Origin of the sequence: Pseudomonas sp. Nvir, from assembly GCF_963778085.1 — a bacterium.
GTDB classification, from domain to species: Bacteria; Pseudomonadota; Gammaproteobacteria; order Pseudomonadales; family Pseudomonadaceae; genus Aquipseudomonas; species Aquipseudomonas juntendi.
In genome coordinates, this window is record NZ_OY970405.1 from 919,102 (window position 1) to 976,772 (window position 57,671).

Consider the following 57,671-nt stretch of genomic DNA (forward strand, 5'->3'; position numbering starts at 1 on the left):
CACGTTGAAGGTGTTGTTGATTGCCAGGTTGGTCACCAGGTCAGGTGGCGAGGTGTCGTTGGCCTGGTAGGGCGCAGCAACCGAGACGTTGCCGGCGTCATCGGTAGACACCACGCTGAGCAACTGGCCATTGTTCTGCGCCGGGCTGATGGGCACGGTGAAGCGCCCGTCGGCACCGACCTCCACCTGGCCCACGAGGGTGTTGTCCGGGCCACGCACGGTGATCAGCGTGCCGGCCTCGGCAGTGCCGGTCATTGATGTGCCGGCCGGGTTGAGCAGCAAGTCGCTTGGCTGCACCGGTGCGGTCAGGTCGGGGGCGCTCAGCTCCAGGGGGGCCGACGGGTTGCCGGTGGCGTCCTGGGCAATGATGGTCAGCGTTTCGCCGTTGATTTGAGGCTGGCTCAAATCGAGGACGAAGGTGCCATCCAGGTCGACCGTCACCTGGCCCAGCAGGTCACCGTTGTTGTTTATCACCGTGACCCGGGTACCGGCCTCGGCGGTGCCGATCAATTGGGTACCGCTGTCGTTGATGCTGGCAATGACGATGGCCGGCGGCGTTACGTCGACTGCCGTGACGGTACTGATCGGCGACACGTTGTCACTGGCGTCGGTGAGGGTTACCTGCACCTGCTGGCCATTGAGCTGGGCGGTGTCCAGGCCGACGCTGAAGGTGCCGTCGGCAGCGACCGTGGTGGTGCCGATTTGCGTTGTACCCACATAGACGCGCACCGTGGTACCCGCTTCGCCAACCCCGGTCAGCACATCGCCTGCCGCATTGAGCCGCAACTCGGTTGCAGCCGCGGGGGGCGTGAAGTCCGGCGCCTGCACGCTGACGGGCGCGCTGACGTTGCCGGGCGGATCGGCCTGCAGTACCGACAGCACCTGGTTGTCGATTTGTGCAGGCGACAACACGACGCTGAAGCTGCCGTCGGCCAGCACCGTAGCGGTTCCCAGTACGCTACCGGCGGCGTTGCTCACGATCACGGTGGCGCCGGCCTCACCCAGGCCAGTGACCACACTGCCGTCGGCGTTGATCGCCACCTGGGTGAGCGGGGCAGGTGGGGTGAAGTCCGGGGTCTGCAGGGTCGCTGCTGCCGACACGTTACCGGCGGCGTCGGCCTGGGTGAAGCTGAGCAGCTCGGCATTGCCCAGTGCCGGGTCCAGGGTAATGGTGAAGTGCCCGCTGGCATCGACGATGGCGCTGCCGATCGGCGCGCCGCTCGGGTCGGTCACGGTGACCTCGGCGCCGACTTCGCCGCGGCCGGTCAGGGTGACACCATCGCCGGAAACCGCCAGGTCGCTCGGCGCCGCAGGTGGTGTAGTGTCTGGCGCGGTGATGGTGCTGGCGGCCGACTGGTTGCCGGCCGCATCGGTCAGAAGCACCTGTAGCGGCTGACCGTTGGCTTGCGGCGAGGCGAGCACGACCTGGAAGCTGCCGTCGGCGCGCACTACGGCCGTGCCCAGCACGCTGCCATCGGCAGCCATTACCCACACGCTGGCGCCGGCCTCGCCGCTACCGTTGAGCAGGCTGCCGCCCCCGGCGAATGCCAGGTCTGCGGCGGCATCCGGTGCCACGCGATCGGGGGCAGTGATGCTCACGCTGTTGGACTCGTTGCCGGCCGCATCGGCCTGGCTGGCGCTGAGCTGTTCGCCGTTGAGCTGCACGCTGCCCAGGGTGGCGCTGAAGTTGCCATTGGCATCGACCACTGCCGTGCCCAGGTCGATACCGCCTTCACCGACCACGGTAACGGTGGCGCCTGGTTCGCCGCGCCCGGTCAGGACCAGGCCGTCGCTGGACAGCACCAGGTTGCTGAGCGGTTGTGGCGCCGTAGTGTCCGGCGCCTGCAAGGTGGCCGGCAGCGACAGGCTGCCATCGCTGGCCATTGCGCTCACATGCAGCACTTCGCCATTGGCCTGGGCACTGCCCAGGTTGACGGTGAAGGTGCCGTCGTTGGCGACCGGGCTGCTGCCTAACACCGCGCCGTTGGGGCCGTAAACAGTGACCGTGCTGCCCGCTGTAGCGGTGCCGGTGACCGATAGACCGTCTGCAGCCAGCACCAGGTTGTCTGGCGCGGCGGGGGCCAGAATGCCTGGCGCAGTCACGTTTTGCTCAGGCGAGGCGTTTTGCGCGGCATCGGTTTGCACCACGGCCAGGCGTTCACCGGTGAGCGCCGCAGGTGACAAGGCCACGCTGAAGCTGCCATCGGCGGCCACGGTTGCGGTACCCAGTATGGTCGCGTCCGGGGCGCGTACGGTGACCGTCGCACCAGCTTCGCCCTGGCCGGTAAGGGTCGCGCCGTCGGCAGACACCGCCAGGTTACTGACCGCCGCGGGCGGCGTGGTATCGGCGGCCGTGTACGGCGCCGCTGGCGATACATTGCCCGCCGCATCGGTGGCGGTTACCTGCAGGGTCTGGCCGTTGGTCTGGGCACTGTTCAACGTGACCTGGAAAGTGCCATTGCTGCTGGCCACCGCGCTGCCCAGCACACTGCCGCCGGCATCGCGCACGGTCACGGTGCTGCCGGCTTCGGCGTTACCGGTCAGTTGCAGCCCGGTCGCCGACAGGGCCAGTGCCGTGGGTGCTGCTGGCGGGGTGAAGTCCGGTGCGGTCACCGCCACGGCGCTGGAGGTGTTGTTGCCGGCATCGGTCTGGGTCACGCTCAGTTGCTGGGCGTTGAGCTGGGCAGTGGTCAAGGTCAGGCTGAAGCTGCCGTTGGCCGCGACCAGGCCGGTGCCGATGATGGTGCCGTCAGGCCCGCGCACGGTCACGCTGGCGCCGGCTTCGCCCAGGCCACTGAGGGTCAGGCCGTTGTTGTTCAGCACCACATTGGTCAGCGGTGCAGGCGGGGTCAGGTCTGGCGTGGCCACGTTCACCGCTGGCGAGGTATTGCCGGCGGCGTCCACTTGCGTCACACCAATGGCCTGGCCGCTGTTTTGCGGCGTGTCGAACGTCACGGTGAAGCGGCCATCGGCGCCCACCGTGGCGCTACCCAGCACGGTCCCGGCGGCATTGCTGACCTGTACCGTAGCGCCCACTTCACCGCTACCGGAAAGCTGCCTGCCGTCGGCACTGAGCAGCGGGTCGGCAATGGCGGCAGGTGGCGTGCGATCCGGGGTAGCCAGGCTGGCGGGGCCAGATACGTTGCCTGCGGCATCACTGAGGGTGACCTGCAGCGGGCTGCCGCTGACTTGCGCGCTGGGCAGGGTGATCTGGAACTGGCCGCTTTGGTTGACGGTGCCGGTAGCTAAGATGGCGCCACTGGCATCGCGCACAGTGACACTGGCACCGGCTTCGCCCTGGCCGCTGACCACGGTGGCGGCAGCGTTCAGGCTGAGGTTGCTGGCGGCGGCTGGGGCCTGCAGGTCGGGTGCCTGCAGGCTGGCGGCCAGCGACACGTTACCCGCAGCATCGGCCTGGGTGACGATCAGGTTCTGGCCGTTGGCCGCCGCCGGCGACAGAGTGATGCTGTACAGGCCATTGCTGCCGACCACGCCGCTACCCAGCACATTCCCCTGGGCGTCGGTGACCCGCACGTTGGCACCCACTTCGCCTTGGCCGGTCAGCGTGCTGCCGGTGCGGTCGATGGTGGCGCTCGGGGCTTCTGGTGCAGTGGTGTCGTTGGCGACCACGGTGGCCGGTACCGAGGGCTGGCCGTCGGCGCCGATCCGCGCGCTGACCTGCAAGGTCTGTGCGTTGAGCTGGGCGTTGCTGAAGAACACCCGGAAGACACCATCGCTGCCCACCGTCGCCGTGCCCAGCGTGGTGCCGGCGGATGTCACGGTGATCAACGCGCCCACCGTGCCGGTGCCCGTCAGCACGAAGCCGTCGGCGCTGATGGCCAGGTCCGCCGGGGTGGCCACTTCGCTGCCGGTCGGGCCAGTCAGGGTCACACCGTCGGATTCATTGCCGGCCGGGTCGATGACCACCACGCTGACCTCTTCGCCAGCGGCCAGCGGCGGGTCGACCGGCACCACGAAGGTACCATCCGGCCCTGCGGTGGTGGTGCCACGGTCACTGTTGTCCGGGTTGCGGATGACCACGGTGCTGCCCGGCTCTGCAGTGCCGCCGACGCTGCTGCCGTCGGGGCTCACAGTCACGCCGCTGGCAGCTTCCGGGTCGGTGGTGTCGGGTGCGGTAACGGTAACCGGTGCCGAGCTGTTGCCCGCCGGGTCGGTGACGATCACGGTCACGCTTTCGCCGTTGTTCTGCGGGGTTGGCAGTGGCACGTTGAAGCTGCCGTCGGGGTTCACTTCAACCGTGGTTTCCACGCCTGCGCCGTCACGCACCGTCACGGTATCAGCGCCCGGTGCATTGCCGCTGACCGTGCTGCCGTCTTCGCTGACCACCACCCCGGTGGGCAAGGCCGGCGGGGTGAGGTCGGGTGCAGTGATCGGGGTGCTGTCGGAGACATTGCCCGCCACATCGGTCAAGGTCACCTGCAGCGCCTGGCCATCGAGCTGGGCCGGGCTGACCGCGACAGTGAAGCTGCCGCCAACCGGCACCACCACGCTGCCCAGCAGGACGCCGGCGGCGTTGCGTACCTCGACGGTGCTGCCTGCTTCGCCCGTACCCTGAACGGTGTCGCCGCCCGCGCTTATGGTCAAGCCACCCGGTGCTTGCGGTGCGGTGCTGTCGTCGGCAGTGAACGCCACGGATGGCGACGTGTTGCCGCCAGCATCGACCACTACCACCGACACGGTTTCGCCGTTGGTCTGGGCGGGGGCCAGGGGCACGCTGAAGCTGCCGTCCTCTTCCACCTGCGCGGAGCCCAGCAGGTCGCCAGCGCCGTTGCGCACCTGCACGGTACTGCCTGGTTCGGCCTGGCCGGTGAGTGCCGTGCCCGTGCCATTGATACCCAGGCCTTCAGCGGCTACCGGGGCTTCCAGATCCGGCGCGGTGACGCTGCCGGCGGTGGAGGTATTGCCGGTCGCGTCCGCCTGGGTGACGGCCAAGGTCTGGCCATTGAGCTGCGGTGGGTCGATGGTCACCTGGAAGCTGCCGTCCGTTTGTACGGTGGCAGTGCCCAGCACGGCGCCGCCGGCGCCGGTCACGGTTACCTGCGCCCCCGGCTCGCCGCTACCGCTCAGGCTGCCACCGTCACCCGCCAGTACCAGGCCGGTGGGTGTGTCGGGGGCCTGGGTATCCGGTGCCGACAGATCGACCGCGGTCGACAGGTTGCCACTGGCGTCGCGCTGCTCGACGGTCAGGGCCTGACCGTTGGTTTGCGGGGTATCGAGGCTGATTTCGAACGCACCACCGGCGCCTACCACGATGCTGCCCAGTACGCTGCCGTCCGGCCCGCGTACGGTCACGGTCGCACCCGGTTCACCGTTGCCGGTGACCATGACGCCGTCGCCATCGATGGCCGGGTTGGTCACTGCTTGCGGCGGGGTACTGTCTGGTGCGGTGAAGTCCACTGGCCCGGCACTGTTGCCTTGGCTGTCGGTGGCTTCCACGGTCAGGCTTTCGCCATTGCGCTGCGGTGCGTTGAGGGTGACGTCGAAGCGCCCGTCCCCGCCCACGGTGGCGGTCCCCAGTACATTGCCGTCGGCATCGCGCACGGTGACCAGCGAGCCGCTCTGGCCCTGGCCGGTGAGGTGGATGCCGGCGCTGTCGATGGCCAGCGCCGACGGTTGCAGCGGGCCATCCAGGTCAGGTGCGATGACAGTAGCGGTCGAACTGTTGCCTGCGGCGTCACGCAGCACCACGTCCAGCTCCTGGCCATCGGTTTGCGCCGGGTTCAGGACCACGCTGATCACGCCATCGGCGCCCACCTGGGCATTACCCAGTACGTTGCCCTGGGCGTCCACCACCTGCACGCGGGTGCCGGGTTCGCCACGGCCGGTCAATACGCTGCCATCGTTGCTCAGTTGCAACTCGCTGGCCTCGTTGGGCGGGGTGATGTCCGGTGCGCTGATCTGGGTCGGCAGTGAGCTGTTGCCATCCGCGTCGATGGCTACCACATCCAGCAGCTCGCCGTTCGCCTGGGCAGGGCTGAGGGGGATGTTGAAGCTGCCGTCGTTGCCGACTTGCACGCTACCCAGCACACCGCCTTGGGCATCCCGCACTTCCACCAGGCTGCCAGCCGGGGCCGTACCACTGATGGCGCTGCCATCGGCAGCTACCACCAGCCCCGTCGGGCTGTCCGGCACGGCAATGGCCGGTACGGTGACCGTCAGGGCAACCGAAGGGTTGCCGGCGGCATCGGTCTGTTGCAAGGCAATGGCGTCGCCTGCGGCCAGTGGGCTGTCGAGGTCGATCAGGAAGGTGCCATTCGCTGCGACCACCCCGGTGCCGATCACGTTGCCATTGCCATCCCGGATTTCAACCGTGGCACCCGCTTCACCACGGCCGGAAACGACCAGGCTGCCAGCACCCAGCACCACATTGCTGATAATGCCGGGCGGGGTGATGTCCGGGGTTACGTAGCTCAACGGCAGCGAGGTGTTGCCTGCGGCGTCGGTCACCCGCACGCTGACGGTTTCGCCATTGGCCTGCGCCGGGTCGAGGGTGAGGCTGAAACTGCCATCCGCTTCGGCGAGGGTACTGCCGATCACGTTGCCAGCAGCGTCGCGTACCTCTACCCGGGTACCGGCCTCGGCATTGCCGGTCAGGCTGACGCCATCGACCAGCGCCAGGTCGGTGGGTTGCAGTGGCGCCACCTGATCCGGTGCGGTCAGCGGGCTTGGGCTGGACACGTTGCCAGCGGCATCGGTCAAGGTCACTTGCAGTGACGAGCCATCCACCACCGGGGTGGGCAGGGTAACGTTGAAACTGCCGTCCTGCTGCACGGTGCCGCTGGCCAGCAGTTGGCCTTGGTCGTTGCGTACCTCTACGGTGGTGCCGGCTTCGCCGCGGCCGGACACGGTGCGGCCGTCATTGCTGATCGCCAGGTTGGTGGCCGGCTCTGGTGGCGTGGTGTCGCCGCCGTTGTCGATGACCGGTGCGGTAAGGGTGCCGGCCTGCGAGGCATTGCCGGCTGCGTCGGTGGCAACCACTTGCAACTGTTCTCCCGCCACCTGGGCAGGGCTAAGGGTGATTTCAAACGCACCACTGGCGCCCACCACCACAGTGCCAAGTACGGTGCTGCCATCGGCCGCCAGCACGCGCACGGTGCTGCCAGGTTCGGCACGGCCGCTGACGGCGGTACCGTCGGCGGTAATGGCCAGTTCGCTAGGCGCCACCGGTGGCGTGATGTCTGGTGCGCTGACCTGTACCGGCAGCGAAGAAGTGCCGTTGTTGTCGATGGCTACCACATCCAGCAGTTGGCCATTGGCCTGGGCCGGGTTGAGGACCACGGTGAAGGTGCCTTCAGCGCCGACCACCACGCTACCGATCAGCGCACCCTCGGCATCATGCACTTCCACGCGGCTGCCCACGGGGGCCGAGCCACTGACGCTGGTACCGTCTTCGGCGACCACCAGGTCGCTTGGGCTGAGCGGTACGGTTACCAGCGGCACGTCATAGTCCAGGGCCAGCGAGGCGTTGCCGCTCGGGTCGGTCTGGACCAGGCTCAGGCGTTCACCCGGCAACGCGGGCGGGTCGAGGTCGAGCAGGAAGGTGCCGTTCGCGGTCACCACGCCGCTGCCGATCAGGGTGCCGTTGGCGTCGCGCACCTGCACGGTAGCGCCGGCTTCGCCACGCCCGCTCAAGGCCAGGCCATCGGCGCCGACCACGATATCGCTGACCTGCGCCGGGGCAGTGGTGTCTGGCGCCTGGTACTGCAGTGGCGAGGAAATGTTGCCGGCAGCATCCACCAGGCGAATGTCCAGCACTTCGCCATTGGCCTGTGCTGGGGTCAGGGTCACGCTGAACGTGCCGTCGTCGTTGACCTGAGCGCTGCCCAGCAGGGTGCCCGCGGCATTGCGCACCTGCACGCTGGCGCCTGGCTCGCCGCTACCGCTGAGGGTGACGCCGTCGACCAGCGCCAGACCGGTGGGCTGCGCGGGCGCCTGCAGGTCCGGTGTTACCACCGACGCAGGGGCGGAGGCATTGCCGGCGGCGTCGGTCAGCACCACTTGCAAGGTGCTGCCGTCCTTGACTGCAGGTTCCAGGGCCAGGGTGAAGCTGCCATCCGGGTTGACCGTGCCATTTGCCAGCACGTTGCCCTGGGCGTCGCGCACTTGCACGCTGGCACCGGCTTCACCGCGGCCGCTGAGCTGGGCACCGGCCAGGCCGACAAGCAGGTTGGTGGCGGCTTCCGGTGGCGTGTTGTCGCCACCGTCAATGTCTGGTGCGGTGACGGTGCCGGCCGTAGAAGCATTGCCGGCGGCATCGGTAGCGGTAACTTGCAGCACCTCGCCGTTCAACTGGGCGGGGTCCAGGGTAATGCTGAAGCTGCCGGTGGCACCGACTACCGCGGTGCCAAGCACAGTGGTGCCATCGGCCGCCAGCACGCGTACGGTGCTGCCAACTTCTGCGCGGCCGGTGACCTCGCTGCCGTCGGCGCTGATTACCAGCTCGCTGGGGGTGACCGGTGGGGTGATGTCCGGTGCGGAGACCTGGGCTGGAAGGGACGAAGCACCGCTGCCATCGATGGCCACCACCTCCAGCAGTTCGCCATTGGCCTGGGCCGGGTTGAGAATGACCGTGAAGGTGCCGTCCTGGCCAACCTGCACACTGCCAACCAGCGTTCCGTCGGCGCCGTAGACCTCCACGCGGCTGCCGGCCGGCGCGGCGCCGCTGATGCTGCTGCCATCTTCGGCGACTATCAAGTCGCTCGGGCTGGCAGGGGCAGGGGTGACCGGCACCTCGAACTGCAGCGCTTCGGAGGTATTACCGCTCGGGTCGGTTTGCACCAGGCTCAACTGAGCGCCGGGCTGCGCGCCGGGATTCAGGTCGATCAGGAAAACGCCATTGGCAGCGACCACGCCGCTGCCGATCACGGTGCCGTCGGCGTCGCGCACTTCAACGGTGGCGCCGGCTTCGCCACGCCCACTCAACGCCAGGCCATCGGCGCCGACCACGATGTCGCTCACAGCCGCCGGTGGCGTGGTGTCGGGTGCGGTGAATGCCAGCGGCATCGAGCTGTTGCCGGCAGCATCGACCAGGCGCACATCCAGGGCTTCGCCATTGGCCTGGGCAGGTGACAAGGACAGGCTGAACGCCCCGTCCGCACCGACCACGCCGCTACCGATCACGGTGCCATCCGCATTGCGCACCTGCACGGTGGCGCCAGGTTCGCCACGGCCAGTGAAGGTGACGCCATCGGCCAGGGCCAGGTCGGTCGGCTGGGCCGGGGCCTGCAGGTCCGGTGCGGTGACCGTGCCAGGTTGCGAAACGTTGCCGGCAGCGTCGGTCAGGGTCACTTGCAGGGCGCTGCCGTCGTCGACGGCCGGGCTCAGGGTGAGGACGAAGCTGCCATCCGGGTTGACCGTGCCGTTGGCCAGCACATTACCTTGGGCGTCACGCACCTCCACGCGGGTGCCGGGTTCGCCGCGACCGCTCAGCTGGCCGCCGGCCAGGCCTATCACCAGGTCTGTGGGTGCCAGTGGTGCTGTGTTGTCGCCACCGTCAATGTCTGGGGCGGTGACGGTGCCGGCCGCAGAAGCGTTGCCGGCATTATCGGTAGCGGTAACTTGCAGCACCTCGCCGTTTACCTGGGCGGGGTCGAGGGTGATGCTGAAGCTGCCGGTGGCACCGACTACCGCGGTGCCAAGCACCGTGGTGCCGTCGGCCGCCAGCACGCGTACGGTGCTGCCGGCTTCGGCGCGGCCGGTGAGCACGCTGCCGTCGGCGCTGATCACCAGCTCGCTGGGGGTGACCGGTGGGGTGATGTCCGGTGCGGAGATCTGGGCTGGCAGGGACGAAGCACCGCTGCCATCAATGGCCACCACGTCCAGCAGTTCGCCATTGGCCTGGGCGGGTTCGAGGGTGACGGTGAAGCTGCCATCGTCGCCTGCAACCCCACTGCCAAGCAGCGTGCCATTGGCATCATGGACCTCCACGCGGGTGCCGGCCGGCGCGGTGCCGCTGATGCTGCTGCCATCTTCGGCAACCACCAGGTCGCTGGGGCTGGCGGGCGCAGGCGTGGTCGGCACTGCGAACTCCAAGGCCTCGGAGGCATTGCCACTCGGGTCGGTCTGCACCAGGCTCAGTTGCGCGCCGGGCTGCACGGCCGGTTCGAGGTCGATCAGGAAGGTACCGTTAGCGCTGACCACGCCGCTGCCGATCACGGTGCCGTCGGCATCTCGCACTTCAACGGTGGCGCCGGCTTCACCACGCCCACTCAGTGCCAGGCCGTCGGCGCCGACCACGATGTTGCTTACGGCAGCCGGTGGCGTGGTGTCGGGTGCGGTGAATTCCAGCGGTGTCGAGCTGTTACCAGCAGCATCGACCAGGCGCACATCCAGGGCCTCGCCATTGGCCTGGGCAGGTGACAAGGACAGGCTGAACGCCCCGTCCGCACCGACCACGCCGCTGCCGATAAGGGTGCCAGCCGCGTCGCGCACCTGCACGGTGGCGCCGGGCTCGCCGCGGCCATTGAAAGTGACCCCACCAAGCAGGGCCAATTCGGTTGGCGGCGCAGGTGGCTGCAGGTCGGGTGAGGTGACCGAGCCGGGGGGCGACTGGTTGCCGGCAGCATCGGTCAGGGTCACTTGCAGGGCACTGCCGTCGTTCACCGGCGGGTCCAGGGTGATGGTGAAGCTGCCGTCGGCACCTACGCTGCCGGTGGCCAGGATATTCCCGGCCGCATCACGGACTTGCACGCTGGCGCCCGGTTCGCCACGCCCGCTCAGCTGGCTTCCGGCCAGCGCTATGGCCAGGTCGGTCGGCGCTGCTGGTGGCGTGGTATCGACCCCATCAAGGTCCGGCGCGGTCACCGCGCTGGTGGCTGAGGTGTTGCCCGCCGCATCGGTGGCGGTGGCTTGCAGCACTTCACCGTCGGTTTGTGGTGGGGCCAGCTCGATGCTGAACGCCCCGGTCGGGCCGACCACGGCGCTGCCCAGCTCGGTACCATCGGCAGCCATGATGCGCACGGTGCTGCCGGGTTCGGCGCGGCCGGTGATCACGCTGCCGTCGGCACTGACGGCCAGCTCGGCAGGTGCCGCGGGTGCCGTGATATCGGGCGCGGTGATCTGGGTGGGCACGGAGGACACGCCCTCGGCATCGAGGGCCAGTACGTTTAGCAGTTCGCCGTTGGCCTGGGCAGGGGTGAGCTCGATGCTGAAGCTGCCGTCGGCGTTGGCTACGGCGCTGCCAATCAGCGTGCCGCTGGCATCGCGTACTTCCACTCGGCTGCCGGCAGGGGCGCTGCCCGTGAGGGTAGTGCCATCGGCATCGATGGCCAGCCCGCTGGGGCTGGCCGGGGCAGTGGTGAGCGGTACATCGTACTCGACGGCCACCGAAGCATTGCCGCTGGGGTCCACTTGCAGCAGGGTCAGCTGGTCGCCGGGTTGCACGGCCGGGTCGAGGTCGATCAGGAAGGTGCCGTTGGCCGTGACCACGCCACGACCCAGCAGGTTGCCGTCGGCATCCCGCACTTCCACAGAAGCCCCGGCTTCACCATGGCCACTGAGGCGGGTGCCGCCCGCACCGACCTGGATATCGCTGACGGCATCCGGCGCAGTAATGTCCGGGGCGTTGAATTGCAGGGGTGTCGAGCTGTTGCCGGCGGCGTCGACCAGGCGTACGTCAAGCGCCTCACCGTTGGCCTGGGCAGGGGACAGGCTGAGGCTGAACGTTCCGTCCTGGTTGACCACGGCCGAGCCGAGCAGGTTACCGGCAGCGTCGCGCACCTGTACGGTAGCCCCCGGTTCGCCGCGGCCGGTGAAGGTCACCCCGTCCGCCAGTGTCAGGTCGGTGGGCTGTGCCGGTGGCAGCAGGTCGGGTGACGTCACTGCGCCTGGCTGCGACACGTTGCCGGCAGCGTCGGTGAGGGTGACTTGCAGGGTGCTGCCATCCTTGACGGCTGGGTCCAGGCTAATGACGAAGGTGCCATCCGCGCCGACGGTGCCGGTCGCGATGACCGTGCCTGCGGCATCACGCACCTGCACGGTGCTGCCGGCTTCGCCACGGCCGCTGAGCTGGCTGCCGGCCAGGCCGATGGCCAGGTCGCTGGGTGCTTGCGGTGGGGTGGTGTCGCCGCCGTCGACGCTCGGCGCGGTCACCGAACTGGCGGTAGAGGTGTTGCCAGCTGCGTCGGTGGCCGTGGCTTGCAGTGTTTGGCCATCCACTTGCGCCGGGCTGAGGTTAATGCTGAATACGCCCGTGGCGCCGACCACTGCGGTGCCCAGCTGGCTGCCGTCGGCGGCGAGGATACGTACGGTGCTGCCGGGTTCGGCACGGCCAGTGAGTACCGTACCGTCCTGGCTGACCACCAGTGCGCTCGGTGCAGCCGGGGCGGTGATATCCGGGGCTGTGAACACCAAGGGTGTCGAGCTGTTGCCGGCGGCATCTACCTGGCGTATGTCCAGGGCTTCACCGTTGGCTTGTGCGGGGGAAAGCGTGAGGCTGAAAGTGCCGTCGGCGTTGACCACGCCGCTGCCAATCAGGTTACCGGCAGTATCGCGCACCTGCACGGTGGCACCCGGCTCGCCGCGACCGCTGAGGGTAACGCCATTGGCAAGGGCCAGGTCACTCGGCTGGTCAGGGGCCGTGGTGTCGGGCGTGTCGATATCTGGCGCGTTGATGCTGGCCGGCGGTGAAACATTGCCGGCGGCGTCGCTGGCACTGACCTCCAGGGCCTGACCACCGGTTTGCGCAGGTTGCAGGGTGATGCTGAACTGGCCGTCGGCGCCGGCTACGGCAGTGCCCAGCACTGCGCCGTCGGCCCCGCGTACGGTTACCGTCGAGCCGGCTTCGGCACGGCCGGTCAGGCGCAGGCCATCGGGCGATACCAACAGGTCGATGGGCGTGGCCGGTGGGGTGGTGTCCGGGTCGGCGCCACCCCCGCCACCGCCACCCCCGCTGCCGGCCGCCGCCGCCGCACCGCCGGCACCGAGCAGGCTGAGCCCGGCAATCGCCCAGGTAGGCATGGCGCTGCCAGCGGTACCCAGGCCTGCAACCAGCTCATCCAGGGAGTTTACGTCTTCGAAGGTGAAGCCCTCGAATGCCGCCGCATTGTACTGGGCGTGCCACAGGGTGCCGTCCTCGCCAACGAAGACAATGTCGCTGCCGACACCGACCTGGTCCACTGCGAAGAAATTGCCGATGGTGATTTTTTCCCCGGACTTCAGGGTGAGGACCAAGTCCTGCCCGCGCTGGGTGACGGTGGCCAACTGATCGGGAGCCACGGGCATCTGCACGACGCCTGGCCCTTTGAGATTGATATTGCCCCAGGCGCTCTGAGTGGCGACTTCAGTTTGCTTATCGGCGACGACGATGTTGTCCATGGATGCTCCCTGCTGGTGTCCGGATCCCCCAGCCCGTTATCGGGCTACAACCGCAGTAACAGGACCCGTGCAGGGGTGTTACGCACAGCCTCGACCAGGCAGCCGAGAGTGGGGTGGTTAGGGAGATATAGCAGCCAGGCGGGAAGCAACCAGATGGCTTTCTGGGTTAATCCTTTTGTAGATAAACCTCAGCGAAGCCCCAGCCGACGGGCCAAGCGGCTGAGGTTGGCACGGTCCAGACCCAGCTCGCGCGCCGCTGCCGCCCAGTTGTCCTGATGCCGTTGCAGGCACGCTTCGATCACCTGGCGCTGGTAGCTGTCGACGGCCTCGCGCAGGCCACCCTCGGGCAGGTTGGCTACCGACAGCGGCGGGGCAGGGAGGGGCGTGGCTGCGGCCGCCGGTGCCGTTGTACGCACGTCCAGGTCGCTGGCCTCAAGGGTCAGGATACGTGGCCGGTCGGGGTGTTGGCCCAGCGCCTTGAGCGCTGAACGGCCGATCAGGTGTTCCAGTTCGCGCACGTTGCCAGGCCAGGCATACGCCAGCAGCGCGGCCTGGGCCTCACTGCTCAGGCGCAGGCTGTTCAGGCCCAGGCGCGAACGGTTCTGTTCGAGGAAGTAGCCGGCCAATAGCAGCACATCACGCCCACGTTCGCGCAGTGGCGGTACCTGCAGCGGGTACACGCTGAGGCGGTGATAGAAGTCGGCGCGGAAGTTGCCGTTGCGCACTTCGGCCGCCAGGTCACGGTTGGTGGCGGCGATCAGGCGCACGTCCACGCGGTGCTCGCGGTCCGACCCCAGGCGTTGCAACTGACCGCTTTGCAAAACGCGCAGCAGCTTGGCCTGCACGGTCAGCGGCAGTTCGCCGACTTCGTCGAGGAACAGCGTGCCGCCGTTGGCCAGTTCAAACTTGCCGCGGCGCTCGCCGTGCGCGCCGGTGAAGGCCCCGCGCACATGGCCGAACAGCTCACTTTCCACCAGGGTGTCCGGCAGGGCTGCGCAATTGAGGCTGACCAGCGGCTGGTTGGCGCGGCTACTGGCCTGGTGCAGGGCCTGCGCCACCAACTCCTTGCCAACACCGGTTTCGCCGGTGATCAGTACCGTCAGGTCGCTGCCACCGACCAGGCGGATCTCTTCCACCAGGCGTTTGTGGGCCGGGCTTTGGCCGATCAGCTCCTGGTGCTGGCCACTGGCCTGGCGGTAGATTTCGGCGCGGTGATGTTCGTCTTCGGCACGCAGGGCCAGGTGGTGGATACGCTCGGCCACGGTTACGGTCGCGGCGGCCAGGCTGGCGAAAGCTTGCAGGGCATCCAGCTCCAGGCTCTGGAACTGCCCCGGGGTCAGCGCATCGAGGGTGACCAGGCCCCATGGGCGCTCATCGACCATCAACGGGCAGCCCATGCAGTCGTGAACTTCGAGCGAGGCCGCGACGGCGGTCACCAGGCCATCATAGGGGTCGGGCAGCTCGGAATCGCTGGCGAAGCGGGTGGGCTCGGGGCGGCTGAGCAGGATCTGGAAGCGCGGGTGTTCGCTCACCCGGAACCGCCGGCCGAGGGTATCGGGGCTCAGCCCGTCCACGGCCAGCGGTACCAGCCATTCGCCGTCCAGGCGCAGCAGCGCGGCGGCATCGCATGGCAGCAGGCTGCGCATGGCCTGCAACAGGCGGCGATAGCGCTCCTGGTCGGGCAATTCGCGGGACAGATCACTGACCAGTGGCAGCAACGTGGTGAGCAAAGGCTTTGTGGTCATATGGACTCCAGTAGGTCTTTATGACTATACGGCCTACTGCGTCTTTTTGACATGGTTGGTCTCAAGTGTCTGATTTAATTGGAAATTTAAGTTGGCATGATTGGTGTAATGACCTAGGCATCATTTGAAGCCCTAGGCCCAGGAGTCACCGCAATGCTCAATGCCGACCAACGTGCGATCATCAAGGCCACAGTCCCACTGCTGGAAAGCGGCGGGGAAGCGCTGACCACTCACTTCTACAAGATGATGCTCAGCGAGTACCCCGAGGTGCGTCCGCTGTTCAACCAGGCCCACCAGGCCAGCGGCGACCAGCCGCGCGCGCTGGCCAACGGCGTGCTGATGTATGCTCGCCACATCGACCAGCTGGAGCAACTCGGCGGCCTGGTCGGGCAGATCATCAACAAGCACGTCGCCTTGCAGATTCTGCCGGAGCACTACCCGATCGTCGGCAGTTGCCTGTTGCGCGCCATCGAGGAAGTGCTGGGCAAGGACATTGCCACCCCGGCGGTGATCGAGGCTTGGGGCGCTGCCTATGGTCAGTTGGCCGACATCCTGATCGGTGCCGAAGAAAACCTTTACCAGCAAAAGGAAGCGGCCGAAGGTGGCTGGCGCGGGACCCGCGAGTTCCGCCTGGTGCGCCGCGAACAGGAAAGCAGCGAAATCGTTTCGTTCTACTTCGCCCCTGTAGACGGCAAACCGGTGCTCAAGGCCGAGCCCGGGCAGTACATTGGCCTGAAACTGAACATCGACGGTGCCGAACAGCGCCGCAACTATTCGCTGTCGGCGTTGTGCGACGGCAAGGAGTACCGCATCAGCGTCAAGCGCGAGGCGGGCGGCAAGGTGTCCAACTACCTGCATGACCAGTTGCAGGTTGGCGATACCCTGCAACTGTTCCCGCCAGCAGGTGACTTCACCCTGGCTGCCAGTGCCAAGCCGCTGGTACTGATCAGTGGCGGTGTGGGCATTACCCCGACCCTGGCGATGCTGCAGGCCGCCCTGCACACCGGGCGTCAGGTGCATTTCATTCACTGCGCACGCAATGGTGCGGTGCATGCCTTCCGTGACTGGATCGATGGCCTGGCGGCGCGCCACCCGCAGCTCAAGCGCTTCTACTGCTATGCCGAGCCGGATGGTGATGCGGCCGATGCCGTGGGCGTGCTGAGCGAAGACCTGCTGGCCGAGTGGCTGCCGCGTGAACGGGACGTGGATGCGTACTTCCTTGGGCCGAAGGGCTTCATGGCGGCGGTCAAGCGCCAGCTCAAGGGCCTGGGCGTGCCGGAACAGCAGAGCCGCTACGAGTTCTTCGGGCCGGCGGCGGCGCTGGAGTGATGGAGTGGCCGTACCGGCCCTATCGCCGGCAAGCCGGCTCCCACGGGGACTGAGCAGGTTTTGGGGCTTGTAATGTTCCTTGTGGGAGCCGGCTTGACGGCGATAGGGCCGGTCCAGCCTTATGCATTTCCAGCGGCATGCCACGCATCACACCTTTGTGCCTATATATAAAGGAAAGATGAAAGCACCAGCGCCGCTTTCATTCTTAATCATCCTTTAATCACGGTATCCTTCACTCCCGGGTGTCGAGGGGCTTGCCCCTGCGCGGCGCCCGGGCGCTGGTTTTTTGCCGCCCGCCGTTGAACCGACCTCGTTCTGGCCGGTCTCAGCCACACCGGATAGCCCTGCGCAGTGCTATCACGCCGCTTCCTCGGCACGCTCACAGGCCCCGCTCAGCGTGTAGACTTGCGCCAGGGCAGGCGGACCACGCTGCCACTTTCCATCGAAGGAACCGGTAATGAACGAACAAACATCGCGCCTGAATCGGGAACGGCGCTTTCTGGTGCTGCTGGGCCTGATCTGCATTTCGCTGATCGGCGGCGCGCTCTACATGCAGGTGGTACTGGGCGAGGCGCCGTGCCCGTTGTGCATCCTGCAGCGCTACGCACTGCTGTTCATTGCCGTGTTCGCGTTCATCGCGGCGGCCATGCCCGGGCGCCGTAGCCTGACCTTCTTCGAGGCCCTGGTCGTGCTCAGTGCCATTGGCGGAATGATTGCGGCTGGCAACCATGTGTATATACTCGCCAACCCGATGGTCAGTTGTGGTATCGATACGCTCCAGCCGATCGTCGATGACCTGCCGCTGGCCAAGCTGTGGCCCTTGGCTTTCCAGGTCGACGGCTTCTGCAGCACGCCATACCCGCCGATCCTCGGATTGTCGCTGGCGCAATGGGCGCTGGTAGCCTTCGTTCTGACCGCTGTGCTGGTGCCGCTTGGCATCTACCGAAACCGCCGCCAGGCTTAGACAAAAGTCCCGATTTGCGTGGGGTCTTTTACAGGCCGCGAGAACAGGGAAAAGTTGCCGCCCGCTTGATCTGGATCAATCTCAAAGCCTTGCAGCATGCGGCTTTGAGGCCTGGCAAGCGGGGTGCGACAAACTGTCGCGAAGTTGAATAATCAGTCGCCATTGTTGCAGATTCTGTAAAAGACTGTTGCTCAATAAGTCATAGTCAAGGGTTGGCGACCTAACTACAATCGCCCCCAATTCCCGTTCGGCACTGCTTGCGAGTCGCAGGATTGAAGGAAGCCCCAGCGCTTCTTTTTGCTGACTTCGTCAAGTTTCGCCCAACGGCGATACCGGGCGGACCCCCCTCCGCGTTTTCCCGCACCAAATGGACTTGGTCTGAAGTACAGGCCTGTTGCCTACGAAACCAAAAGCACCGCTAACCCGCTTGAGCCAAGGTCCTGCAGTCAGACCCAGGCAGGAGCGAGTACGGGCGCGACATGCCTCACTTGGCAGGACGAAGTGTTGGCTACCAAAACACAAATTGCATTGAAGCAAGCTGATCTAGAGGTCGTGAGATGAGTAAAAAGCGTTACCCCAGACTGTTTGGCATATTGCCCTTTTTAGGCATGCTTTTACTCAGTGGGTGCAACTGGACCCTGCTCGACCCGAAGGGCCAGGTCGGCATTGAGCAAAAGAACCTGATCCTGATCGCTACCGGGCTTATGCTGCTGGTGGTGGTGCCCGTCATCATCATGACCCTGGCGTTCGCCTGGAAGTACCGTGCTTCCAACAAGGCTGCCACCTACACCCCTGACTGGTCGCACTCGACCAAGATCGAGGCCGCGGTGTGGATCATCCCGATCCTGATCATCATCGCCCTGGGTTACGTCACCTACAAGTCCACCCACAAGCTGGATCCGTACCGTCCGCTGGACTCCGACGTCAAGCCGGTACAGATCGACGTGGTCGCGCTGGACTGGAAGTGGCTGTTCATCTACCCGGAGCAGGGCATTGCCACGGTCAACAAGATCGTCTTCCCGGCTAACACCCCGGTCAACTTCCGCGTCACCTCCGACGCCGTGATGAACTCGTTCTTCATCCCGGGCCTGGGCGGCCAGATCTACGCCATGGCCGGCATGACCACCAAGCTGCACCTGATCGCCAACGAAAACGGCGAATTCGACGGTATCAGCGCCAACTACAGCGGTGCTGGCTTCACCGGCATGAAATTCAAGGCTACTGCCACTTCCCAGGAAGACTTCGACAAGTGGGTCGCCGAGGTCAAGCAGTCGCCGAAGAAGCTGGACAAGGCCGAATACGAAGCCTTGGCCAAACCAAGCGAAAACAACCCAGTCGCGCTGTATAGCGAGGCATCGCCAGAGCAGTTCCAGCTGATCGTAGACAAGTACGAAGGCATGAACCGCGGCCGTAGCCACGAAGAAGCTGGCAGCAAAGATCTGGCCACAACCAAGGGTGTGGAATCGAGTATGCAACCAGCTGCCGGTGCAGAGGAGTAAGAGATGTTCGGTAAATTAAGCCTGGAGGCGATACCCTATCACGAGCCGATAGTCATGGTGACGCTTGCCATGATCGCGCTCGGCGGTATCGCTGTCGTCGGTCTTATCACCTATTTCCGCAAGTGGACCTACTTGTGGAGCGAGTGGCTGACTACTGTCGACCACAAAAAGATCGGCGTGATGTACATCATCGTCGCGATGGTCATGCTGCTGCGCGGCTTTGCCGACGCCATCATGATGCGTACCCAGCTGGCTGCCGCAACCGGTGGCTCCGAAGGCTACCTGCCGCCTGAACACTATGACCAGATCTTCACCGCCCACGGTGTGATCATGATCATCTTCATGGCGATGCCGTTCTTCACCGGCCTGATGAACCTGGCGGTTCCTCTGCAGATCGGTGCACGTGACGTTGCCTTCCCGTTCCTGAACTCCCTGAGCTTCTACCTGCTGCTGGCAGGCGTGCTGCTGGTCAACATCTCGCTGGGCGTTGGTGAATTCGCCAAGACCGGCTGGGTTGCCTATCCGCCGCTCGCAGGCATCCAGTACAGCCCTGGGGTAGGTGTCGATTACTACATCTGGGCGCTACAGCTATCCGGATTGGGTACGACGCTTACCGGCGTGAACTTCCTCGTCACCGTGATGAAGATGCGCGCACCTGGCATGAAGCTGATGGACATGCCGATCTTCACCTGGACCTGCACCTGGGCCAACGTCCTGATCGTTGCATCGTTCCCGATCCTGACTGCTGCACTCGCGCTGCTGACTGTTGACCGTTATCTGGACTTCCACATTTTCACCAACGAGCTTGGTGGGAACCCGATGATGTACGTCAACCTGTTCTGGGCGTGGGGTCACCCTGAGGTTTACATCCTGATCCTGCCGGCCTTCGGCGTGTTCTCGGAAGTGACTTCGACGTTCTCTGGCAAACGCCTGTTCGGCCACCACTCGATGATCTACGCATCGGGCGCGATCGCCATCCTTGGCTTTGCGGTATGGCTGCACCACTTCTTCACCATGGGTGCCGGCGCCAGCGTCAACACCTTCTTCGGCCTGGCGACGATGCTGATCTCCATCCCGACCGGTGTGAAGCTGTTCAACTGGCTGTTCACCATGTACCAGGGCCGCGTGCGCTTCACCCCGCCGATGCTCTGGACCCTGGGCTTCATGGTCACCTTCTCCATCGGTGGCATGACCGGCGTACTGCTGGCCGTTCCAGGTGCTGACTTCGTTCTGCACAACAGCCTGTTCGTTATTGCGCACTTCCACAACGTGATCATCGGTGGCGCGGTATTCGGCTACATCGCCGGCTTCGCCTTCTGGTTCCCGAAAGCCTTCGGCTTTACCCTGAACGAGAAGTGGGGCAAAGCTGCCTTCTGGTTCTGGCTGTCGGGCTTCTACGTTGCGTTCATGCCGCTGTACGCCCTGGGCTTCATGGGCATGACCCGTCGTCTGAACCACTCCGACAACCCACTGTGGGAACCCTACCTGTACGTAGCCGTTGTCGGCGCCGTGCTGATCCTGTTCGGTATCGCTTGCCAGCTGATCCAGCTGTACGTTTCGGTCCGCGACCGCAACCAGAACCTGGACGTGACCGGCGACCCATGGGGCGGCCGTACCCTGGAATGGTCGACTTCTTCGCCACCTCCGTTCTACAACTTCGCTCACATGCCTGAGAAAGTTGGCCTGGACTGCTGGCACGAAGCCAAGGAAGAAGGCGTTGCGTACAAGGTTCCGGCCAAGTACGAAGCCATCCACATGCCGAGCAACACTGCTACCGGTCTGTTCATGGGCCTGTTCCTGACCGTCTTCGGCTTCGCTTTCATCTGGCACATCTGGTGGCTGGTGGGCGCGAGCCTGGTTGCAACCATCGCGGTCTTCGTTCGCCACGCTGCACGTGACGACCAGGGCTACATGGTTCCGGCCGAAGAAGTGGCGCGCATCGAAGGCGAGCGTATGAAAGCGCTGGCCAAAGCAGGTGCTCTGCCTGCCGGCGCACGTGTCGAATCGTTTGAGCGGGTGTAATCAATGTCCAGTCAAGTAATGCACGGCGGCGCAGCTCATGGTCACGACCATGGGCATGACGACCACCACCACGACTCGGGCCAGATGACCGTACTGGGTTTCTGGCTGTACCTGATGACCGACTGCATCCTGTTTGCGTCGCTCTTCGCCACCTACGCGGTGCTGTCCGGCAGTTTTGCCGGCGGCCCGTCGGGTCACGACATCTTCCAGCTCGACTTCGTAGCTGTTGAAACGCTGTTCCTGCTGCTGTCCTCGATCACCTTCGGCTTCGCCATGCTGAAGATGTTCGATGGCAAGAAAGCAGGTGTGCTGGGCTGGTTGGCTGTGACCTTCCTGTTCGGTGCAGGCTTCATCGCGATGGAAATCTATGAATTCCATCACCTGATCGGCGAGGGCTTCGGCCCGCAGCGCAGTGGCTTCCTGTCGGGCTTCTTTGCCCTGGTAGGTACCCACGGCCTGCACGTGACTGCTGGTCTGATCTGGATGGCAATCATGATGTACCAGATCAACAAGCACGGCATCACGCCGACCGCCAAGACCCGCATGAGCTGCCTGAGCCTGTTCTGGCACTTCCTGGACGTGGTCTGGATCTGCGTATTCACCGTCGTTTACCTGCTGGGGGTTCTGTAATGGCTAACGCACACGACACTCATCACGAAGGTAATCACGGCAGCGTCAAGTCGTACATGATCGGTTTCGTACTGTCGATCATCCTGACCGCGATCCCGTTCGGCCTGGCCATGACCGCCAGCCTGCCGAAGAACCTGACCGTTCTGATCATCGTTGCCATGGCCGTGATCCAGGTGGTTGTGCACCTGGTGTACTTCCTGCACATGGACCGCTCGAAAGAGCAACGCAACAACGTATCGACGTTCCTGTTCACCACGCTGGTGATCGCACTGCTGGTCGGCCTGTCGCTGTGGATCATGTTCAGCATCCACTTCGAAATGCTGGCCAAGTGAGGTAAGACTGCATGTCCGTTAAGCACTTTATCCAAATCACCAAACCGGGGATCATTTTCGGTAACGTGCTTTCCGTGGCAGGCGGTTTCTTCCTTGCCTCGAAGGGCCATGTGGATTTCGCCCTGTTCCTGGCGGCGGTGATCGGTACTTCGCTGGTGGTAGCGTCCGGATGCGTGTTCAACAACTGCATCGACCGTGACATCGACCACAAGATGGAGCGCACCAAGAACCGCGTGATGGTTCAGGGCGGCATGTCGCTGCCCCTCGCGCTGATCTACGCCACCCTGCTTGGGGTGGCGGGTTTCAGCCTGCTGTATGTCCAGGCCAACCCGCTGTCGGCGTTCTGCGCAGCAGTAGGGTTCGTCGTCTACGTCGGCTTCTACAGCCTGTGGCTGAAGCGCAAGTCGGTGCACGGCACCTTGGTCGGCAGCCTGTCGGGTGCCATGCCCCCGGTGATCGGCTACTGCGCCGTGAGCAACAGCTTCGACCTGGCTGCGGTAACCCTGCTGGTGATGTTCAGCCTGTGGCAAATGCCGCACAGCTTTGCCATTGCCATCTTCCGCTTCAAGGATTACAGCGCTGCCAACATTCCGGTGCTACCGGTGGCGCGCGGCATTCTGGCGGCGAAGAAGCAGATCGTGCTGTACGTACTGGCTTTCGTGCTCGCTACCTTGATGCTCACCCTCGGCGGTTACGCCGGCCTCGGCTATCTGGCCGTGGCAGCTGCCATGGGCCTGTACTGGCTGTACATGGCCTGGGGTGGCTACAAGGCCGAGGACGACAGCAAGTGGGCGCGCAAGGTGTTCGGCTTCTCCATCCTCACCGTCACTGCCCTGAGCGTGATGATGGGTGTGGACAGCCAAACCGCTGCGGACGTGCTGATGACATACGCACGCTGAAATAGCTGCCTGTTTCACGAAAACCCTGGCCATGTGCCGGGGTTTTTTTATGGGTGTTTTCCTGTGCCGGCCACGGCGCAGGCCCAGGGGCTGCGGGTAACCCTGTGGGAGCGGGCGAGCCCGCGAAGAGGCCAGCGCAGGAAAACATAAATCCTGTATTTTCAAAAAATACTTCTGAAAAGATCTAACAAAACAGGTTTTTGTCCTTTACAGGTATCCTGTCTCGGCACTATCTTCTGATCCAGGCCGCCATGTCGGCCAGCGTCGCTCGGACGGTTCCGGGCGCTTACGTTCTCAGAGGAAACCATGGCCAACCCAGGTTCGCCGCGCCGCTTTGCGCGCATCGATCGTCTCCCCCCTTACGTCTTCAACATCACTGCCGAGCTCAAGATGGCTGCCCGCCGCCGTGGCGAGGACATCATCGACCTGAGCATGGGTAACCCCGATGGCGCCACGCCGCCGCACATTGTCGAGAAGCTGGTGCAGGTTGCCCAGCGTGAAGACACCCACGGCTATTCCACCTCGCGCGGTATTCCGCGCCTGCGCCGGGCCATCGCCAACTGGTACAAGGAGCGCTACGAAGTCGACATCGACCCGGAGAGCGAAGCCATTGTCACCATCGGTTCGAAGGAAGGCCTGGCGCACCTGATGCTCGCCACCCTCGACCAGGGCGACACCGTGCTGGTGCCCAACCCCAGCTACCCGATCCACATCTACGGCGCGGTGATCGCCGGCGCCCAGGTGCGCTCCGTGCCGCTGGTGCCGGGGGTGGACTTCTTCAACGAGCTTGAGCGCGCCATTCGCGAGTCGATACCCAAGCCGAAGATGATGATCCTTGGCTTCCCGTCCAACCCCACCGCGCAGTGCGTAGAGCTGGACTTCTTCGAGCGTGTGGTGGCACTGGCCAAGCAGTATGGTGTGCTGGTGGTGCATGACCTGGCCTATGCCGACATCGTCTATGACGGCTGGAAAGCCCCGTCGATCATGCAGGTGCCGGGCGCCAAGGACATTGCGGTGGAGTTCTTCACTCTGTCCAAAAGCTACAACATGGCGGGTTGGCGCATTGGCTTCATGGTCGGCAACCCCGAGCTGGTCAATGCGCTGGCGCGGATCAAGAGCTACCACGACTACGGCACCTTCACCCCGCTGCAGGTGGCGGCCATCGCTGCCCTGGAAGGCGACCAGCAGTGCGTGCGCGACATTGCCGAGCAGTACCGCCAGCGCCGCAACCTGCTGGTCAAAGGCCTGCACGAGTTGGGCTGGATGGTCGAGAACCCCAAGGCGTCGATGTACGTCTGGGCGAAGATTCCGCCGGCGTATGCGCACCTGGGGTCGCTGGAGTTTTCCAAGAAGCTGCTGGCCGAGGCCAAGGTATGCGTGTCGCCGGGCATCGGTTTTGGTGATTACGGCGATGATCATGTGCGCTTTGCCCTGATCGAGAACCAGGACCGCATTCGCCAGGCCATCCGCGGCATCCGGCAGATGTTCCGGGCTGACGGGCTGGTCCGCAAGTAAGGCCATCGCGACCCAAGGCCGCTCCCACAGGGACCACGCAGCATCCGAAAGCTGCGCTGTACCGGTGGGAGCGGCCTTGTGTCGCGAAAGGGCTGCAAAGCAGCCCCAGGGTCTTCAGCCGGGCGAGCTTTCCGCCTGCATTCCAAGCCTCAGCCAACCTACCTTCGGCACTCATTTCTCACCGAAGGGATCCCCCCATGAGTGTCTTCACCGCCTATTTCTGCGGCACCGGCTCGCACCGCTTCGACCACGCCAACCCCAATTTCTGGAACGGCGAGCTGGTTTCGACCCTGGCCAGCAACGAGCAGGGCCACGAGTTCGCCCACTGGATTGCTGTCGATGGTCCAGGCAGCGGCAACCTTCAGGATGACAACCTGTTCGTGGAACCTGGTGGCTATTACAACTGGACCGGGCAGCTGTTTGGCCGCGGCTGGGAAGAAAACGTCAACCACGTGCTGCAGGTGATCAAAGGCGAAAGCAACTGGCAGCGCAACGAACTGAGCAAGGAAGAATACGAGCGGCTGAAGCAAGCCGGGGTGCCGATACCGGATGCCGGGTCTGCGGCTTCATGGTTCTGGCGCAACTACAGCTACGGCGCCCGCCACCCCACACCGCAGCAATTGCAGGAGGGCATCATCAGCATGTTCCGCAAGCCGCGCCTGCCGACCCAGGTCAACCTGGTGGGCTGGAGCAGGGGAGGGATCAGCTGCCACATGCTGGCCAATGCCATGGCACAAGACCCTGTACTGCGCGACATACCGGTGAACATCTTTGCCATCGACCCGGTACCGGGCGTTGGCAATGTGCAGCAGCAGCGGGTCAGCCTGACCGGCAATGTGAAGGAGTACGTGGGGTTCTATTCACGGGATGAGCGTTCCAAAGGGTTTGCCTGCGTGGTTCCTGCCGTGGCGAGCACTACACGCATCTGCATCTATCCAATGCCTGGCCGGCACGCCACGCTGGTAGGCAACGCATCGCTTGACGGCGCGGGCGCGGGCAAGGTGTTGGCTGAGCCGGGGTTGATCGTTCGCCACTTTGCCGAAGTCTGCCTGGCCCGCTGGGGTGTGCAGTTGGGCAAGCGCCTGGCGTTGACCGACAGCCAGCTGATGCAGTATCACCAGCAAATGGCGGCGGCAGACGACCAGTACCAGGCCATGCGAAAGGCGTCCTATACCGTGCTCACCGAGGGTGAGAAGGACAACCGCCTGGTGCACTGTGGCCAAGCGCCCATGCGCTTCAGCGAGGTGCAGGGTGCAGCCTACGAACCCAGCGCGGGCCTGGCCTTGCAGCGCTGGGACGCCGACACTTACAAAGCCATCTGCTAGCGTTGCCAGGCGGCCGGATCAGCGGCAATTTTTTTTGCGTTGCCCCTCTATCCAGCCGCCCCTGCTTGGACTGAGAATGGCGCCGCGGGCCAGACCCGATAACAACAACCTTCCCTCCGTGCCATCATGTCCGAATACAACCCTTGCCTTGACTGCGGCGCCTGCTGCGGGTACTTCCGTGTGTCTTTCTTCTGGGGCGAATGCCAGTCTGCCGGGGGCGTTGTCCCGGATGACCTGGTGGTGCAGGTCAACCCTACCCGTGTGGCCATGATCGGCACCGATGCCAAGCCGTGCCGCTGTATCGCTCTTCAGGGCGAGGTCGGCAAAGAGGTGGCCTGTACCATTTATGCCAACCGCTCCAGCCCGTGCCGTGAGTTCGAGGCGTCGTGGGAGGGTGGGGTGCACAACCCCAGTTGTGACGCCGCCCGGGCAGCATATGGGCTGCCACCGCTGACACCGCCTGGGGCCAACGAGCCGCATTGGCCGGATGATGGGGCCGAGGTGGCCTGACGCTTTTTCGCTGGCCTGCACTGGCCCTATCGCCGGCAAGCCAGCTCCCACAGGGATCGCCTTAGGGCTGACAGGTGTTTGCCACAAGGTATGCAGCGCCTGTTAGAGCGAGCGCCGCCCGCGCGGCGCATCGCGAGCTGCGCTCGCTCCTACGTTTGTTTCGGGCCAATTATTCCTGTGGGATTTGCGCGCGAACGCCTTGGCGCATGCCTCAAAATCGCGTCGTAAGCACAAGGCGTCCGCGCGCATCTGGCACAGGGGTTACTGGCCCGAAACAAACGTAGGAGCGAGCGCAGCTCGCGATTGCGCCGCGCGGGCGGCGCTCGATCTCACAGGCGCTGAAGATGCTCCGGCTACCCTTGCCAGAAACCATAGAATCTCCCACAGGTACTGCGCAAAGCTCAGGTGTTGTGTCGCGATGGGCTGCGCAGCAGCCCCGGGATGCCGTAACCTCGCGCTTGACGTTAAACTGTCATCTCCCCAGCAATGGACAGGAGATCCGGCGTGACCCCACCCCGCAGTTTCCCCAGTGACCTCTGCCTCGACAGCCCGCGCCTGCAACTGCGCCCCATGCGCCATGCCGATGCCGCGCAGTGGCTGGCGATCATGGCCGACCCCGAGGTCATGCGTTATTGGCACCATGCCCCTTGGCAAAACCTGGCTGAGGCCGAAAGCGCCCTGGCCGCCGACCGCGAAGCCTATGCCAATGGCGACCAGCTCAAGCTGGGTATGTACCGCCGCGACAACGGTGAACTCATCGGCATGGTCCAGCTGTTCAACATCGACGATGTTTCCCGCCGTGGCGAGATCGGCTACTGCCTGGCCAGCGCCGTGCAGGGCAGGGGCTACATGGACGAAGCGCTCACCTGCTTCATCGATTACCTGGCCAACACCCTGCACATGCGCCGCCTGGAAGGTGAGATCGACCCGCGCAACCAAGGCTCGGCACGCACCCTGGAACGGCAAGGTTTCGTGCTTGAAGGCACCCTGCGGGCGCGCTGGTGCGTGGCCGGTGAGTTGTCCGACTCCGGCATCTATGGTCTGCTGCTTGAGCCCCCAGTCGCCTAGGAATTTGCCCTTTGCCCGTTTTCTACCTGAGCATCAGCCTGCTGCTGTACTTGCTCGCCCTGTTCTTCAACGGCGCGCACATGAATGGCGGGCATCACATGCCGGCGCTGCAGATGCTGCTGTACGGGCCATGGGGCTTGCCCTTCGGCTTGCACCAATGGTTTGCCAACCCGCTGCTGGCGTTGGCCATCCTTGCCCACCGGCGCTTTCGCCGGCTGGCTTTGCTGGCCGGGTTGGCGGCGGCTTACCTGGCGGGCAGCAGCTTCGGCATCACCCGTCTGCCGGATAACCAGACTTATGAATTCCATGACCTGAGCGGGTTTGGTGCCGGCTTCTACCTGTGGCTGGCGGCGATGGGCGTGTTTTGCCTGGGCCAGGCCTGGCATTGCTGGAAGGCCCGCAGCGCTGAGGACATGCCCGGTTGGAACTGGCTTGATGTGGCCTTGATTGCGGCGTTGGGTGTGGCGGTTTATGCCGCCACACAGATGCCAGCGCTGCAATTCGAGCCGGGCAAGGTGCTGATGCCGCCGGTGCAACCCCAGACGCTTTGATACCTAAAAGGAGAGTAGGCATGTGCAAGCAATACCTGGCAGGGCTGGCACTGACCTGCGTGCTGCCATTGGCCGTGGCCGATGACTACACGGCGGCGTACGTGCAGTGCATGGACAAGGCCTCCAGCACGGTGGCCATGAGTGAGTGCATCGGGGCCGAGACGCAGGTGCAGGACCAGCGGTTGAACCGGGTGTATAAGCAACTGATGGGCAAGCTGGATGCCGGGCAGCAGAAAAGCTTGCGCGATGTGCAGCGCAAGTGGCTGGCGTACCGCGATGGCAATTGCCAGTTTCATGTGCAGGCCAGTGGCGGGACCATGGCGCAGCTGGAAGGCGGTACCTGCATGATGAGCATGACCCGCGACCGCGCGGCGGAGCTGGAGCGGGTGCTTAGCCCGGGGCAGTGAGTTGCCTGTACGGGCCTCTTCGCGGGCATGCCCGCTCCCACAGGGGTAGTGTTGGGAGCAACTGACTTGTATTGCCTGGACTGGCCTCATCGCCGGCAAGCCAGCTCCCACATGGATTGCGCCAGCTTATGGCTTTTGAGCAAGACAGTTGCTCCCCCAGGGATTGCACAGGATTTGAAGTCGATGCGATCGAGGTGGGAGATTCTATGGTTTCTGGCAAGGGTAGCCGGAGCATCTTCAGCGCCTGTGAGATCGAGCGCCGCCCGCGCGGCGCAATCGCGAGCTGCGCTCGCTCCTACGTTTGTTTCGGGCCAGTAACGCCTGTGACAGGCGCGCGCGGCCGCCTTGTTTGTACGGCGCGATATTGAGGCATGCACCAAGGCGTTCGCGCGCAAATCCCACAGGAATAATTGGCCCGAAACAAACGTAGGAGCGAGCGCAGCTCGCGATTGCGCCGCGCGGGCGGCGCTCGCTCTAACAGGCGCTGCCATACCTTGTGGCAAACACCTGTCAGCCCTAATGCGATCCCTGTGGAGCTGGCTTGCCTGCGATGGGGCGCGAAGCGACCCTGGTTTTACAGGTGTGGCTGGCGCAGTGCCCGGGCCTTGAGGTACTCGCGCACTTCCACGGCATCCCCGGCAAACTCGATGCGCTCGGCCTTGGCTGCCCGCTGGTAGGCATACATCGGGTCGTAGTACTCGTTCAGCAAACCCTCGATCCAGCCCCGGTGCAGGTCCACCGCGCCGCTGCGCTGCTGTTCTTCCAGGGCCTGGCGCAGAACTTCCGATAGCCGTTGGTAGCGTTCGCCACCCAGGCGCTTGTGGATGTTGGCCATGCTCTGCAGCATGCGCTCGGCAAACAGGCGGCGACCGTCTTCCTCGCCATGCACGGCCATAAACTCGGCACTCAGGTTGATCACATAGTCGCGAAGAATGCGTTCCACGCGGTTAGCGAAGCTGTCCTCCAGCCACACCAGCGGATACCGCTGCATGCCTTGGTATAGCTCCAGCGGCAACGTGCAACTGCCGACAATACGGCCTTCATCCTCCAGCACGAACTGCTCGACCCCTCGGGCACGCTTCTTCAGCACATCGATGGCCAACTGGTTCTCGAAATCGATCTGCGCCGGCTGCGCCGTGGCGCGCTTGCCGAAGCTGGAGCCGCGGTGATTGGCGTGGCCTTCCAGGTCGAGCACGTTGTCCAGTTGCTGCAGCACATCGGTCTTGCCGGTGCCGGTCAGGCCGCCGACCAGCACGAAATCGCATTGGGCCACCGCCTGCTGGGTCGTCCCCAGCAGAAAGTTACGCATGGCCTTGTAGCCACCTCTGACGCGTGGGTACTGGATGCCCGCTTCATCGCGCAGCCAGCCCTGCACGATCTGCGAGCGCAGGCCGCCCCTGAAGCAGTACAGGTAGCCCTCGGGATGCGCCTGGGTAAAGGCTACCCAGGCTTGCAGGCGGGCCTGCTTGGTAGCACCGCTGACCAACTGGTGGCCCAGCGCGATGGCGGCGGCCTGGCCCTGTTGCTTGAAGCAGGTGCCGACCTTCTGCCGCTCCTGGTCGTTCATCAGTGGCAGGTTGACCACGCCAGGGAAGGCGCCTTTGGCGAACTCGACCGGCGCGCGCATGTCCATCATCGGCACGTCGTGGAGGAACAGCTGGCGAAAATCGGTGCAGTCGGGGCGCATCAGATCACCTCGACCGCGTGGCTCTGTCGCTCGACCAGCTTGCCGATCGGCGCCAGTTGCAGGCCCAGTTCGGCGGCCACCGCCAGGAACTCTGCTTCACCTTGCGGGGTAACTGCCACCAGCAGGCCACCGCTGGTTTGCGGGTCGCACAGCAGGTGCTTCTGGTCGTCGCTGAGCGTACCGATCTTGTGCCCGTAGCTGTCGTAGTTGCGCAGGGTGCCGCCGGGGATGCAACCCTCGGCCAGGTAGTGGTCGACACTGGGCAGGCGCGGTACAGCGGCGTAGTCCAGGTGCGCGGTAAGGCCGCTGCCTTCTGCCAGTTCGACCAGGTGGCCGAGCAGGCCGAAGCCGGTGACGTCGGTCATGGCCTTGACCCCGTCCAGCTTGCCAAAGCGGCTGCCGGGGGTATTGAGGGTGCACATCCAGTCACGGGCCAGGCCTTGGTCCTGTGCGCGCAGCTTGGCCTTTTTCTCGGCAGTGGTGAGGATGCCGATGCCCAGTGGCTTGGTCAGGTACAGCTGGCAGCCGGCGCTAGCGGTGTCGTTGCGCTTGAGGTGGCGCTTGCTGACCACGCCGGTGACAGCCAGGCCGAAGATGGGCTCGGGAGCGTCGATGGAGTGGCCGCCGGCCAGTGGAATACCGGCTTCAGCGCACACGGCACGGCCACCGCGGATGACTTCGCGGGCGACTTCCGGTGGCAGCACGTTGACTGGCCAGCCAAGGATGGCGATGGCCATCAGCGGGTCGCCGCCCATGGCGTAGATGTCGCTGATGGCGTTGGTGGCGGCGATTCGACCGAAGTCATAGGGGTCATCGACGATCGGCATGAAGAAGTCGGTGGTCGAAACCACGCCACGTTCGTCGTCCAGTGCGTATACCGCGGCATCGTCGCGTGAGGCGTTGCCGACCCACAGTTTCGGGTCCAGGGCCTGGGTGCCGCTTTCAGCGAGGATCACGTCCAGCACCTTGGGGGAAATCTTGCAGCCACAGCCGGCACCGTGGCTGTACTGGGTCAGGCGAATCGGCTCGCTCATACGTACCTCAGCAGGTCAATTTGTTGCGCGATTGTAGCAAAGCTGGCCTTTGCGCCTGTGCCTCTTATAATTCCTTGGGCCAGCTTCAAGCTTCAAGCTTCAAGCAAAAGCAAAAGCAAAAGCCACATGCAGGCTGCTTTTGCTTTTGCTTTTGCTTTTGCTTTTGCTTTTGCTTGCAGCTTGCAGCTTGCAGCTTGCAGCTTGCAGCTTGCGACTTGCGACTTGCAGCCGCTTTTCCCCGCCATTGAACCGGAGAACCCCCCATGCTCAAACGCCCCCTGGCGCTCGCCGCTGGCCTTGTGCTGTCCTGCTGTGCCGTTGTCGTGCAGGCCGCTGAAACCTTGCGGGTCAGCGCCATCCCAGATGAAGCACCCACCGAACTGCAGCGCAAGTTCAAGCCGTTGGGCGAGTACCTGGCCAAGCAGTTGGGCATGGAAGTGAAGTTCGTGCCGGTGGCCGATTACCCGGCTGTGGTCGAGTCGCTGGCTTCCGACCGCCTCGACCTGGCCTGGCTGGGTGGGTTCACCTTCGTCCAGGTTCACCTGAAGGACCCGACCGTCACGCCGTTGGTGCAGCGTGAGCAGGATGCGCAGTTCACCTCCAAGTTCATCACCGCCGACCCCAACGTGAAAAGCCTGGCCGACCTGAAGGGCAAGTCGTTTGCCTTCGGCTCCATCTCGTCCACGTCCGGGAGCCTGATGCCGCGCTACTTCATGCTCAAGCAAGACAACATCAAGCCTGAGGACTACTTCAGCCGTGTGGCCTATTCCGGTGCCCATGACGCCACCGTGGCGTGGGTGCAGGCGGGCAAGGTCGACGCAGGTGTGCTCAATGCCAGCGTCTGGCAGAAGCTGGTGGACGCCGGCAAGGTCGATACCAGCAAGGTGAAGGTCTTCGCCACCACACCGACCTATTTCGACTACAACTGGACCGTGCGCGGCAACATGGACCCGGCGCTGAAAGAGAAGATCAAAAAGGCCTTCCTCGCCCTCGACCCGGCCAACCCGGCGGACAAGGCGATTCTCGACCTGCAGGCCGCCAGCCGCTTCATCGAGACCAAGGCCGAGAACTACGTGGGCACCGAGCAAGCGGCGCGTGAGGCCGGCCTGCTCAAGTGACAGCCTCGAACGCGGCCATCCAGCTGCATGGCGCCGGCCTGCGCCACGGTCAGGTGCGCGCTCTCGATGCCGTCAGCCTGCAGATCGACCAAGGCGAGCGCGTGGCCATCATCGGGCCTTCGGGCGCGGGCAAGTCCAGCTTGCTGCACCTGATGGCCACGGCCGTGCGGCCTGGCAGCGGGCGCCTGGAACTGCTCGGCGAGCAGCCCTGGGCGTTGTCGGTGCGGGCGCGTCAACGCTTACGTGCGCGGGTCGGCCTGGTACACCAGGCGCCACCCTTGCCGCCGCGCCAACGGGTGGTCACGGCAGTGCTGGCAGGGCGCCTGGGGCAGTGGGGGCTGCTGCGCGGCTTGTTCAACCTGCTGTACCCCAGCGATGTCGCAGGCGCTCGGCAGGTTCTGGCTGAACTGGGCCTGGCCGACAAGCTGTTCGTGCAATGTGGGCAACTGTCCGGCGGGCAGTTGCAACGGGTCGGCATCGCGCGCGCGTTGTATCAACGGCCGCAGGTACTGCTCACCGACGAACCCGTGTCGGCCATGGACCCGGTGCTGGCCGACCACAGTCTGGCTTTGCTCAACCGCCATGCCCAGCGCCATGGCGTTACCCTGGTGGCCAGCCTGCATGCGGTGGAGCTGGCGCTGGCGCATTTCCCTCGGGTGGTCGGTATTCGCGAGGGGCAGGTGGCGTTCGACTGCCCGGCCACTGCGGTTACCAGGCAGATGCTGGATGCACTGTACGCCAACGAACACCTGGCTTCGCCGCCAGCCCCTGGGGCACCCCTGACCGTGCAGATTCCGCGATGCTGAAAGCCAGCACCCGCGACCCGGCCTTATTGCCGCGGTTGCTGCTGGCCGTGCTGGCTGTGGCAGTCCTGTGGCCGGGTATACGGTTGAGCGAGCTGAACCCCGGTGTGCTGTTGCAGGCAGAGAACCGGCAGCAGATCGCCCAGTTCACCCGCGCGTTCTGGCCACCGGCCCACGACGCCGATTTTCTTGCATTGCTGTACGACGCCACGTTGCAGACCCTGGCCGTGGCGACTGCCGGCATGGCGCTGGCATTGCTGCTGGCAATCCCGGCTGGCTTGCTGGCCAGCCGGGCGTTGTCGTTGCGCGCTGCATCCAGGGGCGGACGGGCCGGGTTAGGGTCACGGGTGGTACGCCTGCCTGTGCGCGGGGTGCTGATTTTCCTGCGCAGCGTGCCCGAGATAGTCTGGGCGTTGCTGTTCGTGCGTGCGGTAGGGTTGGGGCCGACGGCAGGGGTACTGGCCATTGCCATCACCTACAGCGGCATGCTCGGCAAGGTCTATGCCGAGATTTTCGAATCGGTCGACCAGCGCCCGGCACATGCCTTGTTGCAGGCGGGCAGCGGGCGCTTGGCGGCGTTCCTCTACGGCATCCTGCCCAATGCCGCCGCCGAGGTGGTGTCGTACACCGTGTACCGCTGGGAATGCGCGGTACGGGCTTCGGTGGTGATGGGCTTTGTTGGCGCCGGGGGGCTGGGGCAGCAGATCGACCTGTCGATGCGCATGTTTGCGGGTGCCGAGGTTGCCAGCATGCTGCTGACGTTCCTGTTGCTGGTGATCCTGGCCGACCTGCTCAGCCGCTTGCTGCGTTGGAGGTTGGCATGAACCGGGTGATCAACCTGCTACTGCTGGGGGCCATCGTGGCGGCGGTAGCGGCCTCGTTTGCGTACCTGCAGCTGGACTTGCAAGCACTTGTCGGCAATGGCGGCCTGGGGCAGATGGGCGAATACGCCGGGCGCTTCCTGCACCCTGACTGGTCTGCCGGGCACCTGAAGGCGGTATGGCACGGGGCGCTGGAGACCCTGGCCATGTCCGGGCTGGGCACCCTGTTGGCGATGATGATGGGGATGCTGCTGGCGCTGCCGGCGGCGGGCCGCTTCGGTTGGCCGTTGCAGGGCGCTGCGCGGTTGCTGCTCAATGCCCTGCGCGCCATTCCGGAGCTGGTGTGGGCGGCGCTGACCGTGCTGGCCGCCGGGCTTGGGCCCAATGCAGGCACCCTGGCCCTGGCGCTGCACACTGCCGGGGTACTGGGGCGGTTGTTTGCCGAGGCGCTGGAGAACGCGCCGCCAGAGCCTGCGGCGGCGATCCGTTTGCAGGGGGGTAGCCAGGTGGCGGCCTTCTGCTTTGGCACCTTGCCCAATGTGTGGCCGCAGTTGCTGGCGTATAGCTTGTACCGCTGGGAGAACAACATTCGCATGGCCAGCGTGCTGGGGTTTGTCGGGGCGGGGGGCTGGGGCAGATGCTGTACACCACCTTGAGCCTGTTCCAGGAAGCCCAGGCCAGTACGGTGATCCTTGGCATGCTGGTGCTGGTGTTGCTGGTGGACCTGCTCAGTGATGTGTTGCGCCAGCGTTATGTGCGGGCCTGACCGATAGCCAGGGCCGCCAGGCAGCCCGAAAATCCATCAGGCTCCCACCACCTCGCCACACTGCGCCTCGCGCTGCATCGATTCCAGGTTGCGCTCGATCGTCTCGCAAATGGTGTCCATCTGGATCTGGTGCTCACTGAACCTGAACGGGCTCTGCAAGTCGGTACCGATCCGCTCGATGGCCAGCAACATGAACCCCACCACCGTCGACGCCAGCGGTGTGAACCAGCCCAGCGACTCCACCAGCCCCACCGGCACGATCAGACAGAACAAGGTGATGAACAGGCGCGGAAAATACACATAAGGGTACGGCAGCGGCGTATTGGCAATCCGTTCCATGCCGCCCTGGGCATTGGACAGGTCCACCAGGGTTGCCTCCAGCCGCGCCAGGCGAATGCTGTCCAGCCGCCCGGCCTGGTACTCCCGGGCCAGCAAGGCCGCCGAGCCGCTGAGGATGTCGTTGGCGAAGTTGTTCGAGCGGTTGCGCCGTTCGAACTCCGCCGGCGGGATAAAAGCCATCAGTTCCTCCGGGCAGGGTTCACCTTTGAGGTGTGCCGCCAGGCAGTTCACATACGCGACATGCCGGCGCAGGAGGGTGGCCTTGACCGGGTTCAGGCCGTCGTCCGTGTCATCGATCAGGGTCAGCGTCTGCCGGGCAAAACTGCGCGAGCTGTTCACCAGCGCGCCCCATAACGTGCGTGCTTCCCACCAGCGGTTGTAGGCACTGCTGTTGCGAAAGCTCACCAGCACTACCAGCGCAGAACCCAGCAGGGTCAATGGGATCAGCGGCAAGGTGAACTTGCTGTTGAAGAACAGCATGAAGTCGATGGTGACCAGCACATCCCAGATCAGCAGCCAGAACAGCGACCAGCCGATGTAGCCGATGGTCTTCACCACCAGGCGGTACTTGCGGGCGATGACGTCTTTCACGCGGGGGGACCTCGGAACGCGGGGGATGCAGGATGGGACGTCGAGGGGCGCCGAAGGTTCGCCATCCTTGAGCGGGTGTATCCATAAGGATACGATTGGGTGGCCACTTGATGATGCCGAATGGTGTGAAGCCCAGCTGTGGATAGAGCAGCAGGCCGGCGGTGTCGTGATTGAAGCATGGCACTCGGGCCTCCCGAGCGCAGGCTCAAATCCCGCGCAGGCCTTGTAGTAGCGGGTTTACCCGCGAAGAGGCCATCAGCCTCACATCATAGGCCGCTTTCCATCCAGCACCGCGCCCCGATTCACGGCTTGGCGGCCACCGCCACGTAGCCTTTGACCGCAGCCGGCGCCCTCGGCTTGGCCTTGCGTGCCAGCAGGTACTGATAGCGCCGCCACTCCTTGTCGATCTCGTTGAACGACATGAACACGCTGATGCGTTCCTTGCCGATCAGGTCGGGGCGCCTGCCAGCGTCGATCTCGCTGGTCGGGATGATGGCCACGTTGATGCCTACGACCTTGCCATCGTCGGCAAACACCGGCCCACCCGACATGCCTTTGGTGATCGGGCCATCGTGTACCGAGTAGAAGACACTGCCAGGCGTACCTTCCAGCCGAACCAGCGACGGCAGGGCATGGCCCTTGCCTTGCATCGGCATCATCAAGCTGTTGTAGCCGACCGCCGTCACGGCCTCGCCCGGCACGTACTGGCGCCAGGCCGGTACCGTCGCAGCCTTGTGCTTGAAGAACACCACATCACCGAGGCCTTCGTGAACCACGTTGGGCAGGAAGGGGGTGTGTTTGGCGGTTACTGCGTAATCCTCGTTCCACTGGATGGCGCTGGCCATCAGCAGCATTGGCAGCGGAGCACCGGAGGTGACCACGAATGCCTGGCTGTAGACGGGATCGGAAACGTAAGACGTTGGCACTCCATTGCACCCACCCAGCAGCATCATTGCTGCCACACAGGGCGCTATAGCTTTCATGGTTCACACAGGATTGAGGGGAAGGGTGCGCAACTATGGCTAAGTGCCATTATTCGGACAATCCTTTCGTGATATATCCGACGAATGACAGCTTAAGGGCTAATCAGAAGGGTAGCCAATTGAATCGGGGTATCGGGGCGAGGCCCGGCGCCGTGGCGGTGGCGTCAAGACGAGGGGTAGTTTTGCGAGGCGAAAAAAAACCGACCATACGGTCGGTTTTTTCCGGATTTTGGTGCCCCGAGGGAGACTCGAACTCCCACTCCTTTCGAAAACGGATTTTGAATCCGCCGCGTCTACCAATTCCGCCATCAGGGCGTGTGGCGCGCAGTATAGAGAGCTGCCGCTGGTCGGTCAATCGGCTTTCATGGTCAATTTTCACACATTGGGCTAAACTTCCCGGCCCTGCCGAACCGAACATCATCATGCGCGTCGCCGATTTTTCCTTCGAACTCCCCGATTCCCTGATCGCCCGCCACCCACTGGCCGAGCGCCATGGCAGCCGTCTGCTGGTCCTCGATGGGCCGAGCGGCGTGCTGGCACACCGGCAATTCCCCGATTTGCTTGAGTACCTGCGCCCCGGCGACCTGATGGTGTTCAACAACACCCGGGTCATCCCGGCCCGCTTGTTCGGCCAGAAAGCGTCTGGCGGCAAGCTGGAGGTGCTGGTCGAACGCGTGCTCGACAGCCACCGGGTGCTGGCTCACGTAAGGGCCAGCAAGGCGCCGAAAGAGGGCGCGGTCATCCTCATCGATGGCGGTGGCGAGGCCGAAATGGTCGCCCGCCACGACACACTGTTCGAGCTGCGCTTCACCGAAGAGGTGCTGCCACTGCTCGACCGCGTCGGGCACATGCCGTTGCCACCCTATATCGACCGCCCTGACGAGGGCGCCGACCGTGAGCGCTACCAGACCGTCTACGCCGAGCGTGCCGGTGCAGTGGCCGCGCCTACCGCCGGCCTGCACTTCGATGAAGCGCTGCTGGAAAAAATCGCCGCCAAGGGCGTGGAGCGCGCCTTCGTCACCCTGCACGTGGGCGCCGGCACGTTCCAGCCGGTGCGTGTCGACAAGATCGAAGACCACCATATGCACAAAGAGTGGCTCGAAGTGAGCCAGGACGTAGTCGATGCCATCACGGCCTGTCGCGCTCGCGGTGGCCGGGTGATCGCCGTGGGCACCACCAGCGTGCGTTCGCTGGAAAGTGCCGCGCGCGACGGCGTGCTCAAGGCGTTCAGCGGCGACACCGATATTTTTATCTACCCGGGTCGGCCGTTCCATGTGGTCGACGCGCTGGTCACCAACTTCCACCTGCCGGAGTCCACGCTGCTGATGCTGGTCTCGGCCTTCGCCGGCTACCCCGAGACCATGGCCGCCTACGCCGCGGCGGTGGAGCAGGGGTACCGCTTCTTCAGTTACGGTGATGCCATGTTCATCACCCGCAATCCGGCGCCACGCGGCCCCGAGGATCAAGCATGAGTCGCACCTGTCGAATGTCCTTCGAACTGCTGGCCACCGACGGCAAGGCCCGTCGCGGTCGCATCACTTTCCCTCGTGGCACCGTGGAAACCCCGGCGTTCATGCCGGTGGGCACCTATGGCACGGTCAAGGGCATGCTGCCACGCGATATCGAGGCCATTGGCGCCGAGATGATCCTCGGCAATACCTTCCACCTGTGGCTGCGCCCCGGCACCGAGGTGATCAAGAAGCACAACGGCCTGCACGATTTCATGCAGTGGAAGGGCCCGATCCTCACCGACTCCGGTGGTTTCCAGGTGTTCAGCCTGGGCGCCATGCGCAAGATCAAGGAAGAGGGTGTGACCTTCGCCTCGCCGGTCGATGGCTCCAAGGTGTTCATGGGCCCAGAAGAGTCGATGCAGGTCCAGCGTGACCTGGGGTCGGACGTGGTGATGATCTTCGACGAGTGCACCCCGTACCCGGCCGAGCACGATGTCGCGCGCACCTCCATGGAGCTGTCGCTGCGCTGGGCCCAGCGCTCGAAGAACGCCCACGCCGACAACACCGCCGCGCTGTTCGGCATTGTCCAGGGTGGCATGTACCAGGACCTGCGCATGCGCTCGCTCGAAGGCCTGGAAAACATCGGCTTCGATGGCCTGGCCATTGGTGGCCTGTCGGTTGGCGAGCCCAAGCACGAAATGATCAAGGTGCTGGATTACCTGCCTGACCAGATGCCGGCTGACAAACCTCGTTACCTTATGGGGGTAGGCAAACCGGAAGATCTCGTTGAGGGTGTGCGCCGCGGCGTCGACATGTTCGACTGCGTGATGCCAACGCGCAACGCGCGCAACGGGCATCTGTTTGTCGATACAGGGGTGATCAAGATCCGCAATGCGTTCCATCGCCACGATGAATCGCCGCTGGATCCGACCTGTGACTGCTACACCTGCACCAACTTCTCGCGCGCCTATCTGCACCATTTGGACAAGTGCGGCGAAATGCTGAGCAGCATGCTGAATACCATCCACAACTTGCGCCATTACCAGCGCTTGATGGCCGGTTTACGCGAGGCCATTCATCAGGGTAAATTGGCCGCCTTTGTCGACGCCTTCTACGCCAAGCGCGGGCTTCCGGTTCCGCCCTTGGACTGACTGTCTGCATCCATTATTAGAAAATTACATTAGGAGTGCCCAATGAGCTTCTTGATCCCCGCCGCATACGCGGACGCTGCAGCACCTGCCGCCGGCCCAGCCGGTACCGGCTTCGAGTGGATTTTCCTGGTCGGTTTCCTGGTCATCTTCTACCTCATGATCTGGCGCCCACAGGCCAAGCGTGCCAAAGAGCAGAAGAACCTGCTGAGCAACTTGCAAAAAGGTGACGAAGTTGTCACCAACGGCGGTATCGCCGGCAAGATCGTCAAGGTTTCCGATGACTTCGTGGTACTGGAAGTGTCCGACACTGTCGAACTGAAGTTCCAGAAGGGCGCCATTGCTGCGACCCTGCCAAAAGGTACGCTTAAGGCTATCTGAGTTACCGGTTTTATTTTCCAGTCGGGGCGCGCAACGCGCCCCGCGTCTTGAACGGGCGGCGTGATGCTGAACAAATACCCTCTGTGGAAATATGCACTGATCGTGCTGGTACTGGTGGTCGGTTTCATTTATTCCGCACCCAACCTTTACCCGGACGACCCGGCGGTGCAGATCAGTGGTGCCAGCTCGGCGCTGCAGGTGAACCAGGCCGACCTCGACCGCGTCAGCAAGGCGTTGGTCGATGCCAAGATCGCAGTCAAGGGCACCAGCCTGGGCGAGAAGGGCAGCGGGCTGATCCGCCTGACCAACCAGGAAGACCAGCTGCCGGCCAAGGATGTGGTGCGCAAGGCGCTGGGCGATGATTACGTCGTGGCCCTGAACCTGGCCCAGACGACTCCGCAATGGCTGCGCAACCTGGGTGCAAGCCCAATGAAGCTGGGCCTGGACCTGTCCGGTGGTGTGCACTTCCTGCTGGAAGTGGACATGGACAAGGCCATGAGCGCCCGCATGAAAGTCTACGAAGGCGAGGTCAAGACCTTGCTGCGTAAAGAGCGTGTGCGCTACCGCAGCCTGCCTCAGCAGGATGGTGGCATCATGCTGGGCTTTGCTGACGATGCAACCCGCGAACAGGCGCGTGCCCTGATCCGCAAGAATTTCAATGATTTCGACCTGACCACCACCGAGCGCAACGACCTTGCGGTGCTGCGCCTGGCGCTGACCCAGGCGAAGGTCGCCGAAATCCGCGAATACTCGATCAAGCAGAACCTCACCACCGTGCGCAACCGCGTCAACGAGCTGGGCGTGGCCGAGCCGCTGGTACAGCGTCAGGGCGCCAACCGCATCGTGGTCGAGTTGCCAGGTGTGCAGGACACTGCCGAAGCCAAACGTATCCTGGGTAAAACCGCCAACCTCGAGTTCCGTTTCGGTGCCGAACCGGGTGCGTCCAAGGCCACTACCGAGGTGTTCGAGTTCCGCGAAGGCGGCCGGTCCGCTGCGGTCGAGCGCGGGCTGATCATTACCGGTGACCAGGTTACCGACGCCCAGGCAAGTTTCGATGAACACGGCCGCCCACAGGTGAACATTCGCCTGGATGGCCACGGTGGCGAGCTGATGAGCCGCGCTACCCGCAGCAACGTTGGCCGCAGCATGGCGGTGATCTTCATCGAGCAGAAGCCGGTTACCCGCTACGTCAAGCAAACCGTCGACGGCGTCGAGAAAGACGTGGCCGTGCAAAGCTTCGTCGAAGAGAAGAAAATCATCAGCCTGGCCACCATCCAGTCGCCGCTGGGTAGCCAGTTCCGCATCACCGGCCTGAACGGCCAGGGCGAATCGTCCGAGCTGGCGCTGTTGCTGCGTGCCGGTGGTCTGGCTGCACCGATGTACTTCGCAGAAGAACGTACCATTGGCCCAAGCCTGGGTGCCGACAACATCACCAAAGGTATCGATGCATCGCTGTGGGGCATGCTGTTCGTCTCGCTGTTCATCATCGCCATCTACCGTGGTTTTGGCGTGATCGCCACCATCGCCCTGGCGGGCAACATGGTGCTGCTGCTGGCACTGATGTCGCTGCTGGGGGCCACCCTGACCCTGCCAGGCATTGCCGGTATCGTGTTGACCATGGGTATGGCGGTAGACGCCAACGTGCTGATCTTCTCGCGCATACGCGAAGAGCTGAAGGCCGGCATGTCGGTGCAGCGCGCCATCCACGAAGGTTTCAACCGCGCCTATACCGCGATCATCGACGCCAACCTGACCAGCCTGCTGGTCGGCGGCATCCTGTTCGCCATGGGTACCGGCCCGGTCAAGGGCTTTGCGGTCACCATGTCCCTCGGGATTTTCACCTCGATGTTCACCGCCGTCATGGTGACCCGCGCAATGGTCAACCTGACCTGTGGCGGGCGTGACATCAAGAAGCTGTGGGTTTGAGGGAGCTGCGATGAAAACCATCAACTTCATGGGCGTGCGCAATGTCGCGTTCGCCATTACCGTGCTCCTCACCGTGCTGGCGCTGTTCAGCTGGTGGCAGAAAGGCCTGAACTTCGGCCTGGACTTCACCGGTGGTACGCTGATCGAGCTGACCTACGAGCGCCCGGCGGACCTCAAGGCGGTACGCGCCGAGCTGGTCGACTCCGGTTTCCACGAGGCCGTGGTGCAAAGCTTTGGTGCTACCACCGACCTGTTGGTGCGTATGCCGGGTGACGACCCGCAACTGGGCAACAAGGTAGCTGCCGCACTGCAGAAGGCGGGCGGCGACAACCCGGCCACGCTCAAGCGCGTCGAGTTCGTTGGCCCTCAGGTGGGTGAAGAGCTGCGCGACCAGGGTGGCATGGGCATGCTGCTGGCGCTGGGCGGCATCCTCATCTACCTGGCCTTCCGCTTCCAGTGGAAGTTCGCGGTGGGGGCGATCATCTCGCTGATTCACGACGTGGTGGTCACACTGGGTATCCTGTCGTTCTTCCAGATCACCTTCGACCTGACGGTGTTGGCGGCAGTGCTGGCGATCATTGGCTACTCGCTGAACGACACCATCGTCGTGTTCGACCGGGTGCGGGAAAACTTCCGCGTCATGCGCAAGGCTTCGTTGATCGAGAACATCAACGTGTCCACCACCCAGACCTTGCTGCGTACCATCGCCACCTCGGTTTCGACCTTGCTGGCCATCGCGGCGCTGTTGTTCTTTGGCGGTGACAACCTGTTCGGCTTCTCGCTGGCCTTGTTCATCGGGGTGATGGCAGGTACCTACTCGTCGATCTACATCGCCAACGTGGTGTTGATCTGGCTGAACCTGAACAGTGAAGACCTGATCCCGCCGACCAAGGCCGAAGGCGTGGACGATCGTCCGTAGCGGCTAGCCCAAAACCGCTTGGCGGTGCAAAAGGCGCGAGTATTGAACTCGCGCCTTTTTTTTTGCTCCAAGGCTGGGAGAAGCGCGGGTTGCGACCCGCTGGTACGATCAGGAGGTTGACGTGAATAAATCAATGCTGGTGGGTGCGGTACTGGGTGCTGTCGGTGTGACTGCCGGAGGTGCTGTCGCGACCTACAGCTTGGTCAACAAGGGGCCTGAATATGCCCAGGTCACCGACGTGCAGCCGATCAAGCAAAAGGTGAAAACCCCGCGTGAAGTGTGCAAGGACGTTGCCGTAACGCGCCAGGCGCCGGTCAAGGACCAGCACCAGATCGCCGGTACCGTGGTAGGCGCCCTGGCGGGCGGCTTGCTCGGCAACCAGATCGGTGGCGGCACAGGCAAGAAGATCGCCACCGTTGCCGGTGCGGTCGGTGGTGGTTATGCCGGTAACAAGGTGCAGGAAGGCATGCAGCAGCGTGACACCTACACCACCACGCAAACCCGCTGCAATACGGTCAATGACATCAGTGAGAAGGTGGTGGGGTACAACGTGACCTATTCCATCGGTGACCAGGTCGGTAAGGTGAAAATGGACCGTGAGCCTGGGTCGACCATTCCGCTGGACAAGAATGGCAAGTTGGTCCTGAGCGAGGCCGGGCAGTAAGTTTGAATGCGGTCCGCTCTTTTTTGGGGGAGCGGCCTTGTGTCGCGAAAGGGGCGCGCAGCGGCCCCAGGGTCTATGACCCATCAGAGATCGTCGGGGCTGCCTTGCAGCCCTTTCGCGACACAAGGCCGCTCCCACAAAAAGCGGATTGTGGACGGCTTCGGCAGGCACAAAAAAGCACCCCGAGGGGTGCTTTTTGTTTGCCAGCAATCCGCGCTTAGCGCTTCAGGCTTTCTGGCAGGTGTGGCTGGATAGCGGTCAGCACGGCCTTGAAGCACTTGATGTTGCCCGCAACGATGTGGCCTTTGTCGAGGAAGTCGTGGCCACCGTTGAAGTCGCTCACCAGGCCACCGGCTTCCTGAATCAGCAGCACGCCGGCGGCCATGTCCCACTCGGACAGCCCCGATTCCCAGAAGGCGTCGAAGCGGCCGGCAGCAACGTAGGCCAGGTCTAGGCTGGCAGCGCCGGCGCGGCGGATGCCGGCAGTCTGGCCGGTCAAGGCGCGGAACATGCCCAGGTAGTTGTCGAGGTCGGCCATCTGGCTGTCGCGGAACGGGAAGCCGGTACCCAGCAGGGCGCCTTCCAGGCTGGTGCGCGAGCTGACACGCAGGCGGCGGCCATTGAGTTGGGCGCCACGGCCACGGCTGGCGGTGAATTCTTCCTGGCGAACCGGGTCGACGATCACGGCGTGCTCAAGGCGGCCACGGTATTTGCAGGCAATGCTGACAGCGAAGTGCGGGATGCCACGCAGGAAGTTGGTGGTGCCGTCCAGCGGGTCGATGATCCACAGGTAATCCTTGCCCTCTTCACCGGTGCCGGCGTGCAGGCCGGTTTCTTCACCCTGGATGGAGTGGTTCGGGTAGGCCTTGCGCAGGGCGTTGACGATGGTCTGCTCGGCGGCGCGATCGACTTCGGAAACGTAGTCCTTGGCCTCTTTCTCATCGACCTTGATGCTATCCAGGCGTTCGATGGAGCGGAAAATCAGTTCACTGGCGCTGCGAGCGGCGCGCAGGGCGATATTCAGCATAGGCTGCATGGGCGGGTCACCTGGAGATGTTAAAGAAGAAAGCCGATCATTCTAGCAGAAAACTGTGGCGGCAGAAGGGGCACATTTGCTTTCGTGGCGTTACGTCTGTCGGTTCTGTAAGATCCAAGCCCCTGATTCCTGCATCTGTGAGCACAACACCTTGCTGCAAAATATTCGTGTTGTTCTGGTCAATACCAGCCACCCCGGCAACATCGGCGGCGCTGCGCGTGCCATGAAAAACATGGGCTTGTCGCGCCTGGTGCTGGTGCAGCCGAAAGAGTTCCCCGCCGTGGATGCCAGTGCCCGCGCCTCTGGTGCCGACGACGTGCTGGGCAATGCCCAGGTGGTCGACAGCCTCGAACAGGCCCTGGTCGGCTGTAACCTGGTGATGGGCACCAGCGCCCGCGAGCGCAGCATTCCCTGGCCGTTGATCGGCCCGCGTGAATGTGGCGAAAAGGCGGTGGTGCATGCCAACGGTGGCGAAGAAATCGCCCTGGTGTTCGGGCGCGAACACGCCGGCCTGACCAACGAAGAACTGCAGCGATGTCACTTCCACGTGCACATTCCCTCCAACCCCGACTTCAGCTCGCTGAACCTGGCTGCCGCCGTGCAAGTGCTCGCCTATGAGGTGCGCATGGCCTGGTTGGCCGCCGGTGTGGCACCGGCCCAGGTCGAGAAGGTGGATGCCAGCGAGCTGGCGACCATGGACGAAATGGAGCTGTTCTACGACCACCTGGAGAAAACCCTGGTGGGCATCGGCTTCCTCGACCCTGCCAAGCCCAAGCACCTGATGCCGCGCTTGCGCCGGCTGTACGGGCGGGTGGCGGTCGAGCGTTCGGAAATGAGCATTTTGCGCGGCATCCTGACCGAGACCCAGAAAGTGGTCCGGGGCGAGCCGCATAAACGGAAGGACTGAAAGATGTTTGAACGCCTGCGTGAAGATATTCAAAGCGTATTCCACCGTGACCCGGCTGCGCGCAATGCCTTCGAGGTGCTCACCTGCTACCCGGGCATGCATGCCATCTGGCTGCATCGCCTGGGTAATGCCTTGTGGCGGCGCGACTTCAAGTGGCTGGCGCGCCTGGTCTCGAACTTTGGCCGCTGGCTCACCGGTATCGAGATTCACCCGGGTGCCACCATCGGCCGGCGTTTCTTCATCGACCACGGCATGGGCATCGTCATCGGCGAAACCGCCGAAATCGGCGATGACGTCACCCTGTACCAGGGCGTTACGCTGGGCGGCACCAGCTGGAACAAGGGCAAGCGCCACCCCACCCTGGAAAACGGCGTGGTGGTAGGGGCGGGGGCCAAGGTGCTGGGCCCGTTCACCGTGGGTGCGGGGGCCAAGATCGGCTCCAATGCGGTGGTGACCAAGGCGGTCCCGGCCGGTGCCACGGCAGTGGGTATCCCCGGGCGCATCATCGTCAAGCGCGAAGACAGCGAAGTGGAGGCCAAGCGCAAGGCGATGGCCGAGAAGATCGGCTTCGACGCCTACGGTGTGAGTGGCGACATGCCTGACCCGGTGGCGCGCGCCATTGGCCAGATGCTCGACCACCTGCAGGCCGTCGACGAGCGGCTGGAGGGTATGTGCGGCGCGTTGACGAAAATGGGCAGTGACTACTGCGCCAAAGAGCTGCCGGCCCTGCCTGAAGATGACTTCACCGAAGCGGCCCAGGCCGTCAGGCGCGACACTCAGCCGCATTGATTGCGCCGCGGCGCACCGAGGTAGACATACGGGGCGTGTGCTCACGCCCCTCGTCTGCTACAATCGCGCCGCCTCCCAGATGCAAACCCGACTAAAGCAGTAGGTCTAATAGTTGACTTAAATGCTCGGGAATCGCATACTTGCACACATCCCGAAACTCCCGTGGTACCCAATAGCCATGCGACTGACTACCAAAGGCCGATACGCCGTGACTGCCATGCTCGACCTGGCGTTGCACGCGCAGCATGGGCCGGTGTCTTTGGCCGATATTTCCGAGCGCCAGGGCATTTCCCTCTCTTATCTGGAGCAGCTGTTCGCCAAGCTGCGCCGTAGCAGCCTGGTTTCCAGTGTGCGCGGCCCAGGTGGCGGCTATCAGCTGTCGCGCGGTATGGAAACCATCCAGGTGGCACAGGTCATCGACGCGGTCAACGAATCGGTCGATGCCACCCGTTGCCAGGGCCTCGGGGACTGCCATGCCGGTGATACCTGCCTGACCCACCACCTGTGGTGCGACCTCAGCCAGCAGATCCATGAATTCCTCAGCGGCATCAGCCTGGCCGACCTTGTCATGCGCCGTGAGGTGCAGGAAGTCGCCCAGCGCCAGGACTTGCGTCGTGTCGCAGGCCGAACCGCCCAGCTGGACAAGATTGAGACGTCTGCCGTCGATTGACCCTTAGCCACGACGAGCGACGCCACCGCCTGATAGGAGAGACAAATGAAGTTGCCGATCTACCTCGATTACTCCGCGACCACGCCGGTTGACCCACGCGTCGCCCAGAAAATGGCCGAATGCCTGCTGGTTGACGGAAACTTCGGTAACCCGGCTTCGCGCTCCCACGTGTTCGGCTGGAAGGCCGAAGAAGCGGTCGAGAACGGCCGTCGCCAGGTTGCCGAGCTGATCAACGCCGACCCGCGCGAGATCGTCTGGACCAGCGGTGCCACCGAGTCCGACAACCTCGCCCTCAAAGGCGTGGCGCACTTCTATCAGACCAAGGGCAAGCACATCATCACCTCCAAGATCGAGCACAAGGCGGTACTGGATACCGCTCGCCAGCTGGAGCGTGAAGGTTTCGAAGTCACCTACCTGGAGCCAGGCGAAGACGGTATCGTCACCCCGGCCATGGTCGAGGCCGTGCTGCGTGACGACACTATCCTGGTGTCGCTGATGCACGTGAACAACGAAGTCGGCTCGATCAACGACATCGCCGCCATCGGTGAGCTGACCCGTGCGCGTGGCGTGCTGTTCCATGTCGATGCCGCCCAGTCGGCCGGCAAGGTGGAAATCGACGTGCAGAAGCTGAAGGTCGACCTGATGTCGTTCTCGGCGCACAAAGCCTACGGCCCGAAAGGCATCGGCGCGCTGTACGTCAGCCGCAAGCCGCGTGTGCGTCTGGAAGCCATCATCCACGGTGGTGGTCATGAGCGCGGCATGCGTTCGGGCACTCTGCCGACTCACCAGATCGTCGGCATGGGCGAAGCATTCGCCATCGCCAAGCAGGAAATGGCCGCCGAAAACGTACGCATCAAGGCCCTGAGCGACCGCTTCTTCAAGCAGGTCTCCAGCCTTGAAGAGCTGTACGTCAACGGTAGCCAGACTGCCCGCGTACCGCACAACCTGAACCTGAGCTTCAACTACGTCGAAGGCGAATCGCTGCTGATGTCGCTGAAGGACATCGCCGTATCGTCCGGTTCGGCGTGCACCTCCGCGTCGCTCGAGCCGTCGTACGTACTGCGCGCTCTGGGCCGCAACGACGAGCTGGCGCACAGCTCGATCCGCTTCTCCTTCGGCCGCTTCACCACCGAAGAAGAAGTCGACTACGCCGCGCAGAAAGTCTGTGAGGCCGTCAACAAACTGCGTGAACTGTCGCCGCTGTGGGATATGTACAAAGACGGCGTTGACATCTCCAAGATCGAGTGGGCCGCCCACTAAGCAGTCGCCGGCAAGAGCGGCTCCCTGATGAGGAAGGAATTGCACCATGGCATACAGTGAAAAGGTCATCGACCACTACGAAAACCCACGCAACGTCGGCAAGATGAATGCCGAAGACCCGGATGTCGGTACCGGCATGGTCGGCGCCCCTGCGTGTGGCGACGTGATGCGTCTGCAAATCAAGGTCAACGAGCAGGGCGTGATCGAAGACGCCAAGTTCAAGACCTACGGTTGCGGTTCGGCCATCGCTTCCAGCTCCCTCGCTACCGAGTGGATGAAGGGCAAGACCCTGGACGAAGCCGAAACCATCAAGAACACCCAGCTGGCAGAAGAACTGGCGTTGCCGCCGGTCAAGATCCACTGCTCGGTACTCGCCGAAGATGCCATCAAGGCAGCTGTGCGCGATTACAAGCAGAAGAAAGGCTTGATCTAAGCCGCCTGTTGCGAGGTAAGGAGTACTGATGGCTATCAGCATGACAGAAGCCGCCGCCAACCACATTCGCCGCTCCCTCGATGGGCGCGGCAAAGGTGAGGGCATTCGCCTGGGCGTGCGCACCACCGGTTGCTCGGGCCTGGCCTACGTGCTGGAGTTCGTTGACGAACTGGCCGACGAAGACCAGGTGTTCGAAAACCACGGCGTCAAGGTGATCATCGATCCCAAGAGCCTGGTGTACCTCGACGGTACCGAGCTGGACTTCGTCAAGGAAGGGTTGAACGAGGGCTTCAAGTTCAACAACCCCAACGTGCGCGGTGAGTGTGGCTGCGGCGAAAGCTTCAACGTTTGAGGCCGGCTGTGGGTACTCCTTGTCACTACGCATTGTTTGACCTCCAGCCAAGCTTCCGCCTGGATCTCGACAAGCTGGCCACTCGCTACCGCGAGCTGGCCCGCGAAGTCCATCCCGACCGTTTTGCCGACGCCTCCGAGCGAGAGCAGCGGGTCGCGCTGGAAAAGTCCGCAGCCCTCAACGACGCCTACCAGACGCTGCGCAGTGCGCCGCGTCGTGCCCGCTATCTGCTGGCCATCAGCGGTCACGAAGTGCCCCAGGAAGTCACGGTCCACGACCCGGACTTTTTGTTGCAGCAGATGCAGTGGCGCGAAGAGCTGGAAGAGCTGCAGGACGAAGCCGACCTGGACGGCGTAGCGGCATTCAAGAAGCGCTTGAAGGCCGCCCAGGACTCGCTGAACGAGGATTTCGCTGCCTGCTGGGACGTTCCCGCCGAGCGCGACAAGGCTGAGCGCCTGATGCGCCGCATGCAGTTCCTCGACAAGCTCGCCCAAGAAGTGCGCCAACTGGAAGAGCGCCTCGACGATTAACCCGGTGTCGCCCGTGATGGCACCTAAGGTACTCAGATAAGCATGGCCCTACTGCAGATTGCCGAACCCGGTCAAACCCCTCAACCGCACCAGCGTCGCCTGGCGGTGGGCATTGACCTGGGTACCACCAACTCCATGGTCGCCGCCTTGCGCAGCGGCCGCAGCGAGCCCCTGCCCGATGTGCAGGGTAACGTCATTCTGCCGTCCGCGGTACGCTACCTCGACGGGCGTATCGAGGTGGGGCAGGCCGCGCGTGAGGCCGCTTCCAGCGACCCGCTGAACACCGTGCTGTCGGTCAAGCGCCTGATGGGGCGCGGCGTTGCCGACGTCAAGCAGTTGGGCGAGCAACTGCCTTACCGCTTTGTTGGCGGTGAGTCGCACATGCCGTTCATCGATACCGTGCAGGGCCCGAAAAGCCCGGTGGAAGTGTCCGCCGACATCCTCAAGGTGCTGCGTGAGCGGGCCGAAGCGACCCTGGGTGGCGAGCTGGTAGGCGCGGTGATCACCGTGCCAGCCTATTTCGACGACGCTCAGCGCCAGGCGACCAAAGACGCTGCACGCCTGGCAGGCCTGAACGTGCTGCGCCTGCTCAATGAGCCGACCGCCGCTGCCGTGGCCTACGGCCTGGACCAGAACGCCGAAGGCGTGGTGGCCATCTATGACCTGGGCGGCGGTACCTTTGACATTTCCATCCTGCGCCTGACGGCCGGTGTGTTCGAAGTGCTGGCCACCGGCGGCGATACCGCCCTGGGCGGCGACGATTTCGACCATGCCATCGCCGGCTGGATCATCGAGCAGGCCGGTCTTTCCTCCGACCTGGACCCGGCCACCCAGCGCGCACTGCTGCAGACTGCCTGCGCTGCCAAAGAGGCCCTGACTGACGCCGATGTGGTCACTGTCAGCCATGGTGCCTGGCAAGGTGAGCTGAGCCGTGTTGCCTTCGACGCCATGATCGAGCCGATGATCGCCCGCAGCCTCAAGGCTTGCCGCCGCGCGGTGCGCGACAGCGGCGTTGAAATGGACGAAGTCAGCGCCGTGGTCATGGTTGGTGGCTCGACCCGCGTGCCGCGTGTGCGCGATGCGGTGGGTGCGCTGTTTGGCCGTACGCCGCTGACCTCGATCGACCCGGACCAGGTGGTGGCCATCGGCGCCGCGATTCAGGCCGATACCCTGGCCGGCAACCGCCGCGAAGGTGGCGAACTGCTGCTGCTCGATGTCATTCCGCTGTCGCTTGGCCTCGAAACCATGGGCGGGCTGATGGAGAAGGTGATCCCGCGCAACACCACCATTCCGGTGGCGCGTGCCCAGGAGTTCACCACTTACAAAGACGGCCAGACGGCCATGATGATCCACGTGCTGCAAGGCGAGCGTGAGCTGATCAGCGACTGCCGCTCGCTGGCGCGTTTCGAGCTGCGTGGCATTCCGGCCATGGTCGCCGGCTCGGCAAAAATCCGCGTCACCTTCCAGGTGGATGCCGACGGCCTGCTCAGCGTTGCCGCGCGCGAGCTGGGTTCGGGCGTGGAAGCCAGCATCCAGGTCAAGCCGTCCTACGGCCTGACCGACGGCGAAATCGCCCGCATGCTGAAGGACTCGTTCGAACACGCCGGTTCCGACAAGCATGCCCGCCAGTTGCGCGAGCACCAGGTGGACGCCGAGCGCCTGCTCGAAGCGGTACAGGGCGCCCTGGACGCCGACGGCGAACGCTTGCTCAGCAGTGACGAGCGCGACGCCATCGAATTCCAGATGCAAGAACTACGTGATTTGCTGGCGGGCACCGATGGCGCAGCCATCGAGCAACAGACCAAGCGTCTGTCGCAGGTGACCGACGCATTTGCCGCCCGTCGCCTTGATTCGACGGTCAAAGCCGCACTGGCCGGGCGCAACCTGAATGAGATCGAGGAGTAATCGATGCCGCTGGTAACCTTCCTGCCGCATGAGAAGTTCTGCCCTGAAGGCCTGACCGTGGATGTGCCAGCCGGGACCAACATCCTGGAACTGGCCCACGACCATCACATCGAGATGGAAAGCGCCTGTGGCGGGGTAAAGGCTTGCACCACCTGCCACTGTATTGTTCGCAAAGGTTTCGATTCGCTCGAAGAAGCCGACGAGCTGGAAGAGGACATGCTGGACAAGGCCTGGGGCCTGGAGGCGCAGTCGCGCCTGGGTTGCCAGGTGGTGGTCGCCGACCAGGACCTGACCATCGAGATCCCCAAGTATTCGCTGAACCACGCTGCCGAAGCACCGCACTGAGGGCCTGTACATGAGTCTGAAATGGGTTGATGTACTTGAAATCGCCATCCAGCTTGCAGAAAGCAAGCCGGAAGTCGATCCTAAATATGTGAATTTCGTCGACCTGCACCGTTGGGTGCTGGCATTGCCAGAGTTCAGCGACGATCCGTCACGCGGCGGTGAGAAAGTGCTTGAGGCAATCCAGGCCGCCTGGATTGACGAAGCCGACTAAGCGTTGCGTGCAGGTTAGGCAATCCCCTCGAACCCGCGTATAATTCGCGGGTTTAATTTTTCGTAACACTCATATTCTGGAGTTTTCCATGGCTGTTCAACGTACTTTCTCGATCATCAAGCCTGACGCCGTTGCCAAAAACGTCATCGGCAAGATCACCACCCGTTTCGAAGAAGCCGGCCTGAAAATCGTTGCCTCGAAAATCAAGCAACTGTCCAAAGCCGAAGCCGAAGGCTTCTACGCTGAGCACAGCGAGCGCGGCTTCTTCGGTGACCTGGTTGCCTTCATGACTTCCGGTCCGGTTGTTGTTCAGGTCCTGGAAGGTGAAAACGCCATCGCCAAGAACCGTGAGCTGATGGGCGCTACCAACCCTAAAGAAGCTGCTCCTGGCACCATCCGCGCCGACTTCGCCGAGTCCATCGACGCCAACGCCGTTCACGGTTCGGACTCCGAAGCTGCTGCTGCTCGCGAAATCGCTTACTTCTTCGCTGCTACCGAGGTAACCACTCGCTAAGCGAAAGCTTACGGGTGAGGGTGAATCCATGACGACATCTACTGGCAAAATCAACCTGTTGGGCCTGACCCAGCCGGAAATGGAACAATTCTTCGACTCTATCGGGGAGAAGCGCTTCCGCGCCGGCCAGGTGATGAAATGGATTCACCATTTTGGCGTGTCCGATTTTGCGGCCATGACCAATGTTGGCAAGGCCTTGCGCGAGAAGCTCGAGGCCGTTGCCGAGATTCGCCCCCCGGAAGTGGTCAGTGAAGACATTTCCGCCGACGGCACCCGCAAGTGGGTGATCCGCGTTGCCTCCGGCAGCTGCGTCGAAACCGTCTACATTCCTACCGACGACCGCGGCACCCTGTGCGTATCGTCGCAAGCCGGCTGTGCCCTGGACTGCAGCTTCTGCTCCACCGGCAAGCAAGGCTTCAACAGCAACCTCACCGCCGCCGAAGTGATCGGCCAGGTGTGGCTTGCCAACAAATCCTTCGGGACCGTCCCTGCCAAAATCGACCGCGCCATTACCAACGTGGTGATGATGGGCATGGGCGAGCCTCTGCTGAACTTCGACAACGTCATCGCCGCCATGAAAATCATGATGGATGACCTGGGCTACGGCATTTCCAAGCGTCGCGTCACCTTGTCCACCTCGGGCGTGGTGCCAATGATCGACGAACTGGCCAAGCACATCGACGTGTCGCTGGCACTGTCGCTGCACGCCCCTAACGACGAGCTGCGCAACAAGCTGGTGCCGATCAACAAGAAGTACCCGCTGAAAATGCTGCTGGAATCGTGCATGGGCTACATGGCCACCCTGGGTGGCAAGCGCGTGCTGACCATCGAGTACACCCTGCTCAAGGACGTCAACGACCAGCCAGAGCATGCCGCGCAAATGATCGAGCTGCTGCGCGACGTGCCGTGCAAGATCAACCTGATCCCGTTCAACCCGTTCCCGCATTCGGGCTATGAGCGGCCTAGCAACAATGCCATTCGTCGTTTCCAGGACCTGCTGCACCACGGTGGTTTCAACGTGACCACCCGTACTACCCGTGGCGACGACATCGACGCTGCCTGCGGCCAGTTGGTGGGGCAGGTCAACGACCGCACGCGCCGCAGTGAGCGCTATATCGCTGTGCGCCAACTGTCTGCGGATGTCGAGCTGCAAGACAGCGCCGCCAGCCACTGACCGGGACCTTGCCCATGAGCCTGCGCGCCGCGCTGTCGATCCTTGCGCTTTCGCTGCTGGCCGGCTGCGTGTCGGGCGGCGCGAGCGACCCGCTGGGCAGCCGCCAGGGCAGGGCCGAAGCGGGGCGGGCCTACGTGCAGCTTGGGCTGGGTTATTTGCAACAGGGTTTGACCGAACAGGCCAAGGCGCCACTGGGCAAGGCCCTGGCCCTGGACAGCAGCGATGCCGATGCGCACGCGGCCCTGGCGCTGGTGTTCCAGGCCGAAGGTGAGCCGGCACTGGCCGAAACACACTTTCGCAAGGCCCTGCAAAGCAGCGGCGGCAATACGCGAATTCGCAACAACTACGGCAGTTTCCTTTATGCTCAGGGGCGATTTGCCGAGGCCGAGCAGATGTTTCGCCTGGCCAGTGCCGATACCCTGTATCCTGAGCGCTCGCGCGTATACGAGAACCTTGGCCTGACTGCCTTGAGGCTCGAACGCCGCGACCAGGCACAGGCATATCTGGTGAAAGCATTGCAGCTCAACCAGCGGCAACCCAGGGCGTTGCTGGAAATGGCTGAGTTGTCCTACGAAAACAGGCATTATGTGCCGGCCCGGGACTACTACGATCGTTTCAGCGAGCTGAGCGCGCACGATGCCCGTAGCCTGCTACTGGGCAGCCGCCTTGCCAGGGTGTTCGACGAGCAGGGCGCACTGGCCGAAACGGGCCAGCAATTACAACGACTTTATCCCGGTACGCCGGAATATCAGCAATACCTGTCGGAGCAACGATGAACGCCGCGCATCCCGAAGTAGCAGTAGCGCCTGGCCAGAACCCCGGTGAGCTTTTGCGCCTGGCCCGTGAGAAACGGGACTGGTCGCAAGCCGAGGTGGCCCGCAAGCTAAACCTCACTGTCAGTTCGCTGAACCACGTGGAAACCGGCGCCTTCGACAAGCTGCCCGGGCATACGTTTGCCCGTGGCTACATACGTGCCTACGCCAAGCTGCTGGACCTGGACCAGGCTGCGCTGGTCGATGCCTTCGACCGCTACACCGGTACCCATGCCAAGGGCAGCGACGTGCATTCGCTGGGCCGCATCGAAGAGCCGACGCGCCTGTCGCACAACATCCTGCGCGGCGTCAGCCTGCTGTTGCTGCTCGCCGTGGTCGGTGGCGGTTTCGTCTGGTGGCAGGACCAGGGCAGCCTGCGTGGCAAGGACCTGGCCAAGATGGCCCTGGAGCATGTCGAAGTCGAAAGCGCCGACGGCACCACCCAGATCCACCCGCTCGATGAGCCTGAAGACCAGGCCGTTACCGCCGGCCAGCAGGCTGAGACCGCACCGCTGCCGTTGGCGCAGGGCACGGGCGAACAACCCGCTGCAGCTGGCGAGCAGCCGGCGGCCGGTACAGCCACAGAGCCAGCCGCTGGGGCGGCAACTGCCCAGCAGGCGCCCGTGCAGGCAGCCGCCAGCACCCCGGCGGCCACAGCGGCGCCTGTAGCTCCCGTTACGGCCGCGCCGGCCGCAGCCAGTGAGCCTGCGCCAGTGCCGGCCGGTAGCGGCAAGGTCGCCATTCAGTTCACCGCCGATTGCTGGACCCAGGTTTCCGACGGCAACGGCAAGGTGCTGTTCAGCGCCATCAAGCGCAAAGGGGACAACCTCGAACTGACCGGCAAGCCGCCGTTCGCGGTACGCCTGGGCTTCGCCCGGGGCGCCCAGGTCAGCTACAACGGCCAGGCCGTCGATGTTGCCCCGTTCACCAGTGGCGAGACTGCTCGCCTGAAGTTGGGACAGTAAGTCATGCACGGCGAATCTCCGATCAAACGTCGCGAATCCCGCAAAATCTGGGTCGGCAATGTGCCGGTGGGTGGTGATGCCCCCATCGCGGTGCAGAGCATGACCAACACCGACACCAACGATGTGGCCGCCACCGTGGCGCAAATCCAGCGCCTGGTCGATGCCGGCGTGGACATCGTGCGGGTGTCGGTGCCAGACATGGACGCTGCCGAAGCCTTCGGCAAGATCAAGCAACAGGTGAGCGTGCCGCTGGTAGCCGATATCCACTTCGACTACAAGATCGCCCTGCGGGTTGCCGAGCTGGGCGTCGATTGCCTGCGTATCAACCCGGGCAACATCGGCCGCGAAGACCGTGTGCGCGCAGTGGTGGACGCCGCCCGCGACCGCGGCATCCCGATCCGCATCGGTGTCAACGCCGGTTCGCTGGAAAAAGACCTGCAGAAGAAGTACGGCGAGCCTACCCCGGCCGCGCTGGTCGAGTCGGCCCTGCGCCATGTCGAGCACCTCGACCGCCTGGACTTCCAGGACTTCAAGGTCAGCGTGAAGGCCTCCGACGTGTTCATGGCCGTGGAGGCCTACCGCCTGTTGGCCAGGCAGATCGTGCAGCCGCTGCACCTGGGCATCACCGAAGCCGGTGGCCTGCGTTCAGGCACGGTGAAATCCGCCGTCGGCCTCGGTATGCTGCTGGCCGAAGGCATTGGCGATACCATTCGCATCTCGCTGGCCGCCGACCCGGTCGAAGAAGTGAAGGTCGGCTACGACATCCTCAAGTCGCTGCACCTGCGCTCGCGCGGCATCAACTTCATCGCCTGCCCGAGCTGCTCGCGGCAGAACTTCGATGTGGTCAAGACCATGAACGAGCTGGAAGGGCGCCTGGAAGACCTGCTGGTACCGCTGGACGTGGCAGTGATCGGTTGCGTGGTCAACGGCCCGGGTGAAGCCAAGGAAGCCCATGTCGGCCTGACTGGCGGCACGCCGAACCTGATCTACATCGACGGCAAGCCGGCGCAGAAACTCACCAACGACAACCTGGTCGATGAGCTGGAAAAACTCATCCGCCAGAAAGCGGCCGAAAAGGCCGAAGCCGACGCGGCGCTGATCGTCCGTGGCTGACACACAGAATTCGTAAGGACTTTTCGTGAGCAAATCGCTGCAAGCCATCCGTGGCATGAACGACATCCTGCCAGAACAGTCGCCGCTGTGGCGCTACTTCGAAGGCACTGTCGCCGGCCTGCTGGACACCTACGGGTACAGCCAGATCCGCACGCCGATCGTCGAGTTCACTGAGCTGTTCAAGCGCTCGATCGGCGAAGTGACCGATATCGTCGAAAAAGAGATGTACACCTTCGAGGACCGCAACGGCGACTCGCTGACCTTGCGCCCTGAAGGCACCGCCGCCTGCGTGCGTGCCGTGCTCGAGCACGGCATCACCGGTAACGGCCAGGTGCAGAAACTGTGGTACATCGGCCAGATGTTCCGCCACGAACGCCCGCAGAAGGGCCGTTACCGCCAGTTCCACCAGATTGGCGTGGAAGTGTTCAACCTCGACGGCCCGGACATCGACGCCGAGCTGATCATGCTGACCTGGCGCCTGTGGGGCCTGCTGGGCATTCAGGACGCGGTCAAGCTCGAACTCAACAGCCTCGGCACCAGCGAGGCCCGCGCCCGCTATCGTGATGCGCTGGTCGAGTTCCTGTCCGCACGCCTGGAGCAGCTGGATGAAGACAGCCAGCGCCGCCTGAAAAGCAACCCGCTACGCATCCTCGACAGCAAGGACCAGAACACCCAGGCGGTGCTGGTTGGGGCGCCAAAGCTGGAAGACTATCTGGACGAACCGTCGCGCGTGCACTTCGAGGGCCTCAAGGCTCGCCTGGAGGCCACCGGCATTCCGTTCGTGATCAACACCAAGCTGGTGCGTGGCCTGGACTACTACAGCAAGACCGTATTCGAGTGGGTGACCGACAAGCTCGGCGCCCAGGGCACCGTGTGTGCCGGTGGCCGCTACGACGGCCTGGTCGAGCAGATGGGCGGAAAACCGACCACCGGCGTTGGTTTCGCCATGGGTATCGAGCGTCTGATCCTGCTGCTGGAAACCCTGGGCAAGGTGCCGGAGTCCATCAGCCGTACTGTCGACGTCTACCTGTGTGCCTTTGGCGAGCAGGCCGAGCTGGCCGGGCTGCGCCTTTCCGAAGGTTTGCGCGACCGTTTGCCGGGCTTGCGCCTGGCCGTCAACGCCGGCGGCGGGAGTTTCAAGAGCCAGTTCAAGAAAGCCGATAAAAGCGGTGCGCTGTTCGCCCTGATCCTCGGTGACGACGAACTGGCCAAGCAAGTCATCGGCTTGAAGCCACTGCGTGGCCAGGGCGAGCAACAGAACATTGCCTGGGATGCTCTTGCCGAGCACCTGGAAACCGCGATCGCGCAGGCGTAACGCGGTTCAACAACGAATAGGCGAAAAGGAGTATTGGGGTGTCGAGTACTGATGATGATGACCTGGCAGGGGTCAAGGACTGGTGGAACCGCAATGGCAAGCCGCTGCTGACCGGCGCATTGCTGGCAGGTGTGGTGGTGCTGGGCTGGAATACCTGGCACAAGTACCAGAACAACCAGTCGCAAGGGGCCTCGCAGTTGTACCAGGCCCTGCTCGAAACCAGCCTGACGCCAAGCGGTCAGCCCGACGCCACCAAGGTCGCGGAACTGGCCGGCAAGCTCAAGAGCGAGTTTGGCGGCACGGCCTATGCCCAGTACGGTAGCCTGTTCGTGGCCAAGGTCGCGGTCGAGAGCGGCAAGCTCGACGACGCCGCCGTCGAGCTCAAAGGTGTGCTGGACAAGCCTGCCGATGCCACCCTGGGCGAAATCTCGCGCCAGCGCCTGGCTCGCGTGCTAGCTGCCCAGAACAAGGCCGAAGATGCCCTGAAGCTGCTTGACGGTGATGCCGACAAGGCGTTCCTGGCCAGCCGTGAAGAGTTGAAGGGTGACCTGCTGGTGCAACTGGGTCGCGCCAGCGAC

At 63.8% G+C, this 57,671-nt stretch carries 47 protein-coding genes, 1 tRNA gene and 2 pseudogenes (2 of these 50 only partly in view); 40 read left to right on the forward strand and 10 right to left on the reverse strand.

Translation table 11 applies throughout. The features are described from left to right. Nucleotides 1-13,335, reverse strand: the 5' portion of a protein-coding gene (locus AACG97_RS04565) for a BapA/Bap/LapF family large adhesin (RefSeq protein WP_338463404.1). 3,546 nt of this gene lie to the left of the window's left edge; only the first 13,335 of its 16,881 coding nucleotides appear in the window; the start codon lies at nt 13,333-13,335; its stop codon lies beyond the left edge, outside the window. Between the two features lie 188 nt (nt 13,336-13,523). After that, entirely contained in the window at nt 13,524-15,080 is a 1,557-nt protein-coding gene (gene norR / locus AACG97_RS04570; protein ID WP_110678782.1) for a nitric oxide reductase transcriptional regulator NorR, read from the reverse strand. A gap of 153 nt (nt 15,081-15,233) precedes the next feature. Between norR and hmpA the strand changes: the two genes are divergently transcribed. From hmpA to AACG97_RS04635, 13 genes are all read left to right on the forward strand, one after another. After that, on the forward strand, nt 15,234-16,409 hold the full coding sequence (gene hmpA / locus AACG97_RS04575; protein WP_115293404.1) for an NO-inducible flavohemoprotein: 1,176 nt from the start codon (nt 15,234-15,236) through the stop codon (nt 16,407-16,409). A gap of 457 nt (nt 16,410-16,866) precedes the next feature. Continuing rightward, complete coding sequence (locus AACG97_RS04580) at nt 16,867-17,373, forward strand: disulfide bond formation protein B (protein WP_009685199.1); 507 nt, start codon at nt 16,867-16,869, stop codon at nt 17,371-17,373. Between the two features lie 557 nt (nt 17,374-17,930). Further along, a complete protein-coding gene (cyoA, locus tag AACG97_RS04585) occupies nt 17,931-18,872 on the forward strand; it encodes a ubiquinol oxidase subunit II (protein WP_054890292.1) in 942 nt (313 codons plus the stop codon). Between the two features lie 3 nt (nt 18,873-18,875). After that, the gene (gene cyoB, locus AACG97_RS04590; RefSeq protein WP_009685201.1) at nt 18,876-20,894 is read left to right on the forward strand and encodes a cytochrome o ubiquinol oxidase subunit I; all 2,019 of its coding nucleotides are present in this window, start codon (nt 18,876-18,878) and stop codon (nt 20,892-20,894) included. Nucleotides 20,895-20,897: 3 nt separating this feature from the next. Then, nucleotides 20,898-21,524 (forward strand): cytochrome o ubiquinol oxidase subunit III, encoded by a 627-nt coding sequence (cyoC, locus tag AACG97_RS04595; RefSeq protein WP_029886722.1) that lies wholly within the window; start codon nt 20,898-20,900, stop codon nt 21,522-21,524. Continuing rightward, nucleotides 21,524-21,856, forward strand: a complete 333-nt coding sequence (gene cyoD / locus AACG97_RS04600) for a cytochrome o ubiquinol oxidase subunit IV (RefSeq protein ID WP_003248599.1) — start codon at nt 21,524-21,526, stop codon at nt 21,854-21,856. Before cyoC ends, cyoD begins: the two co-directional genes overlap by 1 nt. Before the next feature lie 11 nt (nt 21,857-21,867). After that, a complete protein-coding gene (cyoE, locus tag AACG97_RS04605; protein WP_029886721.1) occupies nt 21,868-22,755 on the forward strand; it encodes a heme o synthase in 888 nt (295 codons plus the stop codon). 306 nt (nt 22,756-23,061) lie between these two features. After that, entirely contained in the window at nt 23,062-24,270 is a 1,209-nt protein-coding gene (gene alaC / locus AACG97_RS04610; RefSeq protein WP_009682133.1) for an alanine transaminase, read from the forward strand. 197 nt (nt 24,271-24,467) lie between these two features. Next, on the forward strand, nt 24,468-25,595 hold the full coding sequence (locus tag AACG97_RS04615) for a hypothetical protein (protein WP_054890291.1): 1,128 nt from the start codon (nt 24,468-24,470) through the stop codon (nt 25,593-25,595). 126 nt (nt 25,596-25,721) lie between these two features. Next, on the forward strand, nt 25,722-26,105 hold the full coding sequence (locus AACG97_RS04620) for a YkgJ family cysteine cluster protein (RefSeq protein ID WP_029886718.1): 384 nt from the start codon (nt 25,722-25,724) through the stop codon (nt 26,103-26,105). Between the two features lie 504 nt (nt 26,106-26,609). Further along, nucleotides 26,610-27,173 (forward strand): GNAT family N-acetyltransferase, encoded by a 564-nt coding sequence (locus AACG97_RS04625; protein WP_009681616.1) that lies wholly within the window; start codon nt 26,610-26,612, stop codon nt 27,171-27,173. An 11-nt stretch (nt 27,174-27,184) separates the two neighbouring features. Further along, nucleotides 27,185-27,724 carry a hypothetical protein gene (locus AACG97_RS04630; protein WP_125855768.1) on the forward strand — a complete coding sequence of 180 codons (540 nt, stop codon included), beginning with the start codon at nt 27,185-27,187 and terminating at the stop codon, nt 27,722-27,724. Between the two features lie 20 nt (nt 27,725-27,744). Next, nucleotides 27,745-28,131: a lysozyme inhibitor LprI family protein gene (locus tag AACG97_RS04635; protein ID WP_054890549.1), complete on the forward strand. Its 387-nt coding sequence runs from the start codon at nt 27,745-27,747 to the stop codon at nt 28,129-28,131. 574 nt (nt 28,132-28,705) lie between these two features. Here AACG97_RS04635 and mnmH read toward each other — a convergent pair. The 3 genes from mnmH to AACG97_RS04650 form a co-directional block, all read right to left on the reverse strand. Continuing rightward, on the reverse strand, nt 28,706-29,818 hold the full coding sequence (gene mnmH / locus AACG97_RS04640) for a tRNA 2-selenouridine(34) synthase MnmH (protein WP_197885750.1): 1,113 nt from the start codon (nt 29,816-29,818) through the stop codon (nt 28,706-28,708). Next, the gene (selD, locus tag AACG97_RS04645) at nt 29,818-30,852 is read right to left on the reverse strand and encodes a selenide, water dikinase SelD (protein ID WP_029887425.1); all 1,035 of its coding nucleotides are present in this window, start codon (nt 30,850-30,852) and stop codon (nt 29,818-29,820) included. The genes mnmH and selD overlap by 1 nt, the downstream gene beginning before the upstream one ends. Before the next feature lie 92 nt (nt 30,853-30,944). Continuing rightward, on the reverse strand, nt 30,945-31,097 hold the full coding sequence (locus AACG97_RS04650; RefSeq protein WP_225786120.1) for a hypothetical protein: 153 nt from the start codon (nt 31,095-31,097) through the stop codon (nt 30,945-30,947). 18 nt (nt 31,098-31,115) lie between these two features. Here AACG97_RS04650 and AACG97_RS04655 point away from each other — a divergent pair, with 18 nt between their 5' ends. The 4 genes and pseudogenes from AACG97_RS04655 to phnE all read left to right on the forward strand — a co-directional run bounded on the left by AACG97_RS04655 (nt 31,116) and on the right by phnE (nt 34,360). Beyond that, the gene (locus tag AACG97_RS04655; protein WP_054890551.1) at nt 31,116-31,970 is read left to right on the forward strand and encodes a putative selenate ABC transporter substrate-binding protein; all 855 of its coding nucleotides are present in this window, start codon (nt 31,116-31,118) and stop codon (nt 31,968-31,970) included. Next, nucleotides 31,967-32,776 (forward strand): phosphonate ABC transporter ATP-binding protein, encoded by an 810-nt coding sequence (locus tag AACG97_RS04660; protein ID WP_054890552.1) that lies wholly within the window; start codon nt 31,967-31,969, stop codon nt 32,774-32,776. The genes AACG97_RS04655 and AACG97_RS04660 overlap by 4 nt, the downstream gene beginning before the upstream one ends. After that, nucleotides 32,770-33,597 (forward strand): PhnE/PtxC family ABC transporter permease, encoded by an 828-nt coding sequence (locus tag AACG97_RS04665; RefSeq protein ID WP_054890553.1) that lies wholly within the window; start codon nt 32,770-32,772, stop codon nt 33,595-33,597. Before AACG97_RS04660 ends, AACG97_RS04665 begins: the two co-directional genes overlap by 7 nt. Further along, nucleotides 33,594-34,360 (forward strand): annotated as a pseudogene (phnE, locus tag AACG97_RS04670) (phosphonate ABC transporter, permease protein PhnE). The gene AACG97_RS04665 and the pseudogene phnE overlap by 4 nt, the downstream one beginning before the upstream one ends. 36 nt (nt 34,361-34,396) lie before the next feature. On the opposite strand, the gene AACG97_RS04675 reads toward phnE, so the two are convergent. From AACG97_RS04675 to AACG97_RS04690, 4 genes and pseudogenes are all read right to left on the reverse strand, one after another. Next, nucleotides 34,397-35,290, reverse strand: coding sequence for a bestrophin family protein (locus AACG97_RS04675; RefSeq protein WP_047150158.1), 894 nt, complete (start codon nt 35,288-35,290; stop codon nt 34,397-34,399). 82 nt (nt 35,291-35,372) lie between these two features. Further along, nucleotides 35,373-35,489 (reverse strand): annotated as a pseudogene (locus tag AACG97_RS04680) (GNAT family N-acetyltransferase); the annotation flags it as partial. Nucleotides 35,490-35,592: 103 nt separating this feature from the next. Beyond that, nucleotides 35,593-36,240 (reverse strand): trypsin-like peptidase domain-containing protein, encoded by a 648-nt coding sequence (locus AACG97_RS04685; RefSeq protein WP_033690164.1) that lies wholly within the window; start codon nt 36,238-36,240, stop codon nt 35,593-35,595. Between the two features lie 263 nt (nt 36,241-36,503). Then, a tRNA-Leu gene (locus AACG97_RS04690) sits at nt 36,504-36,588 on the reverse strand. A 107-nt stretch (nt 36,589-36,695) separates the two neighbouring features. Between AACG97_RS04690 and queA the strand changes: the two genes are divergently transcribed. The 6 genes from queA to AACG97_RS04720 all read left to right on the forward strand — a co-directional run bounded on the left by queA (nt 36,696) and on the right by AACG97_RS04720 (nt 42,762). Continuing rightward, a complete protein-coding gene (queA, locus tag AACG97_RS04695) occupies nt 36,696-37,745 on the forward strand; it encodes a tRNA preQ1(34) S-adenosylmethionine ribosyltransferase-isomerase QueA (RefSeq protein ID WP_009682050.1) in 1,050 nt (349 codons plus the stop codon). 14 nt (nt 37,746-37,759) lie between these two features. Beyond that, a complete protein-coding gene (gene tgt, locus AACG97_RS04700; protein ID WP_009682049.1) occupies nt 37,760-38,875 on the forward strand; it encodes a tRNA guanosine(34) transglycosylase Tgt in 1,116 nt (371 codons plus the stop codon). A gap of 42 nt (nt 38,876-38,917) precedes the next feature. Continuing rightward, nucleotides 38,918-39,253, forward strand: coding sequence for a preprotein translocase subunit YajC (gene yajC / locus AACG97_RS04705; RefSeq protein ID WP_008092587.1), 336 nt, complete (start codon nt 38,918-38,920; stop codon nt 39,251-39,253). A gap of 63 nt (nt 39,254-39,316) precedes the next feature. After that, nucleotides 39,317-41,179, forward strand: coding sequence for a protein translocase subunit SecD (secD, locus tag AACG97_RS04710; RefSeq protein ID WP_054890336.1), 1,863 nt, complete (start codon nt 39,317-39,319; stop codon nt 41,177-41,179). Between the two features lie 10 nt (nt 41,180-41,189). Then, nucleotides 41,190-42,098, forward strand: a complete 909-nt coding sequence (secF, locus tag AACG97_RS04715) for a protein translocase subunit SecF (RefSeq protein WP_009682047.1) — start codon at nt 41,190-41,192, stop codon at nt 42,096-42,098. 121 nt (nt 42,099-42,219) lie between these two features. After that, nucleotides 42,220-42,762 (forward strand): glycine zipper 2TM domain-containing protein, encoded by a 543-nt coding sequence (locus tag AACG97_RS04720; RefSeq protein ID WP_054890337.1) that lies wholly within the window; start codon nt 42,220-42,222, stop codon nt 42,760-42,762. Between the two features lie 217 nt (nt 42,763-42,979). Here AACG97_RS04720 and suhB read toward each other — a convergent pair whose 3' ends face one another. Next, on the reverse strand, nt 42,980-43,798 hold the full coding sequence (gene suhB / locus AACG97_RS04725; RefSeq protein ID WP_009682045.1) for a type III secretion system regulator SuhB: 819 nt from the start codon (nt 43,796-43,798) through the stop codon (nt 42,980-42,982). A 151-nt stretch (nt 43,799-43,949) separates the two neighbouring features. Between suhB and trmJ the strand changes: the two genes are divergently transcribed. From trmJ to AACG97_RS04810, 17 genes are all read left to right on the forward strand, one after another. Continuing rightward, the gene (trmJ, locus tag AACG97_RS04730; RefSeq protein ID WP_054881954.1) at nt 43,950-44,705 is read left to right on the forward strand and encodes a tRNA (cytosine(32)/uridine(32)-2'-O)-methyltransferase TrmJ; all 756 of its coding nucleotides are present in this window, start codon (nt 43,950-43,952) and stop codon (nt 44,703-44,705) included. Between the two features lie 3 nt (nt 44,706-44,708). Next, nucleotides 44,709-45,494, forward strand: a complete 786-nt coding sequence (gene cysE, locus AACG97_RS04735; RefSeq protein WP_009682043.1) for a serine O-acetyltransferase — start codon at nt 44,709-44,711, stop codon at nt 45,492-45,494. A gap of 178 nt (nt 45,495-45,672) precedes the next feature. After that, entirely contained in the window at nt 45,673-46,164 is a 492-nt protein-coding gene (iscR, locus tag AACG97_RS04740; protein WP_008092572.1) for a Fe-S cluster assembly transcriptional regulator IscR, read from the forward strand. Nucleotides 46,165-46,209: 45 nt separating this feature from the next. Continuing rightward, complete coding sequence (locus AACG97_RS04745) at nt 46,210-47,424, forward strand: IscS subfamily cysteine desulfurase (RefSeq protein WP_009682042.1); 1,215 nt, start codon at nt 46,210-46,212, stop codon at nt 47,422-47,424. A 46-nt stretch (nt 47,425-47,470) separates the two neighbouring features. Next, on the forward strand, nt 47,471-47,857 hold the full coding sequence (gene iscU / locus AACG97_RS04750) for a Fe-S cluster assembly scaffold IscU (RefSeq protein ID WP_003248539.1): 387 nt from the start codon (nt 47,471-47,473) through the stop codon (nt 47,855-47,857). A gap of 28 nt (nt 47,858-47,885) precedes the next feature. Further along, entirely contained in the window at nt 47,886-48,209 is a 324-nt protein-coding gene (iscA, locus tag AACG97_RS04755; protein WP_003248536.1) for an iron-sulfur cluster assembly protein IscA, read from the forward strand. 8 nt (nt 48,210-48,217) lie between these two features. Further along, nucleotides 48,218-48,739 carry a co-chaperone HscB gene (gene hscB, locus AACG97_RS04760; protein WP_054911407.1) on the forward strand — a complete coding sequence of 174 codons (522 nt, stop codon included), beginning with the start codon at nt 48,218-48,220 and terminating at the stop codon, nt 48,737-48,739. A gap of 42 nt (nt 48,740-48,781) precedes the next feature. Next, nucleotides 48,782-50,644 carry a Fe-S protein assembly chaperone HscA gene (hscA, locus tag AACG97_RS04765; protein ID WP_009682040.1) on the forward strand — a complete coding sequence of 621 codons (1,863 nt, stop codon included), beginning with the start codon at nt 48,782-48,784 and terminating at the stop codon, nt 50,642-50,644. Nucleotides 50,645-50,647: 3 nt separating this feature from the next. Continuing rightward, entirely contained in the window at nt 50,648-50,989 is a 342-nt protein-coding gene (gene fdx, locus AACG97_RS04770; protein WP_023533300.1) for an ISC system 2Fe-2S type ferredoxin, read from the forward strand. 10 nt (nt 50,990-50,999) lie between these two features. Next, complete coding sequence (iscX, locus tag AACG97_RS04775) at nt 51,000-51,200, forward strand: Fe-S cluster assembly protein IscX (RefSeq protein WP_009682037.1); 201 nt, start codon at nt 51,000-51,002, stop codon at nt 51,198-51,200. Nucleotides 51,201-51,288: 88 nt separating this feature from the next. Next, nucleotides 51,289-51,714 carry a nucleoside-diphosphate kinase gene (gene ndk / locus AACG97_RS04780; RefSeq protein ID WP_009682036.1) on the forward strand — a complete coding sequence of 142 codons (426 nt, stop codon included), beginning with the start codon at nt 51,289-51,291 and terminating at the stop codon, nt 51,712-51,714. A gap of 28 nt (nt 51,715-51,742) precedes the next feature. After that, nucleotides 51,743-52,888, forward strand: a complete 1,146-nt coding sequence (gene rlmN, locus AACG97_RS04785; protein ID WP_009682035.1) for a 23S rRNA (adenine(2503)-C(2))-methyltransferase RlmN — start codon at nt 51,743-51,745, stop codon at nt 52,886-52,888. 14 nt (nt 52,889-52,902) lie between these two features. Next, on the forward strand, nt 52,903-53,664 hold the full coding sequence (pilW, locus tag AACG97_RS04790) for a type IV pilus biogenesis/stability protein PilW (RefSeq protein WP_029885479.1): 762 nt from the start codon (nt 52,903-52,905) through the stop codon (nt 53,662-53,664). After that, a complete protein-coding gene (locus tag AACG97_RS04795) occupies nt 53,661-54,665 on the forward strand; it encodes a RodZ domain-containing protein (protein ID WP_009682033.1) in 1,005 nt (334 codons plus the stop codon). The genes pilW and AACG97_RS04795 overlap by 4 nt, the downstream gene beginning before the upstream one ends. A gap of 3 nt (nt 54,666-54,668) precedes the next feature. Continuing rightward, nucleotides 54,669-55,778 (forward strand): flavodoxin-dependent (E)-4-hydroxy-3-methylbut-2-enyl-diphosphate synthase, encoded by a 1,110-nt coding sequence (gene ispG, locus AACG97_RS04800; protein ID WP_009682032.1) that lies wholly within the window; start codon nt 54,669-54,671, stop codon nt 55,776-55,778. A 25-nt stretch (nt 55,779-55,803) separates the two neighbouring features. Beyond that, nucleotides 55,804-57,093: a histidine--tRNA ligase gene (hisS, locus tag AACG97_RS04805; RefSeq protein WP_115293411.1), complete on the forward strand. Its 1,290-nt coding sequence runs from the start codon at nt 55,804-55,806 to the stop codon at nt 57,091-57,093. Between the two features lie 38 nt (nt 57,094-57,131). Further along, nucleotides 57,132-57,671, forward strand: partial view of a tetratricopeptide repeat protein gene (locus tag AACG97_RS04810; protein ID WP_054890343.1) — the 5' portion only. 102 nt of this gene lie beyond the right edge of the window; 540 of the gene's 642 nt are visible here — the first part of the coding sequence; the start codon lies at nt 57,132-57,134; its stop codon lies off the right edge, out of view.

What these genes read in the sequence shown, in the direction of transcription:
- tgt (WP_009682049.1), top strand. Translation starts at nt 37,760, where the DNA reads ATGTCCTTCGAACTGCTGGCCACCGACGGCAAGGCCCGTCGCGGTCGC.
- ispG (WP_009682032.1), top strand. Translation starts at nt 54,669, where the DNA reads ATGCACGGCGAATCTCCGATCAAACGTCGCGAATCCCGCAAAATCTGG.
- AACG97_RS04580 (WP_009685199.1), top strand. Translation starts at nt 16,867, where the DNA reads ATGAACGAACAAACATCGCGCCTGAATCGGGAACGGCGCTTTCTGGTG.
- cyoE (WP_029886721.1), top strand. Translation starts at nt 21,868, where the DNA reads ATGTCCGTTAAGCACTTTATCCAAATCACCAAACCGGGGATCATTTTC.
- cyoB (WP_009685201.1), top strand. Translation starts at nt 18,876, where the DNA reads ATGTTCGGTAAATTAAGCCTGGAGGCGATACCCTATCACGAGCCGATA.
- iscU (WP_003248539.1), top strand. Translation starts at nt 47,471, where the DNA reads ATGGCATACAGTGAAAAGGTCATCGACCACTACGAAAACCCACGCAAC.
- AACG97_RS04620 (WP_029886718.1), top strand. Translation starts at nt 25,722, where the DNA reads ATGTCCGAATACAACCCTTGCCTTGACTGCGGCGCCTGCTGCGGGTAC.
- AACG97_RS04795 (WP_009682033.1), top strand. Translation starts at nt 53,661, where the DNA reads ATGAACGCCGCGCATCCCGAAGTAGCAGTAGCGCCTGGCCAGAACCCC.
- AACG97_RS04745 (WP_009682042.1), top strand. Translation starts at nt 46,210, where the DNA reads ATGAAGTTGCCGATCTACCTCGATTACTCCGCGACCACGCCGGTTGAC.
- cyoC (WP_029886722.1), top strand. Translation starts at nt 20,898, where the DNA reads ATGTCCAGTCAAGTAATGCACGGCGGCGCAGCTCATGGTCACGACCAT.
- cysE (WP_009682043.1), top strand. Translation starts at nt 44,709, where the DNA reads ATGTTTGAACGCCTGCGTGAAGATATTCAAAGCGTATTCCACCGTGAC.
- cyoA (WP_054890292.1), top strand. Translation starts at nt 17,931, where the DNA reads ATGAGTAAAAAGCGTTACCCCAGACTGTTTGGCATATTGCCCTTTTTA.
- alaC (WP_009682133.1), top strand. Translation starts at nt 23,062, where the DNA reads ATGGCCAACCCAGGTTCGCCGCGCCGCTTTGCGCGCATCGATCGTCTC.
- secF (WP_009682047.1), top strand. Translation starts at nt 41,190, where the DNA reads ATGAAAACCATCAACTTCATGGGCGTGCGCAATGTCGCGTTCGCCATT.
- AACG97_RS04655 (WP_054890551.1), top strand. Translation starts at nt 31,116, where the DNA reads ATGCTCAAACGCCCCCTGGCGCTCGCCGCTGGCCTTGTGCTGTCCTGC.
- norR (WP_110678782.1), bottom strand. Translation starts at nt 15,080, where the DNA reads ATGACCACAAAGCCTTTGCTCACCACGTTGCTGCCACTGGTCAGTGAT.
- secD (WP_054890336.1), top strand. Translation starts at nt 39,317, where the DNA reads ATGCTGAACAAATACCCTCTGTGGAAATATGCACTGATCGTGCTGGTA.
- ndk (WP_009682036.1), top strand. Translation starts at nt 51,289, where the DNA reads ATGGCTGTTCAACGTACTTTCTCGATCATCAAGCCTGACGCCGTTGCC.
- AACG97_RS04665 (WP_054890553.1), top strand. Translation starts at nt 32,770, where the DNA reads ATGCTGAAAGCCAGCACCCGCGACCCGGCCTTATTGCCGCGGTTGCTG.
- hscA (WP_009682040.1), top strand. Translation starts at nt 48,782, where the DNA reads ATGGCCCTACTGCAGATTGCCGAACCCGGTCAAACCCCTCAACCGCAC.
- rlmN (WP_009682035.1), top strand. Translation starts at nt 51,743, where the DNA reads ATGACGACATCTACTGGCAAAATCAACCTGTTGGGCCTGACCCAGCCG.
- yajC (WP_008092587.1), top strand. Translation starts at nt 38,918, where the DNA reads ATGAGCTTCTTGATCCCCGCCGCATACGCGGACGCTGCAGCACCTGCC.
- suhB (WP_009682045.1), bottom strand. Translation starts at nt 43,798, where the DNA reads ATGCAGCCTATGCTGAATATCGCCCTGCGCGCCGCTCGCAGCGCCAGT.
- iscA (WP_003248536.1), top strand. Translation starts at nt 47,886, where the DNA reads ATGGCTATCAGCATGACAGAAGCCGCCGCCAACCACATTCGCCGCTCC.
- cyoD (WP_003248599.1), top strand. Translation starts at nt 21,524, where the DNA reads ATGGCTAACGCACACGACACTCATCACGAAGGTAATCACGGCAGCGTC.
- iscX (WP_009682037.1), top strand. Translation starts at nt 51,000, where the DNA reads ATGAGTCTGAAATGGGTTGATGTACTTGAAATCGCCATCCAGCTTGCA.
- AACG97_RS04635 (WP_054890549.1), top strand. Translation starts at nt 27,745, where the DNA reads ATGTGCAAGCAATACCTGGCAGGGCTGGCACTGACCTGCGTGCTGCCA.
- AACG97_RS04615 (WP_054890291.1), top strand. Translation starts at nt 24,468, where the DNA reads ATGAGTGTCTTCACCGCCTATTTCTGCGGCACCGGCTCGCACCGCTTC.
- hmpA (WP_115293404.1), top strand. Translation starts at nt 15,234, where the DNA reads ATGCTCAATGCCGACCAACGTGCGATCATCAAGGCCACAGTCCCACTG.
- queA (WP_009682050.1), top strand. Translation starts at nt 36,696, where the DNA reads ATGCGCGTCGCCGATTTTTCCTTCGAACTCCCCGATTCCCTGATCGCC.
- selD (WP_029887425.1), bottom strand. Translation starts at nt 30,852, where the DNA reads ATGAGCGAGCCGATTCGCCTGACCCAGTACAGCCACGGTGCCGGCTGT.
- AACG97_RS04685 (WP_033690164.1), bottom strand. Translation starts at nt 36,240, where the DNA reads ATGCTGCTGGGTGGGTGCAATGGAGTGCCAACGTCTTACGTTTCCGAT.
- fdx (WP_023533300.1), top strand. Translation starts at nt 50,648, where the DNA reads ATGCCGCTGGTAACCTTCCTGCCGCATGAGAAGTTCTGCCCTGAAGGC.
- mnmH (WP_197885750.1), bottom strand. Translation starts at nt 29,818, where the DNA reads ATGCGCCCCGACTGCACCGATTTTCGCCAGCTGTTCCTCCACGACGTG.
- iscR (WP_008092572.1), top strand. Translation starts at nt 45,673, where the DNA reads ATGCGACTGACTACCAAAGGCCGATACGCCGTGACTGCCATGCTCGAC.
- AACG97_RS04650 (WP_225786120.1), bottom strand. Translation starts at nt 31,097, where the DNA reads ATGGCGGGGAAAAGCGGCTGCAAGTCGCAAGTCGCAAGCTGCAAGCTG.
- pilW (WP_029885479.1), top strand. Translation starts at nt 52,903, where the DNA reads ATGAGCCTGCGCGCCGCGCTGTCGATCCTTGCGCTTTCGCTGCTGGCC.